Raw genomic sequence first — 57,671 nt, forward strand, 5'->3', positions numbered from 1 at the left:
CATCCCCGACTTCACCTTCCGCATGGGCGGAAATCACATGAACGGTCTTGATACTGCGCATTCAGTTCTCCTCATGAAAGCCAGACAGGAAGGCGGGATACGGCACGGCCGGTCAGCGCGCTTTCGACGCAATCGGCAAGACTGCCGAAGCGTACCGCGCGGCCACTAAGGCCCGGGCCGTAATGGGCGTATTTGCCGGAATTGGTCATCAGCGCGCGCGTCTTCGTCGGGAAGACCGGCTCGGAAATCGAGCACCAGCAGAGATCCGGCAGCACCTGCACGCCGCTGTCCTTCAAGCTCTGCAGCGTGCCGTCCTTGCCGGCCGCATCGATGACCTGCTGGCCGGCGGTAACGATGACGGCAACATCTGCACGACGTTTGCGGCCGGCGAAAACGGCGGCAAGGGCGCGGCACTCCTCCAGCGAGGCGTGCGGACTGCCGATGGCAACAAGCTGCACCTCCTCCGGCCCATCGTTCAGGAGCGACCAGGCGGCGGCCATATCTTGAAGCGAAATGGTGACGGTTTCCGCGGTTTCGAGCGGCGCAAGCCCGGCTTCCGGCGTCGCGCCCTCGATATGCAGCATCGGCGAGGCAGAGGTGGTGCCGAAGGCGGCGCAGAGTGCTTTCAGATCATCCCGCGACGGCTTTGCGGCGCCAAGGCCGCGCAACAGGGGAATGCAATCCGGTGCAGCCTTGCCGGCAAGATAACCGACGAGCGGCCAGAAGGCGTCATCAATGCCGGCTGGCAGGGCCACGTCAACGATGCGCTGCGGCCGCCGGTTTTCTTCGATATACACGCCTGAAAGCGGCGCCCTGCCCGTCATCGCAATGCAAAGATCGAGAAAGTCAGGATGTTTGGCGGTGCGGGCGCCGAGCACCGTATTGGCGAAGATCACCGCATTTGATTCGGCCCAGGCAATCGATTCGCCGGCATTCGGCGCGCTGTCGAGCAGGTAAGGCGAACAGGTGAACGTGGGCTTGCATCCCATGCGCACATAGGCATCCGCCAGTCTTGCAGCGGGATCGCCGAAATCCTCCGGCACGCCCTGTGCGCGCCAGTTGGCCTTGTCCACGGAAATGGCGTTCATGGTCGAAGGAACCCGCACCTTGCCGCCCATGTCGGCCATTTTTTCCGCAAAGGTAAGGTTGGCGGGGCTGGCATAGATGCAGCCGTCGATATGGCCCTGGGTGACATCAACAAGCGCGGATGCCCCCTGCTGGGCGGCCATGGCGACGATGATGCGCATGGCCTGACGCACCGCAATGCCATCACACCCCTCAAGCATCGCCCGGTCGTCGTCCGTGAGGTCGAGATGTGCCGTCGCCGGCGGGGCGATGGCAAGAGAGACGCCGTCGGCCTTGATGGTATTTTGATCGATGCTGACATTGGCAGCACGCGAGAAGTGGGTGAAAGTTTCGGCATCGAGGCGGATGACCGGCAAAGCCTTGTCGAACATTTCCGCCGCGACAAGCGCACCCAGCGTCAGAACGTCCTCGGCCTCGCAGAAAACCAGTGCCGAAGGCGCACGGCCGGTGAGGATGAGATCGAGCAACACACCCGAGCCGGTGCAGGAGCCGCGGCTGGTCGGCATGAACAGCACGCCGCCGGTGAGACAGATACCGTGCAGCGGGTGATGCACGTCGATCACCTTGCCGGTGGCGGGATCGACACCGCCCCAGAAGCTCAGCGCCTCTGTCGTTGCGATGACCTTGCCTTCGGCGGCACCGGCCAGAATGCTGCGCGCCTCGGGAGCGGCTGTGGTTGAAACGGCAGAAGACATCGAAAATCTCCCTGAAGCATTTCCGGTAAAATTGCGCAGTGGTTACGCCCGGAAAATGCGTGAAAAAAGCTAGAGAATTTTTGCGTTTCGGAGAAAAGCCAGAATTCTCTAGAAACGTTGCGGCGAAAATGCCCTTGTATCGATGGCGGGTTTTTGCCCCGTCAGAAGATCGGCGACGATGCGGGCCGTGCCCGCCGATTGCGTCAGCCCCAGATGCCCGTGGCCGAAAGCATAGACCACCCTTGCAGTATGCCGCGCTTGCCCGATGGCCGGCAGGCTGTCCGGCAGCGACGGGCGAAAGCCCATCCACTGCTTTCCGCCCTCGGTTTTCAGACCAGGCAGGAAGGCTTTCGCCTTGGCCAGAAGCGCCTCGGAACGGGCGAAATTGGCCGGAAGCTCCAGCCCGCCCAGTTCCACCGCACCACCGACGCGGATGCCGGAGGAAAGACGGGTAACGACGAAGCCGTGGCCGCCGAAGGTGACCTGCGTGCGTAGATCGAAGGCGCCTGAAGGCAACGTGGTATTATAACCCCGTTCCGTTTCCAGCGGAATTTTTTCGCCAAGCGAACGGGCGATGCGGTGCGAGAAGGCACCCGCCGCCAGCACCACCTTGGTCGCCTTGCGGGTGCGGCCATCATGGCTCACCACCTCGACGCCGTCTTCCAGCGGTCTGAGCGAAGCCACATCCAGGCATTCGATACGCCCGCCTATGGTGCGGAAATGGTCGGCCAGCGCCAGCGTATAGAGCTTGGGATCGGCGATCGAAAACCAGCCGGGCGTGAATGTGCCGCAGGCAAAGCGCGGTGCGATGCCGGGTTGAATTTCGGCCATCTGCTCGGCGTTCAGATGCCGGAACTCGATGTCATGGCGCTCGCGCGCTTTCCAGCCGGCGAGCGAGCTCTCGAATTCCGCCTCGCTTTCATAGACCTGAAGGTTGCCCTCCTTGCGCAGCATGGCAATGGTGTCGGTCTTTCTGAGGAACGGCTCGAGCTCGGCCCTGGAAAGATCCATCATTGCTGTCTGCGCGGCTGTGGAATGCTCGACCTTCGATGCGGCGCAGGCCCGCCAGAAACGGAACATCCACGGCGCGATCTTCAGCGCATAGGCCGGCGGCACGCTAAGCGGTCCCAACGGATCGAGAAGCCACTTCGGCGCCTTCCAGAGAATGCCGGGGGATGCAAGCGGCAGGATATCGGTAAAGGCGAAGGCTCCGGCATTGCCGGCCGAAGCGCCCGCCGCCGGTCCCTCGCGGTCGATGACCGTGACCGAAAGACCACGGCCCTGCGCGGCAATTGCCGCCGAGAGACCGACGACGCCGGCCCCTATGACAATGACATCATGTGCAGGCATTATCGAACGTTCGCCAGGAACTTCTGCGTTTCTGGATGCTGCGGCGCGCCGAACAACTGGTCGGGCGTGCCGATTTCCGCCATCACGCCCTGATGGAAGAAGGCGACGCGGTTCGAGACATCCCTTGCGAAGGCCATTTCGTGGGTGACGCAGATCATCGTCATGCCTTCGTCTGCCAGCATCTTCAGCGTATCGAGCACTTCGCCCACCAGCATCGGATCAAGCGCAGAGGTGACTTCGTCAAACAGCATATATTCCGGCGACATGGCAAGCGCGCGGGCAATCGCCATGCGTTGCTGCTGGCCGCCGGACATGCGGTTCGGATAGACCTTCAGCTTTTCAGCGAGACCGACATGGGTCAGTTGCTTGACCGCGATTTCCTCGGCCTTTTCTTTCGAGATGCCAAGAACCTTGCGTGGCGCCAGCATGACGTTTTCCAGCACCGTCAGATGTGGAAAGGCGTTCCATTGCTGGAAGACAATGCCGACCTTGCGGCGCAGCTTGTTGAGGTCGGTCGATTTGGCATGCACTTCCGTGCCGTCGATGGCGATCTTGCCGCTGTCGATCGGCTCGAGACCGTTGATGCAGGTCAGCAGCGTCGACTTGCCGGAACCGGAGCCGCCGATGATGGTGACGACCTCACCCTTGTTGACGGTGAGGTTGATCCCTTTCAGAACCTCCAGCGGGCCGAAGGATTTGCGGACGTTTTCGATCTCAATCATTGGGGGACCACCGTCTTTCGAGATACCCGCCGAAACGGGCGATGGGGAAGCTGATAAGGAAATAGATGGCGCCGCAGATCATCAGGATGGTCAGCGGTTCCTGCAGGCGGGTGACGAGGATCTGCGATGCGCGCAGAAGCTCGATAAGACCAAGCCACAGCACCAGTGCGGAATCCTTCATGACACCGAGCGTCAGCCCGATCCAAGACGGCAGGGACACACGCGTGGCAAGCGGCAACACGATGTAGCGCATGTCCTGCGACCAGGTCATGCCGAGCGACCGGCAGGCGCGGCGCGTATTGGACGGCACGGCACCGATGCCGCCGCGCACGATCTCGGTGCAATAGGCTGCCGTATAAAGCGACAGCACGACGCAGGAGGTGGTGAATGGCGGCCAGCCGAGCTTGGCGATCGACTGGAAGGCATTGCCGAGCACCAGTTGGATGAGCAGCGGCACCGAGCGGAAAATATCCAGAACGAAGGTCAGCGGCAGCGACCAGTAGGGGCCGAACTGGAAACGGATGATACCGAAGATGATCCCCATGATGGTGCCTGCCGTGACGGCGACGGCGGTGACGGCAAGCGTCATGCCGGCACCCTTGGCCAGGAAGGCGAGATCACTCCAGGTGAGCGCGGTTTCAAACATGGCTCACCTCTCTCAGTAACGGAACAGACGTGCAGCCAGCAATCTGGCGGCAAGCGTGACGATCTTGGCGATCACATAATAGATGACCGCAGCGAGCGCGAAGAATTCGAAGGTTCGGAACGAACGCGCATTGAGCGCCTGCGTGACGCCGGCGAGATCGGTATTCATGCCGACTGTGACACCAAGCGAGGTCATCAGGATCGCCCAGACCATCTGATTGGTGGCCGGCAGGAAGGCGACGCGCAGCATCTGCGGCATGATGATCAGCCGAAACGTCTGCATCGAGGTCATGCCGAGCGAACGGCCCGACCGCGTCTGCGTATCCGGTATCGCTTTCAGCGCTCCACGGAAGTTTTCCGCCAGATAACCGGCATTGTTGAAGGCGATGCCGACAAGAAGTGCTGTATAGGGGCTGAGATGAATGCCGAAATTGCCAAGCCCGAAATGAGCCATGTAAATCTGGAACAGCGCCGGCGTGTTGCGGGCGATTTCGACCCAGACGGCGGCGAAAGCGCCGAGAACGCGGTTTCCGGAGAGCCGGAACAAAGTCAGCAGGATGGCGAAGGAAAGACCGATCACCATTGACAGAATGGCGATCTGCAGAGTCACCACCGCACCGTCCAGAAGCTGCGGCAAAGCCTTCAGCGCCTGATTCCAGTGGAATGTATAATTGAACATGAGGCGCCCGCCTTTTCAGAAACGATCAACGGCGCGATCATTTTGACCGCGCCGTTTACGAAAAGTCCTGATCAGCGGTAAACGCCGTTGACAGTGAGCGACGGAACCTCGCCGCCAACCCACTTCTTGTAGAGTTCGGCGTAACGGCCGGTGCGAACCTGCTGGTTGATGAAGAGGTTCAGGTAATTGATGAAGCCGTATTCATCGCGGTTGGTGAACAGCGAAACGTAGTCGATGTCATAAGGCGCCTTGCCGACGACGGAGACGCCTGCGAACTTGCCGCTCTTGACGGTCGACTGCGCAACGGTGGAGGTGGAGACCGTGGCGTCGATCTGACCCTGGCTAAGCGCGAGGAACACGTCAGCCTGGGTCTGGTAAGGACGGAATTCGCCCACACCCCATTCCTTGACCGTCTTTTCGAGCGCGATCGCTTCGAAGGTGCCGGCGGTTGCGCCGACCGTCTTGCCCTTCATGTCTTCGAAGGACTTGATGCCGGACTTGTCGTTGGCGGTGACAGCCATTTCGAAGGCGAAATAAGGCACGGTCATACCGACCGTCTTGGCGCGCTCCAGCGTGTCGGAGGTCGACGCAACGCCGACATCGACGCGGCCGGACATCAGCGCCGGAATACGCTCGGGGAACGGGGTCTCGACGATTTCAGCCGTGACGCCAAGCACCTTGGCCAGATCGTTGCAATAATCGACATCGAAGCCAACAGGGTTGTTGGCGTCATCACGCGCGCCCATCGGCGGGAAATCGAGCACGACGGCGCAACGCAGCATGCCGGACGAAATGATGTCGTCAAGTTTGTCGGCCTTGGCCGGCGTAATAGAGAAAGTGGCGGCCAGGAGGCCGGCGACGATGACCGATTTTTTCATTGTTGATTTGCTCCCATCAATTGGTCTGCCGTTGAAGGCGCGATCACTATTTCCCCATGGCAGCGATAAATCAATATAAAAATACAATGAGTATACAAAAAGAATTTTTTGCGTGTGCGAACGAATGAGATTGGTTGAGCGGCCTGAATGGAAAAAACCGCGTAAGCACGGTGTCGGGGCCTATAGATATATCCACCCTTTCCGGCTGACGCCGATTTGCACGTGCTGGCGCCACGACGTGAAAACACAGATTGCATTAGCCTCGCCTTTGTATACTTTATGTATTCAAAATGTGCGAGCCAGTATCGGAGAACTATGATGAGCGACACGACCACCTTGACCATTGAGGCACTTTTCCAGCGGGTCGAGTCGATTTTTTTGAGGGCTGGGCTGAATGCTGTGCAGTCGGGCGCGTTGGCGCGCGTCATCACCGCCGGCGAACGAGATGCCTGCAAATCGCATGGGATCTACCGCATTGAAGGCGCACTTCGCACCGTCAAGGCGGCCAAGGTGAAGCCCGATGCGATACCGGAAGTGGCGGAAGACGACGGCACGGCTATCGTGAAGGTCAATGCCATGGGCGGTTTCGCCAACCCCGCCTTCGAGCTTGGCCTGCCGGTTCTGGCCGAGCGCGCGAAACGCCTGGGCCTCGCGGCACTCGTCATCAACGACTGCACACATTTTTCGGCACTTTGGCCCGAGGTCGAGGGACTGACCTCGAACGGACTGGCCGGATTGGTGATGTGCCCGAGCTATTCCACCGTCGCACCCACAGGCGGAACCAAGCCGCTGCTCGGCACCAATCCTTTTGCCTTCGGCTGGCCGCGCAAGGACACGTCGCCGTACGTCTTTGATTTCGCGACATCCGTTGCCGCCCGCGGCGAGATAGAACTGCACCGGCGCGCGGGAAAATCCTTGCCGGAAGGATGGGCGGTGGATGCCGATGGCAATCCGACCACCGACCCGGAGGCAGCGCTTGCCGGTGCCATGCTTCCTTTTGGCGGCCACAAGGGTTCGGCCATCGGCACCATGATCGAGCTTCTCGCCGGCATCATGATCGGCGATCTCACCAGCCCCGAAGTGCTCGATTATCTCGGCACCACGACGCTTGCGCCTTTCCACGGCGAATTGATCGTTGCATTCTCCCCGGAAGCCTTCGCCAAGGGGCGTCCTGGTGATCCCTTCCAGCGCGCCGAAGTGCTGTTCGACGCCATCATCGGCCAAGGCGCCCGCTTGCCCTCCGGCCGCCGCTTTGCCGCCCGCGCCAAATCCGAGAGCGAAGGCATTACTCTCACGGCCGCTGAAATGGCCGGACTCGATCGGTTGCTGGAGAAGGGACTGGACGCGGTCTCCTGACCGCGTTGAGGATCGGAAATGAAAAAGGCCCGCAAATGCGGGCCTTTTATTTTATTACTGTGATGACTCAGGCAGCTTTGCAGGTCTGCACCGCGCCCGGAAGCTTGCTCCAGTCGGCGTACCAGCTGTTGAACAGCTTGAACTGCGCTTCGACATAACCGCGCTGGCTGTCCGTCAGGGCATCGGTTTCGTTGAAGTGCACCGTGTATTCCTTGTCGCCCTTCAGCACCATCATGTGCTTGAAATAGAGAACCAGATCCGGGCCTTCATCGAAGGAGGAGAGCACGGCAAGCGCCTGCTCCAGTTCCAGCGCGCGGGCGCGGGCATCCGCATCACCCTTGGCCGCAGCCTGCGACAGCTTGCAGAGATGAATGACTTCCTTGGGTAGAACATTGCCAATGCCGGTGATGGCGCCGGTTGCACCACAATTGACGAAGCCATGCACAACGGCGGTATCGACGCCGATCATCAGGGTTACTTCATCATCACGGCTTGTGATGTTTTCAGCGGCATAACGCATATCGGCCGGGCCGCCGAATTCCTTGAAGCCGACGAGGTTCTTGTGTTCGGCGCGCAACGCGAAGAAGAGATCGGCGCGGGTCGCGAAACCGTAATAGGGGCTGTTGTAGATGACAGCCGGAATTTCAGGAGCGGCCGAAAGGATCGCCTTAAAGTGGGCCTTCTGGGCGGCGATGACCGAACCGCGCGACAGAACGCGCGGAATGACCATCAGGCCCTTGGCGCCAACCTTCTGGGCATGGGCAGCGTGCGCCACGGCAGATGCCGTGTTGACGGCGCCGGTGCCGACGATAACGGGAATGCCGGCCTTGACCAGGCGCTCCACGCCTTCCATGCGCTGCTCGTCCGTCAGGAGCGGCCAGTCGCCCATCGAACCGCAATAAACGACGGCGGACATGCCATCGGCGATCAGTTCCTTGCCCTTGCGGACAAGCGCATCGAAATCAGGGGTGCGGTCTTGTCTGCACGGGGTCATCAAAGCGGGGATTACGCCGGAAAAAATGCTGGCCGTCATTATGAGCTCCTAAGGCATATGGTTCTCAGGAATGGACGCAGCTCCGCGCCACCCTTTCGACAAGGACATTACTATCTTGTATTTTATTTGTCGACAAGAAATCGACAAGCTACAGACTTATTTCCAGACGCTCGTTTCGCACCAGCAATTTCTGCACCTGGCGCACGATCTGTTCGGCATGTTCGCGCGCCAGTTTTTCCGAAAGAGCGATATCGCGCGTGGCAATGGCCGCGATCATCGCCTCATGATCATCGACGAAACGCCGCGGCAGGCGATCCTCGTAGGACTGGTAATAAAGCCGGAGAATACGGCGCCCCTCGTCCAGAAGACGCTTGAACAGGCTGGTGAAATAGGGGTTGCGGCCGGCCTCGGCGATGGCAAGGTGAAGGGCGGCATTGGTGGAGATCATCGCCAGCGCATTCTGCTCTTCCACCGCAACGGCAAATTCCGCATTGTGCGCCCGGATACCGGCCAGATCTTCCGGACGGTGATATTGCGCGGCGAGCTGCGTGGTGACCCGGTACATCAGCACCAGCGCATCGAAATAGGTGTGCATGTTGAGGAAATCGATATTCGACACCATGGTCGAGCGGTTCGGCAGCGTATCGATCAACCCCTCACCCGACAGCCTGACCAGGGCCTCGCGGATCGGCGTGCGCGACATCTTGAACCGTTCGGCAAGCTGCACCTCATCGATCGGGCTGCCCGGCGGCAGCACCAGATCGAGAATCTCGTCGCGCAGCAGATCATAGACCATCTTCACGCCGGAGCCGCGCTTGCGCTCGGCAGAAGCAATTATATCCGTCATCACTAAATCCCTCTTGTCGACATAAAGAGTACTATTATATTTTTTCGTTATCAACGCCGCGCGGTCGCTTCGCTTTCTCGAATGGCGGAATAATTGTTCAAGAACAACCAAAAAGCCGTCGCGGAAATTACCCGCGGCGGCTTTTAATCGTTCGGTTTGTGGCGTGGGCGCCGGGAGGTTCGATTTATCCCAAGAAAGAGGAGTGAGCCGATTGTTCCTGCTCCCTGGCGGGGTGAAGAATGTATCGCACGGTCATTCTGCCCTTAGTTGCGCAGGCCGGTGGCCACGACGGAAATCTTGAAGGCGCCATCGAGCGTGGGGTCGAAGGAAGCGCCCATCACCACGTCGGTCTCTTCGCTCACCGCTTCGCGCACCAGCGTCATCGCTTCGTCAATTTCATAAAGCGTCAGATCGTTGCCACCCGAGATGGCCACCAGCGCGCCCCGCGCCTCCTTCAGCGAAGGTTCGCCAAGCAGCGGATTGGCGATGGCTGCCGCGGCCGCTTCCGAGGCGCGTTTCGGCCCCTTGGCCTGCGCCGTGCCCATAAGCGCGCGTCCGCCATTCTTCATGACATAACGCACATCGGCAAAATCGAGATTGACGAGGCCTTCGCGCAGGATGAGATCGGTGATGCAGCGCACGCCAAGCGACAGAACCTTGTCGGCAGTCTTCAACGCATTTTCGAAGGTGGTGCCGGCATCGGCGATACGCAGCAGGTTCTGGTTGGGAATGACGATGACGGTATCTGCCGTGTTGAGCAGGTTGGCAAAGCCATATTCGGCCGCCCGCATACGCCGCGCGCCCTCGAAGCTGAACGGGAGTGTGACGACGCCGACGGTGAGGATGTTCTTCGCGCGGCAGGCCTCGGCAATGACGGGAGCAGCACCCGTGCCCGTGCCGCCGCCCATGCCGGCAGTGATGAAGCACATGTCGTAGCCGCTTAAGTGATCCATGATCTCATCTAGGGAATCGATCGCCGCCTGACGGCCGACCTCGGGATCGGCGCCTGCGCCGAGGCCGCCGGTCAGCTCGGAGCTCAATTGTACGAGCCGCGGTGCATTGGTTTTCTTCAGCGCCTGCGCATCCGTGTTGGCGGCGATGAAATCCACACCGCTGATGCCCTCGGCAATCATGTTGTTGATCGCATTGCCGCCACCGCCACCGACGCCGACGACGGCGATATTGGGCGTGTTGCGGGCAATGGTGGCGCGCGGAGACTGGGTCATCGTCTTATTCTCTTTCTAAACTCATAGGGTCCGGCGCCGTTTTGACCGCGGCACGCGAATGATCGGCAAGGTCCCAGCGCCTCTGCCCCCACAGGAGAAGAAGGCCGTAACGCTTTGAATTTTCATGCCAGCCTATTGCGCCAAAATGGCGAATAGCAGGCGTTCCAGGGGGCGAAAGATGCTCCACGGTGACGTTCTCCGACCCCTTACCCGGATGAAAACCGAACCGAATCAACTGCTTCGCTATAGAGTGGTCATAGCCGAAAAGGCACGTCGTTTACACTCCATTCACTATGTTTATCTCACTTTGGAACGAGTTACGGCCCAAGGTGTTTGCTAGCCAACAGCGCTCTGGGGCGCATAGAACGGAGACAGGCATATGTTGGCAGACGTCTTGCAAAAAGAAACGGGTTACAGCACGCAGCAGCCGCGTGTCCTGATCGTTGAAGACGAGTTTCTGATCGCCATGGATATCGAAGATTCGATCATGCAGGCGGAAGAAGAGGCCAACGTCATCGGTATCGCCAACCGGCTGGATCAGGCCGTGGCGCTTGGCAGCCGTGCCGATATCGCCTTCGTCGACGTCAATCTTGCCGATGGACAGACCGGACCGGAGATCGGAAGGCGGCTTTCGGAAGATCATGGCGTCGTGGTGATCTTCATGACGGCGAACCCTGAAGTCGTCGTCAATCTCGGTATCGGCGCCGGCGTGATCGCCAAGCCAGTACCGCAGGACGCGGTCGAACAATGCCTCTCCTACGCTCTCGCCAAACGCGCCGGCACCCACGCCGTAACGCCCATCGGCATGATGGCTTTCGACTGAGCGATTTCCTGAAAACGAAAGAAAATACCCCAAAACAAAAAAGCCTGCCGCGGGAGGAGGTGCGGCAGGCTTTCTGAAAAGATGAACAGCGATATGGGAGGAGGAAAACCGCTGTCCCCGGGGCAATCCTTTGGGAGGAGGAGTAGGATCACCCGCATTACCGAAAGGATGTGGGAGGAGGTACATCCGTTTCGATGATTTGAAGATAGCATTTTTCTGCGCATTTCACAGGCACAAGGTTGCAGCACAGATATGCGCTATATGCATGGCAATTTTCGCGCTCGAAAATACTGCGCGCTATTCGCCGAAGATTGCGTGATCCTGATCGCGAGAGGCGCCAAGCCCTTTGCCTGTGGCATGACAAAACCGCGCGCGTAATGAACCGCATCGCCAAGCAGGAGAGCCATGGAACAAAGGGCTCCAAAAACAAAAACGCCCGCGAAGCGGGCGTTGACGTATTCATAAGTGGCGATATCGCCTGTATTACTTGCCGACGGCGGCGCGGGCAACGCTGGTGATCTGGCTGCGATCAATACCGAGATCGTGCAGTTCCCGGGTGCTCATGCGGCCCAGCTCGTTGATGGTCTGACGATATTTGCGCCAATTGTTGAAGCTGCGTGTTACGTTCATGACATGACCCTTTCTGAGGTTTAGGTGACGTCAGCAACGTTTTCGCTCCGGCGTCTTTCGATGACCTCTATATGCGCTTTTCGATGACGAATTAACAGGCAGAATAAGGCAATCCACCCATGCGCTGCGTGCAAGGGTTCCTATTCACCTCTTCCTGAAACATGATGGGTCGCTGAAACTTCAGCCATATGGAGGGCGCCTCTACACGCCCCGCGCGTCAGAACTTGTAGCGCACGCCGAAAACGTTGGCGTTGGTCGCGCCCTTCATATTGCCCAATGTCTTGCCACCGCCTGAGCGGTGGTGAAGGCGCCAGAAGAATTCCGTCGAGGAATCCTCGCTGAAGGAGACGTTGATTTCCGGTCCCAGATAAAACAGGACGTTGGCATTGCCATCATCCTTGATTTCCTGCTCGCGTTCGCGACCCCGCTGTGCGTCCGTGACGAGGCTGAGGCCGGCGGTGAAGCTCGGCGTGATAAACAGCCGCTCGCCGAGCCTGATCTGCTCATAACGCGCGACCGGGCCTGCCCACACCTCACCGGTGAAACCCTTGCCGAATCTCGCGGCAATACCGATTTCGCCGCCCAGTTTCACATTGCCGAGACGATAGGGATAAAACTGGTAACCGCCGCCAAGAATGGCATTCTTTTCGTATTCCACGGGAATGAGGGCAGCGCTTTTCAGCATGTCTTCTTTCGTCAACACACCGCCGAAACCGAATATCGCCTCGCTTGTCTCCGAAGCCATATCCTCCGATGCGAAAGACGGTGTCGCGGCCAGTGCGATCATGGCCGCCAGCGACAGACCTGCTGCGATATTCATTTGCTACTCCTGAACAAAGCCCTCTTTTACCCAGCCGTCTCATAGGCATATTCCCCGAAGGCGAATATACCGTTACCGAACACAATTAATTCAACTCGTCCGGAAATGCTGGAAAACGGGCTCTTTTCCGTCGTTCAGCGCAGGAACCGCCGGAAGCGGCGAAGCGCAAAAATGAAGAGCGCCGAGCCGATGGCGAGCAGAGCCAGCAATTGCGGCCAGACCACATCCAGCCCCGCCCCCCTGAAAAGCACCGATTGCGCCAGAATGACAAAATGCGTGTTGGGTGCGAGCAGCATGATGTACTGGATGATATCAGGCATGCTTTCGCGCGGCGTCATGGCGCCGGACAGCACTTGCAACGGCAAGAGGAACAGTATCAGCAGCATGCCGAATTGCGGCATGGAACCTGCCACTGTCGCGAGGAAAATACCCATCGAGGTCATCGCAAAAAGCTGCAACGCCGTTCCAAGCAGAAAAAGGGAAAGCGAGCCTTCGATGGGGATGGCGAGCAGCCCCTTAACGACAACAAAAAGTGAAAATGCCGAAGCCACCAACACGACAAGGCCCATGGACCAGACCTTGCTGAGCATGATTTCCAGCGGCGTGACCGGCATGACCAACAGATGCTCGACCGTGCCATGTTCACGCTCGCGAATGAGCGCCGCCCCCGTCAGCACGATCGACAGCATGGTGATGGCGGTGATGATATTGTTGATCGAGCCGAACCAGGATTTGTCCAGTTCTGGGTTGAAACGAGAACGCAGCGTCAGATCGACTGGCACCGTCGTCGCGCCGCGATAGCGGTTGACATATTCCTGAACTTCGCTCGTCACGATGTTCTGCACATAACCACCGCCGCTGAACGCCTGGCTCATGCGGGTGGCATCGATATTGAGCTGGATGGCAGGCTGCTGCCCGCCCATAAGCCGACGCTGGAAATCCGGCGGGATGTTGAGCGCGAAGGTGTCGAGCCCGGCATCCATGCGCTTGTCCATCTCAGCAATGGAAATCTGCTTTGGCGGCGCGAAATAGGGCGGATAAAACGCTGTGCTGATGCGGCCGGAAAGCGGCGACTGATCCTCGTCCACGATTGCGATGGCGGCATTGTTCAGAGTTTCGGGCAACGCGCTGGAGCCGGTGTAGATCTGCAGCGTGAAGGCGTAAACGATCAAGAGCAGCAGCATGCCATCACGCGCAAGCCCGCGCAGTTCCTTGATGCCGAGCTGGAAGATGTTGGACGAAAACAACCTCATGACGCCTGTTTCCTCAAAAGAGCAGCACCGGCGATGAGCAGCAGCGGAATGGCAATGAGAAGCGGCAGGAAAGAACCGGAAAGACCGGCGAAATCCAGCCCCTTGGAAAAGGTGCCGCGTGAAATCGTCATGAAATAGGTGGCGGGATAGATATTACCGATAAAGGCCCCCGCCCCCTGCAGCGACGAAACGGGATCGATCATGCCCGAATATTGTGTGGCCGGAATGAGCGTCAGCAAGGCTGTGCCGAAGATCGCCGCGATCTGGCTCTTCATAAAGGAAGACATGACGAGACCGATGGACGTGGCGATGATGACGAAGAGCAAAGCGCCCGTCGCGTAAGCGAGATAACTGCCGGTAAACGGCACCCGGAAGATGAAGATCGCAAATGCGGTCAGCAGCAGGAAATTGAGCATTCCGAGCGCCACATAGGGAAGCTGTTTTCCTATCAGGAATTCCAGCCGCGTGGTCGGCGTCACGTAGAGGTTGACGATGGAGCCAAGCTCCTTTTCCCGGACGACGCTGAGGGCCGCCAGCATGGCAGGAATGAGCATCAGCAGCAGCGGAATGACCGCCGGGACCATGGCGACGAGGCTTTTGACATCGGGATTGTAACGATAGCGCGTTTCGATGCTGAAACTGCTTTGCGTCGCTGCATTGCCGTAGATTTCGCTCGCCTTGCGCGCCAGCCATGTCTGGTGCATTCCCTGCACGTAACCGCGCACGGTTTCTGCCCGCTGCGGCATGGCGCCGTCGATCCAGGCGCCCACCTCCACGGTCTTCCCGCGCAGGACATCGCGGCCGAAACCGGGTGGAATTTCGATGGCAAGGCTGAGTTCCCCGTCGCGCATGCGCCGGTCCATATCGGCATAGTTGCGGATCGGCTCTTTCTCGATGAAATAGCGGGAGCCGGCTATGTCGAGCACGTAATCGCGGCTGATGGTGGAATCGTCGCGGTCCAGTACCGCGAAGGTCAGGTCCTCAACATCGAGATTGATGCCGTATCCAATCACGAACATCAGGATGACGCTGCCAAGAACCGCCAGAGTGCCACGAATGGGATCGCGCTGCAGTTCCAGCGCCTCGCGGCGCGTATAGCTGAACATGCGCCTGACATCGAAAAACCGTTTGCGGGCCGGTGCAACATGCTGCGTCGGGACCACCTCCGCTGCCGGAGCTGGCGCTATTGCAGGCTCCGCCTTTTTGACACCCGAAGCATCCTCGAGATAGGCGACAAAAGCCTCTTCGAGCGTTGCGGCGGCATTGCGGCTCTTGGTAATCGCGTCAGGCGTATCGCTGATCAGCACCTTGCCGGCATGCATCAGCGAAATCCGGTCGCAACGCTCAGCCTCGTTCATGAAATGAGTGGAGATGAAGATGGTGACATTGTCGTTGCGGGAGAGATCGGCGAGGATTTGCCAGAAGCCGTCCCGCGCCACCGGGTCCACACCCGAAGTCGGCTCATCGAGAATGAGAATGTCAGGCGAATGGATCATCGCCACGGCCAGCGACAGCCTTTGGCGGATGCCGAGCGGCAGGTCGTCTGGCAGCGTCTCCATGACGGTGCCGAGATCGAAGCGCTCCGCCATCTCGGCTATGCGCGGCTGGATCTTCTCCTCCGGCAGTTTGAACAGCCGCGCGTGAAGATCAAGGTTCTGTCGTACCGTGAGTTCGGAATAGAGCGAAAAAGCCTGGCTCATGTAACCGACGCGGTGGCGGATCGCCATGTCGCTGGCATCCACCTTGTGCCCGAACAGCTTCGCCTCGCCTTCACTGGCGGCCAGAAGCCCGGTCAGCATCTTCATGGTGGTGGATTTTCCGCAGCCATTCGAGCCGAGAAAGCCGAAAATCTCGCCACGCGGAATTTTGAAGCTGACATTGTCGACGGCGGTAAAATCACCGAAGCGCATGCTCAGATGCGAGGCCTCGATGGCATAATCGCTATCACCAGTCACCTTGCGCGGCGCGATATGCACCTCATGGTAACCCTTACGCTTTTCTTCCGGAAGAAGCGCGATGAAGGCTGCATCGAGATTGGCGGCGGAGGTTCGGGCGAGCAACTCGGCGGGCGAGCCGGTGGCAAGGATCTTGCCGCCATCCATGGCGACCAGCCAGTCGAAACCGGCGGCCTCTTCCATATAGGCCGTCGCGACAATCACGCTCATGCCCGGACGACCGGCGCGGATGGAATCGATAAGTTCCCAGAATTGCCGGCGCGACAGCGGATCGACGCCCGTTGTTGGCTCATCGAGAATGAGCAGGTCAGGATCGTGGATCAGCGCACAGCAGAGCCCGAGCTTCTGTTTCATGCCGCCGGAGAGCTTCATGGCCGGCCGGTCGGCAAAACGTTCAAGACCAGTACTTTTCAGCAACTCGGCAATGCGTGCCTTTCTCTCCCTGCCATCCTGCCCGAACAGCCTGCCGAAAAAGTCGATATTTTCGAAGACTGAGAGGGTTGGATAAAGGTTCTTGCCGAGGCCCTGCGGCATATAGGCGATGCGCGGGCAGGTATCCTCGCGGTGGCGCGGATCGGACATATCGCCGGCCAGAACCTCCACCTTGCCCTTCTGTATGGCGCGCGCGCCGGAAATCAGAGACAGCAGACTGGACTTGCCGACACCGTCAGGCCCGATAAGGCCGATCATCCGTCCGGCGGGAATTTCGACCGATATATCGGCAAGCGCAACCGTGCCAAAAGCCAGCCGGACATCCGTCAACCGTGCGACCGGGGCGCCGGGATCGTTTTTAGTATTCGTCGCGGAGGGCGTGACCATCGCGGCCACCCTCACTTCACAAGATTGCGTTCGAGATTTTCCGGCCAGGCGGCCTGCGGATCAAGCCGGACATAAGCCATGCCGGGAAGACCGGTTTTGACGTACTGAATATATTTCTGCAGCAGTTCCTGCGGGATCTGCGCCCGCACCCGGAAAGTGAGCTTCTGGCGCTCCTCCTCGGTTTCCACCGTCTTTGGCGTGAATTGCGCCACATCGGCGACGAAGGAGACCTTGGCGGGAATGGTATATTGCGGCGCGGCGTCGAGGATCAGGCGCACATCCGAGCCCATGGATGTGCGGCCAGCCTCGGCCGTTGGGAGGAAAAACGTCATATAGACATCGCCGAGATCGACAAGGTTGAGAACCCGCCCGCCGGCGGAGAGCACTTCGCCGGGCTGGGCGATGCGATATTGCACCCGGCCGTCGCGGGGTGATTTCAGCGTCGCATCGACTATGTCAGTCTCGATGCTCTCAATATCGGCCTGCGCGGCATCGACAGCCGCTTCCGCATCGATGATCTGAGCCTTGGCGGCGTTGATTGCCGCATCAGAGGCGGCAAGCGAGGCCTGCGCCGAGGCAAGAGTGGCGCGGGCGGACTGTTCTGTCGCCTCGCTGTCATCGACGATCTGCTGCGACACGGCGTTGCCGGTCAGCAGCTGTCTTGAGCGCGCATAGGTCTTGGACGCCGAATCAAGCTGGGCCTTGCGCTGTTCCACCACCGCAAGCGCCGAGGTCTTTTCCGCCTCCCGCTGGGCAACGAGGCTATGGGCGGTATCGATTGCGATCTTTGCACGGCGAAGCTGCGCTTCCGCCTGCCGCTTTTTGGCCTCCAGCTGGGCCGTGTCCATCTGGGCAAGCACCTGCCCTGCCTTCACGAAATCGCCTTCGCGCACCATGATGTCCTGAAGGCGGCCGGCAGTTTTGGTGGAGATATCGATCTCGACCGCCTCGATCCGACCGTTACTGGCCACGAAACCGGAGGGCAGACCCTCTGCCGTCAACTTCGACCAGGCGAAATAGGCAGCAATGGCAAGAACCACAACCGCCAGACCAATGAGCAAGCCTTTTTTAGACATCCGTCTTCCCCCTGCGCCCCTGTAGTTTCAACCGTAATACGATGAAACCGAAGAAGCCAGCCACCTTTACGTTCATAATTCATACCTGATATTTCCACTGTTGAAGGGAGAAGACAGGTTGCTGGGGGCTGTTTAGGTGAGGAAGGGCCTCGAGGCTTTGACACACGTCAAGTGAACCACATTACGTCGACACAAGTTCGGCATGGCGAAGGCAAAAAAACTGCCCGGGCCCCTGTGGCATCAAGGCCGCAGGCTGAACCCGCGGCCTCGTACTTGCCGTGACTATCGAGCCTTACACCGCCCGCGCCCGCTTCACCTCCGCCTGCGTCCATTCCGGCAACCAGTCGCGGTGTGCGAGCAGTAGGTCGTCTACCAGCGACCATATCTGGTCGAGATCCAGTTCCGCCGCCGTGTGCGGGTCCATCATCGCCGCGTGGAAGATATGGGCACGGTTTTCGCTCATCAGCGCCCGCACCGTCAGTTCCTGCACGTTGATGTTGGTGCGCATCAGGGCGGTGAGTTGCGGCGGCAATTCGCCGATAAAGGTGGGCTGCACGCCGTTATGGTCGACAAGGCAGGGCACTTCTGCCGCGCAATCCGATGGGAGCGAGGTGATGCAGCCGTTGTTGCGCTGGTTGCCATAGATGACGGAGGGTTCGCCAGTCCAGACGGAGTTGATGATGGAGGAGGCATATTCCTTGGATTGCTTAACCTCGATCTTCTCGGCCGAACGATAGGCCGCCGCCTGCCCCTTCCAGCGCTCGATCTGTTCGATGCAGCGCTTCGGATATTCATCGAGCGGGATGCCGAATTTCTCGATCAGGTCGTCGCGCCCCTCCTTGATGAAATAGGGCGTATATTCGGCGAAATGTTCCGAGCTTTCGGTGACGAAATAACCGAGTCGCGTCAGCATCTCGTAACGCACCTTGTTGGGGCAACGCGGGTTCCAGCCGGGTTTTGGCGCACGGCCTTCGCGGTAGCCGCGCACGAGATCGGGATAGAGGTTCCTATAGCTGCCGTCGGGCTGGCGATGCTCGAATTCGAGGAAAAACGCCATGTGGTTGATGCCGGCCGAACGATAGCGGATCTCCTCATAAGGGATATCGAGATCATGGGCGAGTTCCATGGCCGTGCCCTGCACGGAATGGCAAAGGCCAACCTGCCGGATCGTCGGGTATTTCTCGGCAATCGCCCAGGTGTTGATCGCCATCGGGTTCACATATTGCAGCATGACGGCGTTGGGGCAGACGGCGAGGATATCCTCGCAGATTTTCCACAGATGCGGCACGGTGCGAAGACCACGCATGATGCCGCCGACGCCGAGCGTATCGGCAATGGTCTGGCGCAGGCCATATTTGCGCGGCACCTCGAAATCGGTAACCGTACAGGGTTCATATCCGCCGATCTGGAAGGCGACCACGACAAAATCGGCACCGGCAAGCGCCTTTTTCTGGTCGGTATAGGTCTCGGCTTTCGCCTTTGCCCCCAATGTCGAAATCAGCTTGTTGACGACGATGGCGCTTTCTTCCAGCCTTTCGCGATTGATGTCCATCAGCGCAATGGTGGCGCCCGAAAGGGCCGGACGCTGCAGCACGTCGCCGATGATGTTCTTCATGAACACCGTAGAGCCTGCGCCGATAAATGTGATCTTGGGATCTCTTGCCATGTCTACCTCCGGCATTGGGAATTCAAGCGATTTCAAAGGCGGCTCGTACAAGCCGCTGAGTATATTCGGTTTTAGGGTTGGTCAGCACGTCCTCGACGGGCCCTTCCTCGACGATCCTGCCGCCCTGCATGACGATGACGCGGTGGCAGAGCGCACGGACCACCTTCAGGTCGTGCGAGATGAACAGGTAACTCAGGCCGCGCTCGTTCTGCAGCTTGCGCAGGAGGTCGATGATCTGCGCCTGCACGGAAAGATCGAGCGCCGAGGTCGGTTCATCAAGCAGAATAAATTCCGGCTCCAGCGCCACGGCGCGGGCAATGGCGATGCGCTGGCGCTGGCCGCCGGAAAATTCGTGCGGGAAACGCGAGAGGATATTGCCCGGCATGCCCGCCGCTTCCAGCGCATCTCGCACCCGCTCCAGCCTTTCGGCCTTGGTTCTGCCAAGACCGTTGATGATGAGGCCTTCCTCGATAATCTGGCCGATGGTCATGCGCGGGTTGAGCGAAGCGAACGGGTCCTGAAACACGATCTGCATACGCGAGCGCAAGGGCCGCATTTCCGAGCGAGAGCGGCCATCCACCCTCTCGCCATCAAAGACCACCTCGCCTCCGACAGGCTCGTTCAACCGCAGCAGCGATTGCCCGAAGGTGGTCTTGCCGGAACCGGATTCACCAACGAGCCCCAGCGTCTCGTGTCGCTTGAGGGTCAGGCCGAGGCTGTCGACGGCGATCAGTTCCTTCAGTTCGGGTTTGAACAGGCCGCCATATCGCATCATGAAGGACACGCGCACGCCGCTTGCCGTCAGCAGCACGCCGGAATTTTCCGGCAGCGGTTTCGCCGTGCCACGCGGTTCGGAGGCAAGCAGCCTTTTCGTATAGGGATGCTGGGGCGCTGCAAACAGCCGCTCCGTGGTATTGTGCTCACGCATCTCGCCATGCTGCATGACATAGACGTAATCGGAAAACTGCTTCACGATGGTCAGGTCATGGGTGATGAGAACCACGGCCATGCCGCGTTTCTTCTGCAAGTCTCGAATGAGGTTGAGGATCTGCGCCTGCACCGTCACATCGAGCGCGGTGGTGGGTTCGTCGGCAATCAGCACATCAGGATCATTGGAAAGCGCCATGGCGATCATCACACGTTGACGCTGGCCGCCGGACAGCTGATGCGGATATTGCTTTAGCCGTGCTTCCGGCTCCGGTATCTGCACCTGCCGAAGAAGATCGAGCGCCCTCGCCTCCGCCTCTTTCCGGCTGAGCCTTGAATGAACCCGGATCGCCTCGACGATCTGGCTGCCGATCGTATAGATCGGGTTCAGCGAACTCATCGGTTCCTGAAAGATCATCGAGATGCGGTTACCGCGCAGCGCCCGGCGTTGCCGCGACGAAAACCTCAAGATGTCATCGCCGTTGAACCGCACAGTCGCGGACTTTGAAACCGAGGCCCGCTTTGTCAAAAGCCCCATGATGGTACGGGCCGTGACCGATTTTCCTGAACCGGATTCACCGACGATGGCAATCGTCTCTCCCCGGTAAAGCTGGAAGGAAATATTCTTCACTGCTTCCACGGTGCCGTGTTCCACCTTGAAGGTGACAGCAATATTGCGGGCATCGATGATGGCGTTATCCTGACGGTCATCGGCATCGAAGCGGATGGCGGGGGCGTAGGCGTTGTTCTGGGCAGCTACCATTTGCACGCTCCTCTCAATAGGGATCGACGGCATCGCGCAGGCCATCGCCCAGCGCGTTGAAGGCGAAAACGGTGACCAGCACGAAACCGACCGGGGCAAGGATCCACGGATAGGAACCGATGACGGAATAGGTCGCGGTATCCTGCAGCATCAGCCCCCAGGAGATGAGCGGCGGCTTCACCGCAAAACCAAGGAAACCGAGGAAGGATTCCAGGAGCACGACGCTTGGAATATGCAGGGTGACGGCAACAATCACGTGGCTCATCACATTCGGCAGAATGTGCTGGAAGATGATGCGCCGGTCGGTGGCGCCAACGGCAATTGCCGCCCGCACATAATCGATCCGCGCCAGCGCCAGCGTCTTGCCGCGCACCTCCCGCGACATCTGCGCCCAACCGAGCGCGGACATGACGCCGACCACGAAGAGGAGGAAAACAGTCGTCGGGGCGGTAACCGGAATGAGCGAGGTCAGCGCGAGATAAAGCGGCAATTGCGGGAAAGCGAGCACCACTTCCACGAAACGCTGCACCCAGGCATCCAGCGGCCCGCCGAAATAACCTGATATCAGGCCGACACTGGTGCCGATGACCGTGACGATGGCGACGACACTGAGTGCGATGGCGAGCGAGATGCGCGAGCCATAGATGGCGCGCGACAGCACGTCGCGTCCGAACTTGTCGGTGCCAAGAAAATGCACGGGCTTGCCATCCGTCGAGCCGAAGAAATGCCGGCTCATCGGGATGAGACCCAGAAGCCTGTATTCCGAGCCTTTGACGAAGAAGCCAAGATAAACCGGATTGTCATAGTCCGGCCCGACGATGGGCTGAAAGGTGACCGGATCGAGTTCTGCTGTGTCGGCAGTCGCATAGACGCGGGGGAACGGACTGAAATTACCGTCCTTGTCGGTGAAACGAACCACTTGCGGCGGTGAGAAGCTGGCGTTGGTTTCCAGCGGGTTCATCGGCGCGAAAAAATCGGCAAAAATGGCGATCAGGATCAGCAAGGCCACCAGCACCAGCCCGAGCATGCCGGTAACCGAGCGTCTGAGACGCCGCCACACCAGCGCGAGATAGGACTCGTTACCCTGCGTGCCGCGTTCGGGCTTTGGCATAACCGCTGTTTCGTTTTTCAGGTCGTCAAATGCCATCATCTCAGGCCCTCCCGAATTCGCGAACGCGTGGGTCAAGCATGGCGAGCAGCATATCGGCAATGATGTTGCCGACGATCAGCGTCGCGGCCAGCACCATCATGAAGGTGGCGGTGACATAGACGTCCCCCACCGCCATGGAGCCGACAATGGCCGGGCCAACGGTCGGCAGCGCGAAGATGATCGCGGTTTCGATTTCGCCGCTCAGCATGTAGGGCAGCACCACGCCCTGATACATGACCAGCGGGTGAACGGCGTTCGGCACCGCATGGCGCATGATGACTGCGCCTTCGGAAAGGCCCTTGGCGCGGGCCGTCTCGACATATTGCGCATTCAGCGTGTCGAGCAGATTGCCGCGCATCACCCGCATATTGTAGGCAAGGCCGCCGAAGACGGCGATGGCGACCACCGGCCAGACATGGCTGACGAGATCGACGAATTTGCCCCACGACCACGGCGCACCGCCATATTGCGGCGAGAAGAAGCTGCCGATTTCCGATACGTCGAAATGAAACACCATGAGATAGACGAGGATTAGCGCCATCAGGAAGCGTGGAATGGTCATGCCGAGGAAGGCGATGGTGGAAAGCAGATTGTCGACCCAGGAATATTGCCGTGTGGCCGCCCAGATGCCGAAGGCGATACCGAGAATGGACGCAAGGATGTGGCAGACCAGCGCCAGCGCAATGGTGCGCGGCAGGCGTTCGCCAACCACATCGGCGACCGGCTTGTTGTAATAGAAGCTGTAACCGAAATCGCCGCGCGTCACGATGCCGCCGATCCAGTTGAAATATTGAATGACGAGCGGTTGATCGAGGCCGTGTTCGATACGATAGGCCTGCGCCTGCGCTTCCGCCTGTTCGAAGGACGCTCCGCCCTGGTTCATTAGCTGCGAGCGGATGTAGTCGGCATAGTCACCGGGCGGGGCCTGAATGATGGCGAAGGTCACCACGCTCAGGATCAGCAGCACCGGAATGGCGGATGCCACGCGTATCGTCAAAAATCTCAGCATCGAACGGTCTTCCTCGGTTTGGATTGGCCGTGTGTCTCCGGCCGCGCTTCACGCGCGACCGGTACCGGGTGTGCTCCGGGAGGAGTTCTTCAAGTTTCGCATTTTCCGGACGTAAAACCGCTGCGCACTTTTACTGGAAATGCTCTAGTTGATCGGCCCGCCCTCGCCCGGCTTGCCGGGAAGCTGCTGCGGGAAGAGTTCGTATTTGCCCTGCTTGTCGGCCGCCACCCACAGGCGTTCGCGGATGATGGCGTCTTCAGCCCAGTTGAACATGAAGATCGGTGTGCCCTGCGGCACGTTGGAGAACCGCTTGTTGACGATGAGCGCGCCGGGATATTCGGTGAGACCGATCGTATAGAGGTTCTGCGTATAGACCTTCTGATATTGCTTCATCAGGTCCGCCCGTTCAGCATTGTCCTGCGAGGAGATGAATTTCCGCACGATGTCGGCCATTTCCTTTTCGAACGGCATCAGATCCAGCTCCTTGCCTTCGGGCGAGCGGTGGTTCCAGCTGGTGCGCGGGCCGACAGGGGCAAGCTGCTCGGTATTCTGCACCACGGAGGAAAGCTCGGTGGAGTTGCGCCGCACCAGCCAGTCGAACTGCCCGCCATAGTGGGCGGCGTCACGCTGGTTGGAATCGAGGCTGTTGATGACGACGCGCAGCCCGAGTTTCGCCATCTGGCCGACGAGGCCTTCCGCAAGGCTCTTGTCCGTCGCGTAGCCGTTGTTGACCAGAAGGGTAATTTCGACATTGCGGCCACCAAGCGTTTCCTTCGGAAAATTCAGGACGCCATCGCCATCGGTGTCCTTGAGGCCGATTGAGGCGAGCGCCGCCTTTGCACCCTCGAGGTTGAAGGGGTAATAGACCGTGGAGGCGCGATCATAGAAGCTGGTGCCCGACGAAATACCGCCCGGGTATATTGCCGTGAAAGGTCCCTTCACCAGCGAGTCACCAATCGCCTTGCGATCGAGAGCGGAAGTGACGGCCTGACGGAACACCTCGTTGCGGTTCAGCTCACGGATCGCCTGTCCGCGCTCATCCGGGTTGCCCCAGCCATTGGCGGAGAAATTCATCTGCAGATTATAGCCGATGAGCCGTGGCCCGAAGGCAAGACGGGCCGGCGCATTGGGATCGGCGGCGCGTTTCAGCGACGCGACGAAATTCTCCGGCTGTTCAAGATTGGAGAAATCGCCCGATCCCGCCACGGCCTGCACATCGCGGTCCGCCCAGGTGGAGAGCTTGTAGTGGACTTCGTTCAAATAGGGCAGCTGTTGGCCCTTTTCATCCACCTTCCAGTAATAGGGATTGCGACGCAGAACGATGAGATCGTCGGGCCGGTATGATACCGGTACCCAAGCACCCATGACCGGCATGTTCATGTATTCCGGCGGGAAAGCATTCTTGAACTGGTTATAGGTGTTCTTGGAATATTTCGGGTGCTGGGGTTTCAGAATATGCGACGGCCCGGGGCAGAAACTCGGATAGGCCATGGTGTAGAGATATTGCTTGGGGAAAGCCGCCTTGAAGGTCCATTCGACGGTATAGTCATCGATCTTCTTGAGCGTCGTTCCCTCACCGAAAGCCTCGGGCGATGCACCGCCGCCAAGCGGTGAGACGTTTGGATCGACGACGGCGTCTTCCCAGTAGAACATTACATCATCGGCGTTGAAGGCTTCGCCATCTGACCATTTCGCGCCCTTGACGAGATGCATCGTCAGCTTGTGGCCGTCTTCGGACCATTCCCAGCTTTTCGCCAGATTGGGCAGCGGTTCGGTGTCCTTGGCATCCACCTGAAAGAGCGGTGCGGTTCGCGTCAGGCATTCGGAAAGGGCGATATCGATGCCGCCCCAGCCCTGGCTCTGGCCGGCAATGTAGTTCCAGCCCTCGGGCCTGCCGCCAACGACATGGCGCATCGTGTCACCGTAAACGCCGACGCCGTCAGGCATGTTGCCGGTCTTGTAGACAAGCGGCTCTTCCGGCAGGCGCTCCTTCAGCGGCGGCAGCTTGCCGGCCTTCTCGAATTTCTCGGTGATCCAGTCGGGTTCGCTGTAGCTTGGCAGCGCCTTGAATTCGAGGATCGAGTCGCGCGCCACATAGTTGATCTTGCCTTCCGCCGGAAATTGCGGTGGCTCCGGCGGCGTGGTGGTTTCGAAGGCATTCGCACTGAGTGCGATCATCGAAACACCAAGGCCCAATGCCGAGATGATACCGATCTTGCGTTGAAGTTGCATCGTCATTCCTCCCAAATGGCAGCTCTTCGACCGCCCACCCTCTGTGATCGTTATGGCCGGACAGCGAACTCCCTTCCGCCGCCGGCCTTTTTTCATGCTTTTCCTCAGACAGCCTTTTTCAGAGCCGATTTTTCGGCCCGCAATTCCTCGATGGAGCGCACGTTGCGGCGCGCAGCCCCCGCCCAGTCACGCGTCGTGACGGTGGATTTCGCCAGCCTTTCCTTGGCTGCCGGCACGGCACCGGCATATTGCGGCAGCCAGCGTGCCTGCGCGACGACCATCTCGTCCACCATCTGCCAGACCTCCTCCGGGGTGGCGACGGCACCGACCAGGGGATCGTGCAGCACGGCAAGCTTCAGCAGGTCGATATCACCGCTGACCGCCGCATGCACCGACATGCGCTGCACATTGATCGAAGCCATGCAGGTCGCGGCACAGGCTTCTGGCAGCGTGATGCCCGACACCATATTGATGCCGAAACGATCGACGAAACCGGGCGACTCAATGATCGCGTCGGAAGGAAGGTTGGTGATGACGCCGTTGTTCTTGACGTTGAAATGGCCGCGATAGACACGCCCGGTCTCAAGCGCTTCCAGAATGTGGCTCGCATGTTCGTTAGAGCGTTTCGCCGGCTCGATGGGCTTGGCGGCGGAGGCCAGGAATTGCGGAAACTCGGTTTCGAACCAGTTGCGCGTTTCGGTAGAGTGGCGCAAATAACCGCCGGTTTCGCCGTGGATCCAGTCGGACATGTCGATCCAGCGGGCGATTTCTTCCGGCCGTTTGCGATACCACGGCAGATATTCGGAGAGATGGCCGTTGCTCTCGGTCGAATAGACACCGAAGCGCTTCAGCACATCGATGCGCAGCTTTTCTTGCTGCGAGAAGACAGGATGCGCCTCGAAGGCAGCGACCAGCTCGTCCTTTTCGATTCTGCGGCCGTTGAGCCTCAGATCGATGAACCATGTCTGGTGGTTGATACCGGAGCAGATGTAATCCAGTTCGGGCGGGGATTTAGCACCGAGAATTTCGGCAATCTGTTCCGCGCCATGCTGAACGCCATGGCAGAGACCGACCGTATCCACCTTGCCATATTCGATGGCCGCCCAGGTGTTCATGGCCATGGGGTTGGCATAGTTCAGGAATTTTGCGCCCGGTGCGGCGACGTCGCGGATATCCTTGCAGAAATCCAGAATGACGGGAATGTTGCGCTGGCCATAGAGTATGCCGCCGGCGCAGATCGTATCGCCCACGCATTGGTCGATGCCATATTTCAGCGGAATACGGATATCGTCGGCATAGGCTTCGAGCCCGCCGACCCGCACGCAGCTGATGATATATTTCGCCCCCTCCAGCGCCCGGCGGCGATCGGTATCCGCTGTCACCTTCACCGGAAAACCATTGGCCTCGACGATCTTTTCGAGGATCGCCTTGATCATATCGAGATTGTGCTGGCTGATATCCGTCAGCGCGACTTCGATATCACGAAATTCCGGCACGCACAGGAGATCGGTGAACAGTTTTTTCGTGAAACCGACGCTGCCTGCGCCAATAATAGCGATTTTGAAACTCATAACGCCACCTCTATTGCAAATCGAACGGGTGAAACGGGCCGAAGGATTATGAAATGGCGCTGCAGAAAAATACCCTTGAGAATCCCGGAAAACCGGCCTTCCTCCCAATTTTTCAGCAACAATATCCCGCTGGCTGTCTCCTCGGATCGGGATTATGCGTATAAAGAAGGATAGGACCAGAGAAGGATTATGCTTTCATGGGTAATTTTGTGCTGCGCGATTTGATCGATCAGGGACCTGGCATGCGAACCGTCTCGCTGCCGCGCGGCCGCCAGACGCTGCACACCATGCCGACCAGCAGCGGTTATGAAATCCGCCGTGGCGGCAATTATGACTGGGACGGGCGCAAACGCGGCCAGACCCCCTTCACCGTCCTGCAGTATTGCATCGCCGGACAGGGTAACCTGCGTTACGAGAACCGGCATTATGTGGTGAGGCCGGGCGAAACCCTGCTGTTGCTGATCCCCCACAATCACCGCTACTGGCTGGAAGAGGGCAAGGAGTGGGAGTTCTTCTGGATTTCCATGAATGGCGAGGAAGCCCTGCGCATTCACCGCAATATCCTCTCCGTCACCGGTCCGATCCTCAAGCTCCAGCCCGAAACCGTCGATCATCTTGCGGAATGCTGCTCGCGCCTTGTCAATGGCGCGGAAACGCCGGGGGCTGCTTCGGCTGTCGCCTATGAGGCGGCGATGACGCTTTATGACGATGTCTTCGGCTCGCACCCCTCCTTTGGCGGCGAATATCGCACCCTGCAACAGGTGCTAAGTTATATCGACAGCCATCTCGGCGACCGGCTCTCGGTGAGCGACCTTGCGGCGGTGGCCGGCCTCAGCCGGGCGCATTTTTCCCGCATCTTCACGGCGAGCGAAGGTCTGCCTCCGGCGGAATTCGTCCTGCAGCGGCGGCTCAGGCGTGCAGCCAAACTTCTCACCACCGCCGCGAACATTCCCATCAAGGAGGTTTCGGTGCTGTGTGGCTTCGAGGATCCGAACTATTTCTCGAAGGTTTTCCGCAGGCTTTACGGCATCAATCCCAGCGAATTTCGCACCACCGGCATGTATGCGAGCATTCGGCAGGGCTAAAGAAATGCGACTTGGTTTTGACATGTTTCAGGCGATTAAGGATGGACGGTTACGCCGTTTTGGAGACCGATAGAGGTGGACAGCAAAATCAGGACGATCCTCATCTTTCCGATCAGGGCAATCATCGTTTTCACCCTCGTTCTCGACGGTATTTTCCGCCCGCTCTACCGGCCGGTCATCAGGGCCATATCAAACCTGACATTCATCCAGCGGCTGGAAAACCGGATCGCGCAGCTGCCGCGCCTTGCCATTCTTCTCTGTCTTGCCGTCCCTTTTGCGATTGCCGAACCGATGAAGGTCGTCGGCCTCGTCCTCATCGCCCATGGCGCTTTCAAGTCAGGGGTGGCTCTGACAATCCTTGCCCATCTCTCAACCTTCCTGATTGTCGAGCGGATCTACCATGCGGGCCGGGAAAAGCTGCTTACCTATGGCTGGCTGGCATGGATCATGCGTTATGTGCGCTTTGCCCGTGCCTTTTATGATCGCGCCAAGGCTTCGGCCCTGAGCTGGATCCGGCTGCGCCTTCTGGCGCAGTAGCGATAACGGTCACCGTCTGCGTCGCAACCTCTTAAAAAGGTATTCAGCAAGTGCGGTGGATTGCAGCGAAACCAGGATGATGGCAATGCCGAGCACCACGCGGTTTTCCGGCACTTCGTCAAACAGGAAATATCCGACAGCCGTGACGAACAGGATCGACAGATAACCGACGGGCGCAAGCACGCTGGCATCGGCGATGCGATAGGCCCGTAGAAAACAATATTGCCCCATCTGTGCCAACAATCCGATGCCGAGCAGCGCAACCCAGTCGAATGAGGCCACCGGCTTCCACGTCCAGATCGCCGGAATGGCGGTGATGACCGCCAACCCGACCGTGTAGAAGACCATCATGACGGTGGTGTTCTCCTGCCGCAGTGCCCGGGTCTGGATCACCGCCAGCGCGCCGAACACCACCGACACCAGAACGACAAGCACGCCGACGCCAAACTCCGCGCCATCAGGCCCGATGACAACAAGAACGCCGACAAATGCAAGACTGGCCCCCACCCAGCGAAAACGGCTCACAGTCTCGCCAAGAAAGGCAACGGCCATCGCCATCGTCACCAATGGCCGGGAAAAGCCAACGGCATTGACGGTCGCAAGCGGCAAGAGGGTGATGGCGATGAAATTGCTGGTGAGTGCGATGGCGTTGCAGCAGATGCGAAAGAGGTTGCGCCAGGGATATTTGACACGCACCATCTCTCCCCTGTGTCGCCAGATCAGCGGCAGGATGAAGATCAGACCGATCATCGCCCTGATAAAGACGAGCTGGAACGCGGGATAGGTGACGCCCTGCGCCTTGACGAGCGCGGTCATGCCACCCGAGACGAGGGTCATGTCCAGCAACAGCCAGCCAACGCCCGCGCGTGTATCCGTTTCGCGCGGGTTTTCCTGTTTCTCACTTTGGCCGTCGCCATTCACGCCGGCTGCACGAGATTGGCCATAAGGCGGAACGCCCCCGGCACAAGCTTGTCCATCTGGTGATGCAGCACAAGGCTGGTATGGGTGTGCCGGCCCTTGCCGATGACACCGGAAACCAGCGCGCCCTTCAGCGGCTGTTCGTCGACATCATGCATCGCAAGCAAGGGCTCGTAGACATCATCCCAGCGCGAGGCGAAATAGAGCCCGCGCTCCTTGTCCCAGCCCGCCCAGTCGGCGGCGTCGATGACGTTGGGGCCTGCCAGCAGCGGGTGATCGGGTAGAAGAACCGTCACCTCCGCTTTCGGGTCCGTCACCCGCCAGCGCAGTGACGGCCTGCCGATTTCGAGACGCCGAACCGGCGTTGTCTCCGGGTTCCAACCATCCGTCGGACGATGATAGAGCGTAACCAGATGCCCGCCATTCTCCACGAAACGATGAAGCTTATCCGTTGCCGAGGCGAGATCCGTGCGGATGCCGAAGGCGAATATGCCGACGACAATGGTGGTGAAGGAGGAGAGATCGCCGCCGAGCGCCTGTGCATCGAGTTCGGTGACATTGAGACCCATTCGCGCAAGCCACAGGCCCACCCTGTCGGCACCCCCACCGACATACCCCACACGGGCATCCTCAGGCAGTTTGAGGTCCAGCGAGAGGATTTTGAGGGCGGAAGGGGCAAGAAACCTTGCCCTGCCGATATGGGGATAGGCGATGGGTGTGATCCGGAAGGCCGGTTGCGAACCGACGCTCGCTTCAATCTCAGCAAGGCCGGCCGCCGTTTCTCCCGTGCGTTCGGCCAACCAGTCATCACCACTCTTGCGCACGCTCCAGCCACCGGCAGCGCGGAACGAAACCGGTGCATCAGCACCCTTGATGTGGACCTGAAAACCCTGTGCGCCCTGCCCTTGCCCAAGCGGAACCAGCAACGCCTCAGGCGAGATCATCAGCGATTGCGCGGGCGTCACAAAAAACGGTTCCTCCAGATCGTAGAGGGCGGAAACCTGACGGCCTTCAACCTTTGCGGAAAGGCGCACCGAGGCATGGCCATTGCCGCCCGCTGCTTTCCAGTCTGGCTGATAGAGTCCGGAAACCGGGGTATCCTGATCGGCCGCAAGCGAAAAGACCAGCGTCTGGCCACGCGACTGAACCGACGACGAAACACCTGAAGGCAGGACCGGGGCGATCTCAACTTCAAATTCAGCCGCCCTATCGGCCAACTCCACAGAAAGGGCCGACCTTCCACCGGGAACGATCTGCGCCGGTTCGGCATAGGCGCGCTCGAAAAGATCAAGCGCCGTCAGGATGACAGCATCAACCTGCGCCCGTTTGCGCGCAATCCTGTGCCCATGCAACGCCTTGAAATCCACGCTCGCGGCCTCATCTACCGTCTGCAATAGCGCAGCAGCGTTCAGGAGTTGTACCGTTATCCGCTCGCTGTCGGGAAAGGCCGAGATTGCCTCGGTGATGGCTCGTTCCGCCTCCGCCAGCGCATTGGCCAATTCGGCATCCAGTCCCGGGAAAGTGGCAAGGTCGGCAAGGGAAGACGGCAGATTGTCTAAGATCGATCCTTCCTCGCCACCTGCACCGCTGGAAAGTTCGAGATGCAGCGGCCAGACTTCCTGCGCCTGCTTCGGCCAATGGCCCATCCCCTGTGACGCGTGGTAATAACGCGACCACTCGCCGATGCGGTCATATTGCGCACCGGTCGCCTGTTCCTTGCCCAGCGCATTCACTGTCAGCGTTGTTTCCGGCGGCGGTATTTCGTCGTCATAGGTATCGCCCCCGCCCGACCATGCCGGCAGATAGAACTTCGCCACCTGCCACGGTTTGAGCCCCTCGGAAAAATGCTCCGGATAAGCCGAAGGATCGGCGGCCAGCGTGATCGCGCTTTTCGCCGCGCGCGTCATGGCGCGGTGGTGACCGTGCTGCCCCGGCACGTCGAGAAAGGTCGGGATGACGATATCCGGCCGTTCCTTGCGATAGGCGCGCACTAGTCTTTCGACAATGCGGTTCTGGCCCCAGCGCCCAAAAGTCTGGTCGCCATCCTTGGAGAAACCAAAATCGTGGATGATATCCGCCGGGCCATGGCCGAGCCAGCTGATGTCGGCATCGATGACCCGCGCGGCCTCCTCCAGCTCCCGCGACCGGATGACGCCGAGCGCGCCGAGCCGCTCCGGACCAAGCGCATTCTGCCCGCCCTCGCCACGCGTCGAGCAGGCAATGATGGTGCGCATGCCGAGCTCCATGCGGAAATAGGCAAGAAGTCCGTTCTGCTCATCGTCGGGATGCGCGCCGGTATGCATGACGGTGACGGTGGATTTCAGCGCGCTCAGCTTGCGGTGCAGGCGAATGAGCCATGGATCGGCCATCTGCCGTTCGATGCGCTCCCGGGGGTTAAGCATGGGCGGTCTCCTCCAATATTCAGCCGGGCACCTGCGTTGCGGCACCCGAGGACGTCTCGAGTTTTGGTGTGACGATGTCGAACAGCGGCAAGGCGGCAGCGCCGAGTGCTGCCGTCAACTGTCCGGATTTGCCGTGCATGACGCGCGGAAGTTCCCGCTGCCTGCGGCTTGCGACTGAAGTCGGCAGATGCCCCATCTGCGCAATGATCTCGCTGATGATGGCTTCAGGCAGTGCGCCGCCGAGAATGACCGTCTGCGGATCGAGAATGTTTTCCAGCATCGCTACCATGGGCGACAGATGGGCCGCGGCCTCGTCGATCCACTCCATCACGACAGGATGGCCGGCCTTGAACAGGGCTTCGAGATCGTCAAGCTCCGTATCGGCAACACCGGCGCGCCCAAGTTTTTCCTTCAGCACGTAAGCCGAGGCATAAGCTTCGAGACACCCTCTATGCCCGCAGGAGGGGCAAAGCCTGCCCTTTGGTGAAACGGTGACATGGCCGATTTCGCCGGCATTTCCGAACGCGCCGCGATAGGGCGCACCATCCTGAATGATGCCGAGACCGATACCGACACCGAAATAGATCATGCAGAAATTCGGGATCGCCAGCCCCGCGCCGAACAGGCGTTCGCCGACGGCGGCGGCCGTCGCATCGTTTTCCACCACGACCTGCTGGCCGCAGGCCTCGCTCAGCATCTGCCGGGCATCGATACCCACCCAGCCGGAAAGTGTCGTCGGTCCGACGGAGGTCATGCCATCGATTTCGAAAGGGCCGGGCATGACGACGCCGGTTCCGAGCAGCCGGCATCCGACATTTTTTGCAACCGCGGCATGTTCCGCCGCAAAGGTTTTGAGGATGGCCTCCGGCGTCGTATCCTTGAGCGGCGTGACGCGATGGGTGCGCAGCATTCCCGCCAGATCGAGGCCGACGGTGACCATATGGTCAGCGGCGATTTCCACGCCGATCGTCGCGCCGCCATCCGGATTGACAGCGAACTGGATCGGCGGCTGGCCCCTGCCGGTGCGACGGCGGCCGAGTTCCTTCAGCAATTCCTCACCCACCAGCTCATCGACAATATTGGCGACTGCCTGGGCTGTCAGATGGGTGATCTTGGCGATCTGGGCGCGGCCAAGCGAGCCGTGCCGGCGCACAAGGTCGAGGACGACTCGCCTGTTGTGCTCGCGGCTGCGCTCAGGATTTTTTCCGATTGCTACGGGATAGGTATCTACCGTGTGCACCGTCATCTCTTCCATTTCCCCGTCCCTTAGAAAATTCATAACGTCCAAATGACGATAAGCGCAATACAATAATTCAAGTAAATTATCTTATTGACAAATGCCCGTGTTCGGAGAACCGTAGAGAACGACCGGGGGTCAGGCTCGTATGGGGTGGGATACGGAAATTCCCGTGACCAACCGAGCCAATGAGCGCGCGCGAAAGCGCGGATAAAGGGAACGATCACTCCGCATCCGGAAGACCGGACGGAGGAAATGGAGGGTTACATGCGCAGGGCAACTCTGTTCGCCGGCTTGGTCGCCGGTTTCAGCACATTTGCATTCAACGCCGCGCAGGCAGTTGAAATCGAATATTGGCAATATGTCTTCGACACACGCGTGAAGGCCATGGATGAGCTGATCGCGGAATTCCAGAAGGCCAATCCTGATATCACCGTCAAGCAGGTGACCTTTCCTTACGCCGATTACCAGACGCGCGTCATTGCCGCCAATCTTTCCGGCAAGGGCCCTGACGTGATGCAGCTGTTTTACGGCTGGCTGGACAAGTTCGCGGCTGGCGGCATTCTGCAGCCGCTGCCTAAAGATGCCTTCCCCCATGACAAGATCGAGAGCGAATTCTTCCCGATCGTCAGCGCCATGAAACGCGGCGACGATTATTACGGCCTGCCGACGGCGGTTCGCTCGCTGGCGCTCTTCTACAACAAGAAGCTCTTCACCGAGGCCGGTCTGGACGCTGCCAATCCGCCAAAGACGCTCGACGAATTCGTCGCTGCGGCGGAAAAGATCGCCAAACACGACGCCGCCGGAAATCTGACGGTGGCCGGCTCCACGCTCGACATGGGCGGCCAGGACCACCAGTGGTGGCGTGAAGTCCTCATTCGCCAATATGGCGGCGAGCCCTATGCCGACAACGACCAGAAAGTGACCTATAATAGCGAGCCGGGTATTCAGGCCCTGAAATTTTACACCAGCCTGCAGCTTGAAAAGAAGATCGGTCAGGTCGGCTTCATGGATGAAGGCCAGGCAGCATTCCGCGCCGGCAAGGCCGGCATGACCATCGACGGCACCTTCCGGCTGGGTTCGTTCCGCACCATCAAGGATTTTGAGTGGGGCGTGACCGAGCTTCCCACCAATGACAAGAACATCCGCTCCAACTATGCGAGCTACTTCGCCAATGGCATCAGCGCCAAGACCACGGGTGAAGAACTCGAGGCCTCCAAGAAGTTCCTCGCTTATATCTCTTCGCCAGAGGCCATGGCGATCTGGCTGAAGACCGTGGGCGAACTGCCGGCGCGGCGCTCTGCGGCGCTGACCGAAGAAAACCTGAAGGACCCGATCTACGCGCCGTTCCTGAAGGGTCTGGAGTATGCCCATACAACGCTGTTCATGGATGAGGCTGCCCAGCGGCAGAACGCCATCGACATGACCAACCGGGTGCTGCTCGAAGGTCAGTCGGTCGAAGATTCCGTCAAACGGGCAGCTGAAGCCGAGCAGGAAATCATCGACGCGGCGAAACCCTGAAAACCGCAGGTTCAGACATGACAGCGATAGATCAACAGGGGGCGGCATCCGGCCGCCCCGGCGGCTCCCTCGGAGATCGCTTTTCCATGCGCACGAAACGGCTCTTGTGGATCTGGAGCTTTCTGGCGATCCCGATCCTGTTTTACAGCGTCATCCGGTTCTACCCGACACTGCAGGCCTTCTATCTGTCCTTCACCAACTGGGATCTGCTGCGGCCGGCAAAGTTCATCGGCATCGCCAATTACGTCAAGCTGTTCAAGGACCCGCAATTCTGGAAGGTGTTCAAAAACACCTTCACCTATCTCATCGTCGGCACGCCGATCAGCCTCGTGCTGGCTTTCGTCATCGCCTTTTATCTCGACCGGGTGCGCATTCTGCACGGGTTCATCCGCGCGCTTTATTTCCTGCCCTATCTGACGACGGCCGCCGCCATGGCCTGGGTCTGGCGCTGGTTTTATCAGCCGCCGCCCATCGGCATCATCAACGACGTGCTCGGCATGATCGGCATTCCCCAGCAGCCATTTATCCGCTCCACCGATCAAGCGCTTTATTCCGTCATGGTAACCGCCATCTGGGCGGGGCTCGGCTTCCAGATCATCATCTTCATGGCCGGCCTGCGCGCCATTCCAACAACATTCTACGAAGCCGCCCGCATCGACGGGCTGGGTGAATGGGCGATCCTGCGCAAGATCACGCTTCCGCTCCTGAAGCCTACCACCGTTTTCCTCGTGGTATTTTCCTCGATCGGTTTCCTGCGGATTTTCGACCAGGTCTATAACATGACCACCAATGATCCGGGCGGGCCACTCGGCTCCACCAAACCGCTGGTACTGATGATCTACCAGACCGCGTTCAATTCCTATGCAATGGGGTATGCCGCTGCGCAGACGGTCGTCCTGTTCACCATTCTTCTTGCCGTGTCGCTGGTCCAGCTCTGGGTGCTGAGGGAAAAGAAATGAGCGAAGCCTTGCCACTCTCCCACGCCCGCATCCGCCCCGGCCGCATCGTCGCCTGGACGCTGCTGTTCATTGGCGGCCTGATCATGGTTTCGCCGCTGTTGTTCATGTTCGCGACCTCGTTCAAGACGGCGGATCAGGTCTATGATCTGAGGCTCATTCCTGCGGCACCGACAATTGCGAACTACATGACCGTGATGGCCGATGGCCGTTTCCTGCGCTGGTTCTTCAACTCGACGCTGGTCGCGGTTCTCGTCACCGTCTCCAACTGCTTTTTCGACAGTCTCGTCGGTTACACCCTGGCGAAATTTGAGTTTCGCGGCCGCTACTTCATCTTCCTCGCCATTCTTTCCACGCTGATGATACCGACGGAAATGCTGGTCATTCCATGGTATCTGATGTCCAGCCAACTGGGCTGGCTCGACAGCTACTGGGGCATCATGTTCCCCGGCATGATGACGGCCTTCGGCACCTTCCTGATGAAACAGTTCTTCGAGACCGTTCCGAACGATTTCCTGGAGGCCGCGCGCGTCGATGGGCTGAACGAATTCCAGATCTGGTGGAAAGTCGCCCTGCCACTGGTGACGCCGGCGCTCTCCGCACTCGCGATCTTCACCTTCCTCGGCAACTGGACAGCCTTCTTCTGGCCGCTGATCGTCACGACAAGCAAGGAGCTTTACACCCTGCCGGTCGGTCTTTCGAGCTTCGCGGTGGAACAGCAGATCCAGTGGGAAATGATCATGACGGGCGCAGCCATTGCGACCATCCCCACCCTCATCGTCTTCATCGTCCTGCAACGCTACATCGTTCGCGGTGTGATGCTGGCGGGTCTTAAAGGATAATAATCATGGCCGATATCAATCCGCGCCAGTCGGATACCAGCAAGTTTCCCGATCCCGTTTACAAGGAAACCGTGCTGCGTCCGCTTTTCGACGGCGCCAAGAACCACCACGTCGACGGCTTCCGCCGCATCGATCGCGCGCACCTCGTCATGCTGCGCGAAACCGGCATTCTTGACGCCGAAACGGCAGCCAAGATCGCAGGTGCGCTTGAAGACATCGACAGAACCATCGAGCCATCGGAACTGGTCTATACCGGCGAGGTCGAGGATTTCTTCTTCCTGATCGAGAAGGAGCTGAAAGCCCGCATCGGCGTTGATGTCGCCGGCCGCCTTCACACGGCGCGTTCGCGCAACGATATCGATCACACCCTGTTCAAGATCGGCCTCAAGGACAAGATCGACACGCTCACCGCCAAGGCGCGTGTTCTCTTAAAAGCGCTGATCGATGCCGCCGAGCGCAATCAATCCACCCTGATTGTGGCCTATACGCATGGGCAACCGGCCCAGCCCACCACCTTCGGCCACTACCTTTCCGCCGCCATCGAGGTGCTGATCCGGGATATCGAGCGTTTTGCCGAGGCCCGCCTTATCGTTGATCTTTCGCCGATGGGTGCTGCTGCCATCACCACCTCGGGCTTCCCCATCGACCGGGCGCGTGTTGCCGAATTGCTCGGCTTTGCCGCACCGCTGCGCAATTCCTATTCCTGCATCGCCGCCATCGACTATACGACAGCGACCTATGGCGCGATCGAGCTGATGTTCCTGCATCTCGGCCGGCTCATTCAGGACTTCCAGTTCTGGACGAGTTTCGAAGTCGGTCAGATCTATGTGCCGAATTCGCTGGTGCAGATTTCCTCGATCATGCCGCAGAAGCGCAACCCGGTGCCGATCGAGCATCTGCGCCACCTCGCCAGCCAGACATTCGGCCGGGCACGGACCATGCTCGATGTGATGCACAACACGCCCTTCACCGACATGAACGACAGCGAAGGCGAAACCCAGGGCATGGGTTACGAAGCCTTCGCTTCGGCAGGCCGGGTCCTCGATCTTCTCGCCAGCCTCGTTGGCCAGATCAGCATCGACCCTGAACGGGTTGACCAGAATATTCGCCGGTCCTGCATCACCATCACGGAACTGGCCGATTCACTTGTCCGCATCGAGGACCTGTCGTTCCGCCAGGCCCATGAAATTGCCGCGACCGTCGCAAAAAGCGTTGTCGCGCTGAAAGGCGATCTGCCCAATGACGGTTACCAACCGTTCCTCAGGGCTTTCAGTGGACTGACAGGACGCGAGACCGGCATTGACGAAGAAAAGTTCAGGCAGATCGTCTCGCCGGAGCACTTCGTCGCGGTGCGCAGCCGTTTCGGCGGCCCGGCGCCTGAACCGATGCGGGAGGCGTTTGCAGCCTATCGCGGCAAGCTTGGTGCATTTGAGGCTGAGGCACAACGATCCACCAACCATGAAGCGGCGAAGGCCGCTGAACTGGCAGAGAAATTCACCGCCCTGACGGGAGCGCGATAATGGCGACAATCGAACTCAATCAACTCGTGAAGCGCTACGGCAAGGTCGAGGCGGTCAAAGGCATCGACCTGGCCATTGAAGACGGTGAATTCGTCGTTTTCGTCGGACCCTCCGGCTGCGGCAAATCCACCACGCTTCGCATGATCGCCGGGCTCGAGGAAATTTCCGACGGCACGCTGAAGATCGCCGGCAACGTCGTCAACGAGAAGGAACCGAAACAGCGCAACATCGCCATGGTCTTCCAGAACTATGCGATCTACCCGCATATGACGGTTCGCCAGAATATCGGTTTCGGACTTTACACCGCAAAACTCGACAAGACGGAAAAGAACCGGCGCATCGAAGAGGCAGGCCGGGTGCTGGGGCTTGAGGCCCTGCTCGACCGCCGTCCCGCGGCCCTGTCGGGTGGCCAGCGCCAGCGTGTCGCCATCGGCCGCGCCATGGTGCGTGATCCCGCCGCCTTCCTGTTCGATGAGCCGCTATCCAATCTCGACGCTCAGTTGCGTTCACAGATGCGCATTGAAATCAAGCGCTTGCATCAACGTCTTAAGACGACAACCGTCTACGTCACCCATGATCAGGTGGAAGCCATGACCATGGCTGACCGGATCGTGGTGATGAAGGATGGTCATATCCTCCAAGTCGGCACACCGACGGAGCTTTACGAAACACCTGTCGATATTTTCACCGCCCGCTTCATCGGCAGTCCTTCCATGAACCTGCTGCGGGGTTCAAGAACAAGTAACGGCGTTGCCCCCTCCGCCGCGGGCGACCTTCTGGTCGGTGTTCGTCCGCATGACCTGCTGGTTGGTGAAAGCCAAGCCCAGCAGGGAGTATTTACGCTTGAGGGAACCGTAACCGCCGTCGAGCCCCTCGGCCCGGAAACGCTGGTTCATCTGGATACCGACACGACGTCCGTGATCGCCACGGCGAGGGGGAAATCCATTCCCGCTGTCGGCAGCCGGTTGCAATGCCAGGCGGAAGCAGGTTCGCTTTATCTTTTCGATGCGAAGACGGAAAAGCTTCTGGGCCGCGCATGATGACAACAGAAAAAACAGCCGTCATCAGCATCGGCCGGATCTATTGCGACCTCATCTTCACCGGGCTCGAGGAATTGCCGGTGCTCGGTCGGGAACTGTTTGCCCGCGACATGGAAATCGCCGCCGGCGGCGGAGCCTTCATTGCCGCCGCACATTTCGCCCATATCGGCCGCCCCGTAGCGCTGCTGGCAAGGCTCGGCACCGACACGTTTTCGCGCGATATCGGTGAGAAAATGGCACAAAGTGGTGTGGACCTGCAGTTTCTGGAACATGCAACAGATGCCGGACCTCAAGTCACGGTAGCAACCGTGGTCGGTCAGGACCGGGCGTTTTTGACACGCCGCGCAGGTGCCGCCCGGCCTTCGACGCTGGATGCCGCCTTTGCTTGGGACAAGGCACGGCATCTGCACATCGCCGAATTCGCTACTCTGCATGAGATGCCCGATCTGGTTTCGCGCGCCAAGGCAAGCGGATTGTCCGTTTCGCTCGATCCGAGCTGGGATGCAGCGCTGATCTACGACAAAGGCCTGCTCAAGGCCTGTGCCGGTGTCGACGTGTTTTTGCCCAATCTCGAGGAGGCGGAAGCGATCACGGGACATTCGGAACCGGAAGCGGCCATCAGGACACTGGCGGAGGCTTTTCCCATCGTCGCGCTCAAAGGTGGTGCGGAAGGTGCATGGGTATCTTCTGCGGCCGGGCTTCACCATAGAGCGGCCCAAAAAGTCCCGGTCATCGACACAACTGGCGCAGGCGATGCCTTTAATGCCGGTTTTCTCGATGTATGGCTTCAGGGACAGGACGAACAGCAATGTCTCAAAGCAGGGATCGCTGCGGGCAGTCGTGCCGTACAGGCGGCAGGCGGTGCACCGAGGGTGACCGCCGCCGCTTGAGGCATCCTGCCCCGTTTCACTCCCCGCGCGGAAAACGCTGGTTTTCCTCCAGCACGTTGAGGTCCATGTGGTTGCGCATGTAGCGTTCCGAGGCCTTTTGCAGAGGCTGGTAATCCCACGGATAATAGGCGCCGTTGCGCAGCGCCTTGTAGACCACCCAGCGCCGCGCCTGACTTTCGCGAACGGCGGCGTCGAACACCGGCAATTGCCAACGCCGACCGATCGCTGCCGAAAGCGATGAGAGCACATCGCTGAACGCGGGATCGTGGGCAAGATTGGTGCGCTCTTGCGGATCAGTCTCAAGATCGTAAAGCAGCGGCGGATCGGCCTCGCAGACCGACAGCTTGTAGCGGCCGTCACGGATGGCGACGAGCGGCGTGATGGAGCCTTCAGCGGCATATTCCATCGGCACCGGGCCGCGCCCGCCTGTTCCCGCGGCCAGCGCCGCAAGATCTTCGCCATCGGTCCAGCGTTTGAGCGAGGTGATATCTAGCCCGGCAAGCCCACACAGCGTTGGCGTTACATCGAGTGTCGAGACAGGGGCATCGATCAAAGCCGGCTGCCAGCCGGGTGCGGCGATCATCAGCGGCACGCGGGCGGAGCCCTCGAAGAAACACATCTTGAACCATAGGCCACGCTCACCCAGCATGTCGCCATGATCGGACAGGAAGAGAATGATCGTGTCCTCCATCCGCGTCGCCTTCAGGACGTCGAGGATTTCGCCGATCTTTTCGTCGATATAGGAGATATTGGCGAAATAACCACGCCGTGCCCGGCGTATCTGCTCGCCTGTGATCTCGAATGCCTCATGATCACAAGCTTCCAGCAGCCGCTTGGAATGCGGGTCCTGCTCCTCGAAGGCAATCGCCTTCGACTGCGGATCAAGCGCGGCGCAATCCTCGTATAGATCCCAGAACTTGCGCCTCGCCACATAGGGGTCGTGCGGATGGGTGAAGCTGACCGTCAGGCACCACGGCCGGTCATCGAGACGGCGCGACAGGTCATAAAGCTTGCGGGTGGCGTGATAGGCCACCTCGTCGTCATACTCCATCTGATTGGTGATTTCGGCGACACCCGCGCCAGTCACCGAACCAAGATTGTGATACCACCAGTCGATCCGCTCACCCGGCTTGGTATAGTCGGGTGTCCAGCCGAAATCGGCGGGATAGATATCCGTCGTCAGGCGCTCCTCGAAGCCATGCAGTTGATCGGGCCCGACAAAATGCATCTTACCCGAAAGACCGGTGTAATAACCCGCCGCCCGTAGATGATGCGCGTAGGTCGGGATATCGGAGGCGAATTCGGCGGCATTGTCATAGACCCGCGTCCGGCTCGGCAATTGCCCGGACATGAAGGACGCACGGGCCGGCGCGCAAAGCGGGCTTGCCGTATAGGTATTGGCGAAGCGGACAGACCGCTCCGCCAATGCTTTCAGATGTGGCGCGTGGAGAAAATCGGCCGGACCATCGGGAAAAAACGTCCCGTTGAACTGGTCGGCCATCAGGATCAGGATATTGGGACGCGGCATTTCGACTTTCCGGCTTAGAGACCAAGCTTGCCTTTGACGGCATCCGCACCCGGCTTGCCGTCGAGCGTTGTCACGCCCTGCAGCCAGCCATCCAGCGCTTTCGGATTGGCTTTCAGCCAGGCCGCTGCCGCCGCCTTGGAATCCTCGCCACCGAGAATTGAACCCATAAGGCTGTTTTCCATGCCGATATCGAACTTCAGGTTCTTGAACAGCGTCGCCGCATTCGGGCATTGCTGCGGCCAGCCGGTGCGGGCGAGCGTATAGACTTCCGCGCCGCCGAAGTTCGGGCCGAAATAGGCGTCACCGCCGGAGAGATAGGCGATATCGATCTTCTCGTTCATCGGATGCGGCGCCCAAGCGAGGAAAACCACCGCCTTCTTGTCCCTGCCCGCCCGCTCCACCTGCGCCAGCATCGCCTGTTCACCGGATTCGACGAGCTGCCAGCCTTTCAGGCCAAAATCATTGGCGTCTATGATCTTCTGGATATTCTGGTTGGCGGGCGCGCCCGGCTCGATGCCGTAAATCTTGCTTTCGAATTCATCGGCGTGTTTGGCGAGATCGGCGAAATCCTTGACGCCCTTTTCCGCCATATAGGCCGGCACCGCCAGCGTGAACTTGGCGCCTTCCAGGTTCTTCGTCATCACCTCGGCCGCTTTGGCGGCGTTCAGGTCGTCTACGAAGGATTTCTGCGCCGGCATCCAGTTGCCGAGGAAAACGTCGATCTCGCCGTTTTTCATCGCCTGATAGCCGATCGGCACCGACAGAGTCTTGACGTCGGTTTCATAGCCCAGCGCATCGAGCAGGACGGAGGCGACGCCATTGGTCGCGGTAATGTCTGTCCAGCCGGGATCGCTGAGACGGATCGTCTTGCAGGCCGCGTCGTCGGCCGCCTGAAGCGGGGTGGAGAAGGCTGCCACGGACAGAATGAGACCGGCGGCGATGCGATGCAGATGAGAAATGGTTTTCATTGCGGCTCCCCTTTTATCAATCCAGTTTATTGAACACCACGTTGCTTTTGCCTGTGAAGCGGGTATTTTTCGATGACTGATATAAGGAATCTTAATGTCAGACCGACCGCTCGATCTGGGATGGATGCGCATTTTTACCGAGGTCGCGCGCCGCGGCAGCCTGACGGCGGCGGCTGCATCGATGCGGCTAACGCAGCCCGCCGTCAGCTATCAGGTCCGCAGGCTGGAGGAGGAACTCGGTGTCGCACTCATTCGCCGCAAACATCGCGGCATCGAACTGACGGCCGAGGGACAGCGGCTGTTCGAGATCGTTTCGCGCAATGTCGACGCCATCGACCTTCTGGCGCAGCAGCTTCGCCGGACGGAAGAGCGGCAGACCATCCGCCTGCACACGGACTACGCCTTTTCGTCATTATGGCTCATTCCGCGCATGCATGGGTTTCGTGTGCTGAATCCCGACATCAATATCCAGATCGTCGCCACACAGGATCCGCTGGGACAGGGCAAACACGATAGCGACGTGATGATCATCTTCGGTACGCGGCAGGAAGCGGGCGACGGGGCGGTGTTGCTGCTTTCGGAAAAGGTGACGCCGGTCTGCTCACCTGCCCTGCTCGCCGAAACCCCTACACCCACGTCCATCGCGGATTTTTCGCGACGCAAGCTTATCCATCTCGAAAACACCTCACAGGCGCACTGGTTCGACTGGGCGGCTTATTTCAAGCATTTCGGCGTGCAGAGAGGCGCCGACCACGATGGTGGCGACATCAGCTTCAACAATTACACCATGGTGGTGCAGGCAACCATCGGCGAACAGGGTTTCGCGCTCGGATGGGCCGGGCTCGTCGATCCTCTGCTTGAGGCCGGCGTGCTGGTAACGGCGGGTCCGAGCCTTGATGCACCGGGGCGCGGTTATTGGCTGATGCGGCCCAAGAACAGTGACAATGCGGTGAGAAAACTCACCTCCTGGCTGATCGACGAGCGGCGATGACGCCGCCCGCCAAGGTATCAGGACGTTCAGATCGGGTAGTGAAGCGGCCCGTCCTGCAGCGTGACCCAGCGCAATTCGGTGAATTCGGCGATACCCGCTGTGCCGCCGAAACGGCCATAACCGGAAGCCTTGACCCCGCCGAAGGGCATCTGGGCCTCATCATGAACGGTCGGGCCGTTGACATGGCAAATGCCGCTTTCAATCCGCGCGGCAACGGAAAGCGCCCGCGCCTGGTCCCTGCCGAAAACGGCGGCGGAAAGACCGAATTCGCTTTCATTGGCGATGCTCACGGCCTCATCGATGCTGCCGGCCCGGATGATGGATACGACCGGGCCGAAGCTCTCTTCCGAATAAAGCCGCATGGCCGGCGTGACGCCATCGACGGCGATCGCATCAAGCATCGTGCCATCGCCACCGCCACCGGCAACCCGCCTTGCACCCTTGGAGACGGCATCATCCACCAGCACCCGGATACGCGAGGCTGCTTCGGCACTGACCAGTGAGCCGAGCGGGGTCTTGCCCTCGCGCGGATCGCCCGCCGTCAGGCTGGCGGCCTTTTTCGCGAAAGCTTCGACGAATGCATCGGCAATGCTGTCAAGCACGATGATACGCTCGGTTGACATGCAGATCTGCCCTTGGTTCATGTAGGCGCCGAATGCAGCGGCAGCGACCGCCGCGTCGATATCGGCATCGTCAAGCACGATGAAGGGCGCCTTACCGCCAAGCTCCAGCAGCGCCGGTTTCAGGTAACGGGCCGCTGTTTCCGCGATGACGCGGCCGACACGGGTGGAGCCGGTGAAGTTCACCCTTCTGACCGCCGGATGGGCAATCAGCGTTTCAACGATCTTCGCCGCATCTTCCGGCGCGTTGGAAATGGCGTTCAGCACGCCTTTCGGCAGTCCTGCGGAGGCAACCGCTTCGATGATCAGCGCGTGGGTGCGCGGGCAAAGTTCCGAGGTCTTCATGACGACGGTGTTGCCGCAGGCAAGCGGGGTGGCGATGGAGCGCACGCCGAGAATGACCGGCGCGTTCCACGGCGCCATCGACAGCACGACCCCTGCCGGCTGGCGGAGCGCCATGGCCATGGTTCCCGGGCGGTTCGATGGGATGACCTCGCCCTTGATCTGCGTGGTGAGACTGGCCGCCTCCACCAGCATATCGCTGGCGAGCATGACGTTAAAACCGGCCCAGGCTTCCGTCGCGCCGATCTCCTCCTTCATCGCCTCAATGATTTGCGGGCCCGCCGCGCGCAGCGCCTCGGCAGCCGCAAGCAGGTGACGGCGGCGTTCACCGGGCGTGGTCGCGGACCATTTCGGGAAAGCGGCAGCGGCAGCATCAGCCGCTTTCGTCGCATCTTCAACCGCCGCAGCGGCGGCACTCGTTACGGCATCGCCGGTGATCGGGTTGTTCCGTTCGAAGCGCTTGCCGTTCGCGGCCGCGCAATGATCGCCGCCGATGAAAAGATTGACGGTCTGCATATGTCTCCTCCTGTCGGGCGACCTTCTCCTCAAGGTCTTCCGCCCGTTATGAGCGAAGTTTAGCAACGACAGCCTCTGATAAAATGCACTAGTATGGCTCGTTATTGTACTTTTGAGGGATGAATGGCGTTTCAAAATCACAATGCCGGCAACGGCCAGGCCACGCTGGCGCGGATATTGAATTCATCGCTGCGTGTGAGCGAAGTCAAACTCAGCCCGGCTAATGCTCATCTTGTCCTGCTCGCCGCCGGCCATGCGCAAATCATTGGCGACGGTGAAGCCATTACCCTGCCCGCACCGGGATTGGCCTGGTTGCCGGCTGGCCACGCAAGCCGTCTGCGGCTGGAGGCGGGAAGCCGGGCGTCGCTGCTTTCAGCCACCGAGATCGGCCTTGCGCATGCGATGCCGACAGGGACAAGCGCAATCATCCTTCGCAATGGCCTGCAACGTGTCCTTACAGAGACACTTGCGGAGAAGGATCATGCCGAGCTGGCGGGTTATCTGGAAACCATCGCCGCTGAAAACCTTAAGCCAACGGCAGCCACCGAAACGATCATTACCAACCTTGTTTCCGTCACGCTGATCCGCATATGCCAGCATGCCATCGCAAAAACCGGCGCGGTCTCCTTGCCGTCGAGCATGACGGAACGTTTTATTCTGCTGGTCGCGCAACACAAATGCGAGCATTGGAGCGTTGATGACTATGCCCGCCACCTCGGCGTCAGCCGCGACCGGCTGGGCTCGATCATCAAAAACGCGACAGGCCTTTCACCGCAGGCGTACATTCATCGCGAACTGCTTTCGGAAGCACGCGAACTTCTTCTGAACTCTTCCCTGCAAGTTGCTGAAATCGCGTTTCGTTTGGGGTTTCAGGATCCGGGTTATTTCAACCGCTTTTTCACCGGCAAGGAAGGCAAATCTCCCGGCCGATTCCGCAGGGCCGCGATGCACGCCCAAGATATTCCTCCACCTTCCTATGCCGCCTGGCCATAAGTTTTCACAAATGGCGTGGCGCGCAATCGGCAGCGTTCCCCCTCTGCGAAATTGTCTGTCTGGAACTCACCTGTTCGTCATTCGTTGAATGATGGACGAAACAACGCGAAGGGAGAAAACGATGAACGAGAAAAAGGAAGCGGGCGATTTCGCCGACAAGAAGCGTGAAGAACAGGGCCGTGGCGTTATAGTCGCCGGCCCGGATGCCCATGAAAACGAGAAAAGTGGCAAGACGCCTGCGGGACGAACTGAAAAGTCGTCACCCGAGCGGCAGGTTCCGTCTTCCGACCGCCGTTAAATGAGTATGGGCCCTCAGCCATCGAGAGGAAGCCGCAACAAAAACACCTCCCCGATCGCTCGGGGAGGTGTTGTCTTTTCGGCTAATCGCCTTCCGCTCAGATGAGATCGAAACGGTCGGCGTTCATCACCTTCGTCCAGGCGGCAATGAAGTCGCGGACGAATTTTTCCCTGTTGTCGTCCTGCGCATAAACTTCCGCATAAGCGCGCAGGATGGAGTTGGAGCCGATCACGAGATCGACGCGGGTTGCCGAATATCTGGCTGCGCCGGTTTTGCGGTCACGGATTTCATAGAGATTGTTGCCGGTCGGGACCCAGGAATAGGCCATGTCCGTCAGCGTCGTGAAGAAGTCCGTCGTCAGCGCGCCGGGCTTGTCGGTGAAGACGCCATGCGCCGCACCGCCGTAATTGGCACCAATGACACGCAGGCCACCGATGAGGATGGTGAGTTCCGGCGCGGTAAGGCCAAGAAGCTGTGCCCGGTCAAGCAGCAGCTCTTCGGGGCTGACGACATAGTCCTTCTTCACCCAGTTGCGGAAACCATCCGCCAGCGGCTCAAGCGGCGCAAAGCTGTCGGCATCCGTCTGCTCGGCGGAAGCGTCACCACGACCGGCCGCGAAAGGCACGGCGATATCGAAACCGGCCGCTTTCGCCGCCTGCTCCACGCCGTAATTGCCGGCGAGAACGATCACATCGGCGATGCTTGCACCGGTTTCGCGGGCGATCGGCTCCAGAACCGAAAGCACGCGGGACAGACGGGCGGGCTCATTGCCTTCCCAATCCTTCTGCGGTGCGAGGCGAATACGCGCGCCATTGGCACCGCCGCGCTTGTCCGAACCACGGAAAGTGCGGGCACTGTCCCATGCGGTTGAAACCAGATCGGCGACAGAAAGGCCGGAGGCAGCGATCTTCGCCTTGACGGCAGCGACATCGTAGCTTGTCGAGCCTGCCGGGATCGGATCCTGCCAGATCAGGTCTTCAGCCGGAACATCCGGGCCGACGTAACGGGACTTCGGCCCCATGTCGCGATGCGTCAGCTTGAACCAGGCGCGGGCGAAAACCTCGGAGAAATGGTCCTGATCGTCCTTGAACTTCAGCGAAATCTCGCGGTAGATCGGATCGACCTTCAGGGCCATGTCGGCGTCGGTCATCATCGGGATGGTGCGGATCGACGCATCCTCGACATCAACAGGCTTGTCTTCTTCGGCGATGGTGATCGGCGCCCATTGCGACGCGCCGGCCGGGCTGTGCGTCAGGGTCCACTCGTGCTTGAACAGCATGTCGAAGAAGCCGTTGTCCCACTTGGTCGGCTCGCTCGTCCACGCGCCTTCGATGCCCGACACCACGGTGTCACGGCCAATGCCGCGGCCCTTGGTGTTGATCCAGCCGAGACCCTGATATTCCGGGCCAGCAGCTTCCGGATCAGGGCTGAGATTGGCAGCACTGCCATTGCCATGGGACTTGCCGATGGTGTGGCCGCCGGCCGTCAGGGCAACGGTTTCCTCGTCATCCATCCCCATGCGGGCGAAGGTTTCGCGCATCTGCGCCGCCGTCGCGAGCGGATCGGACTTGCCGTTGACACCTTCCGGGTTGACGTAGATGAGGCCCATCTGCACGGCGGCAAGCGGGTTTTCAAGCGTCTCGGGCTTGGTGACATCGCCGTAGCGGCCGTCGCTCGGCGCCAGCCATTCCTTTTCATCACCCCAGTAGGTGTCCTTTTCCGGTGCCCAGATGTCTTCGCGGCCAAAGGCGAAACCGAAGGTCTTCAGACCCGCGACGTCATAAGCGATCGTGCCGGCGAGCGCGATAAGGTCGGCCCAGGAAATCTTGTTGCCGTACTTCTTCTTGATCGGCCACAGCAGGCGGCGGCCCTTGTCGGTGTTGACATTATCAGGCCAGGAATTGAGCGGTGCGAAACGCTGGTTGCCGGTATTGGCGCCGCCCCGACCGTCGGTGACACGGTAGGAACCGGCCGCGTGCCAGGTAACGCGGGCCATCATGCCGACATAGCTGCCCCAGTCGGCCGGCCACCATTCCTGGCTGTCCGTCATAAGCGCACGCAGATCGGCCTTGAGGGCTTCGACATCAAGCGTCTTCAGCGCTTCACGATAGTTGAAGGAGGTGCCGAGCGGATTGGTCTTGGTGTCGTGCTGATGCAGGATGTCGAGGTTCAGCGCGTTCGGCCACCATTCGGTCACCGATTTACCGGAGGCCGTATTGCCTCCATGCATGACGGGACACTTGCCAGCCGGTTTTGAAGTTGCGTCCATTTCGCCCTCCGATGGGATTAGCAATTAAACAAATTATCAGTTCGACATGTGCAGCATTCCGAGCCAGAGGCAGCGGCAGGTCTCAAACGACCTGCTGCGATGCCGATGATCATCCACAGCTACAGCTTCTTTCTGTCATGAAGATGACTAACAGCCGGGTTCCATAATTTCCAATTGTATATTCTAAAGGCTGCGATATGCTGAGCTTATGATTGCCCTCTCCATGAAACATCTCCGTTATTTCGATGCGCTGGCCAAAATCGGCCATTTCGGGCGCGCCGCGGAAGCCTGCGCCATCTCCCAGCCTGCACTATCCTTGCAGATCCGGGAACTGGAGGAATTGATCGGTGCGCCGCTCGTCGAACGCGGCAGCCGCCAGATCCGGCTGACGGCGCTTGGTGAGGAATTTGCCGAGCGCACCCGGGCAATCCTGCGTTCGGTGGACGAATTGCAGGATCTGGCGCGCGCAGGGCATGGCCCTCTCAGCGGCCGCCTGCGCATCGGTGTCATTCCCACCGTCGCACCCTATCTTCTGCCGCAGGTGATCAAGACGCTGACCCGGCATTACCCCGGACTGGAAGCACACCCGCGCGAGGCGGTGACGCAGAAGCTCATTGAAGACCTTCTCGAAGCCCGGCTCGACATGGCAATCGTTGCGCTGCCGGTCTCGGAACCATCTCTGGAAGAAGTGCCGCTGTTTTCGGAAGAATTCATTCTGGTGCGGCCGATGGAGGATGCCGGCATGCCGGTGCCGAGCGCCGACAAGCTGGGCGAGATGCGCCTGCTGCTGCTGGAGGAAGGCCATTGTTTCCGCAACCAGGCGCTTTCCTTCTGCAGCACCACGAATGCGCCGCCGCGCGTGCTGATGGAAGGCAGCTCGCTGTCGACGCTGGTACAGATGGTTGGCGCGGGCATCGGCGTCACGCTCATTCCGCAGATGGCGGTCGATATGGAAACGCGACTATCCACCGTCTCGGTGTTCCGTCTGGCGGAGCCGCGCCCATCCCGCACCATCGGCATCGTCTGGCGCAAGAGCAATCCGCTATCGGCGCAGTTCGCCCATATTTCCGAGATCGTCCGCGAATGCGGCCTTCAGAAAATTCAGGGCAGCAACGTCTCCACCGGATAGAGCTCAGGCGAACGTGATGCGCAGAGCCGGACTGACGCTTGGAAAAAAGCCTTCTTGATCCGGTTTCGTTTGTCGGAGCCATCCATTCTGGAAACGGGCACCTCGAATCCGAACATGCTTTCCGGCATTGCCAGTCGCTCGTTCCAGAAAGCGTCGATATCCGAAAGCAGCATCTTCTGGCGGCGTCGGCGCCGATGATTTATCGGATGCCGGGCCTGGGAGATCGCCAGAAAGCTCTGAGCATCTTTTTCCAGATAGGCCTGCATGACCATCAGGACGGCCTCCTTCGGGCGCAAGCCGCAAAGATCCCGCGTCACGACCACCATTTCCTGCTTTGCGGCATGTGGCCCCTGCATTCCGCCCACCACGATCGTTCGAACACCGGCCTGGTTTACGAACATGAATTTTGCTGTCCACAATATCGCGTCATCCCGGCATCGAATGAGCTTAACGGCAAAAGCCCCTTCGTGCCGGCCTCCGCAACGATCCGCAAGCGCAAGGCTACATCGATAATCGTCAGAACGCCCTGAAATGACGGACATATCGACGGCCTCCCCCGCCCAGACCGTTTCCATCACAGCCCGCGAAAAGCAATCCCGGGCCAGATGAAAGTTTGCTGTCAGAAGCGTGAGACGTGTTTTATAGGACAGGTTTGCAATAAGGAATTTCGAGAAGGGTTTTTGCAGCAGGTCGTCATGCGGAAGCGCCAGTTGCTCCATCGCCGAGAACCGAGCGAGGAACCGCCACCAACGTAGGCTCACCATCGGATGGGCCGCAAAACGCATCCACAAAAGAAAGCTGCGCTTCCAGTGAGCCTGGCGGGTAAAACGTACGAGCCTTGCCAGAAGTGGCAGGAAAGATATCTCGGCCCCACGACCCGCCGGGATGACGTCCGGGTGCACGGGCAACGGATCGACCTCACGAAGATCATGATCACGGCTGAACGCAGACGTTTCAGTGCGCCACATTTTGAAACCTGCAAACAAAGAGAGAGGAGGTCGAAAAGGGGAGGAATATCTCGATAATAGCGATCACTTTCGAATCCGGATTTTCGACGCGACGCCCGATTAGGCTCGTTAGAGCTGACATGACTGTGAAGCCAAATGGCGCAAGATAAGAAGCCGCCTGCCTCGGCGAACAATCCAGACGGGGAAACGTAAAGCTGACGCGGCGTGTCCGGTCCGAAAGCGCACTCATTGCGCATCCTTGCGGGTGGTTTGTTGGGCATTCGTCACAGTCCATCTCCACCCCACAAATCACCTCATCTTGCGTCAATCTGACGAGCGTTCTGCGCCAGGAACGTTACAGCAATATTGCGGGAAAGCCGGCGTGAGCGGGTAATGCTGCGGCAATTATGGGGATCTATCCATAAACCATCGGCCTGAAAGCAGGCGACATGACCCAGCGGTCAGAGCATGCGTTTTGCCTGGAGGAATGATGGTATGTGGATGAAGAGAACGATCAAGGCGGGGGTGGCGCTTGCGGGCTGCGTTCTCGTCGTCACAGCTCTTGATCCGGCACGCGGAAGCGTGGATGCGAGTGAGCGCGTCAAGGGTATCGTTGCGGCGGCTGCGATGAGCCCGGCGGGCATTCCCTTCGAATTGACGGCCCAGGAAATAGCGACGGTCGGCATGCGTCCGATGGTGGAACGGCTCAGCATCAGCGGCGAACTTCAGCCCGTCAGCCGCGTGGTGATCCGCGCCCGCGAGGCCGGAAAAATTCTCGAAATGAACGTCCGGGAGGGACAGGCGGTTCAGGCAGGCGACGTGCTTGTGCGTTTCGAAACCGAAGAGTTGCAATCAACGTTGCTGCTCCGGCAGAGCGACCGGGATGCGGCCGAGGCCGAACTGACGCTGGCGATGCAGGCGCTGGCAAGAACCGAGCAGCTGGCTGCGAAAAACATCGCCTCGGCGGAACAGCTCGACAAGGCGAAAAGCGATGTCGTGGTGAAGACAGCAAGGGTGCGGAGCCTGTCTGCGCAGGTGGATATTGCCCACCTCTCCCTGCGCAACGCTGAAATCGGTGCGCCATTCGATGGCACCGTCGCCCGGCGCGTGGCAGAGATGGGCGCGCGTATCGGCGCGGATGACGAGCTTCTGACCCTGGTCGATACCAGCGAACTGGAAGCGAAGGTTCTCGTCGCCACCCGCGATATTCCCCGCGTCGCCCGCGGCCAGACGGCGGAACTGGAGATTGACGGCCTTGCCGGTCAGATCGTCAAAGGCACGGTCGAGCGCATCAGCCCGGTGGCAGAAGACGGCACGCGCGTCGTTGCCGTCTATCTCAGGCTTGCCAATCGTGATGGGCAATTGTGGGGTGGAATGTTCGCTGGCGGGTCTATTCTGCTGCGTGAAAAAGACGATGCGCTCGTCGTTCCCGCCATCGCGCTGCGCAAGGATGAGACGGGGTACCATGTGCTCAAGGTGCAGGACGGCTATCTTCGTCGCCAGACGGTCGCCGTGGGGCAAAACTGGAACGGCGGCAACCTGATCGAGATCGGCGCGGGTCTTGCGGATGGCGAAACGATCCTGACGGCGCCACTCCCCGAATTGCGCCCGGATATGGCCGTCACCATCGACAAGGCGGGCTGAGATGGTTCTGACCCGTATATCCGTTGGCCATCCCGTCTTCGCCACCATGATGATGGTGGCGCTTCTGGTCATGGGCACCTTTTCGTTACAGCGGCTGGGGCTGGATCAATATCCCAATGTCGACGTTCCCGTGGTGGTGGTCATTACCAGCTATCCCGGCGCGACGCCGGAGACGGTGGAAATGGAAGTGACGCGCCCGGTCGAGGATGCGCTGAACGCCATCGGCGGCCTCGATGAGGTGACGTCCACCTCCTATGAGGGGCGCTCCGTCGTCGTCGCAAAGTTCAAGCTCGAAGTTCAGAGTTCGGCCGCCGCGCAGGAGGTGCGCGACAAGATCGCCCCGATCGAGGCGAATTTCCCGAAGGATGTCAAAAAGCCAGTTATCTCGCGGTTCGATCCTGCCGCCGAGCCGATCCTGTCGCTGGCGATCAGCTCGACATCACTCGATGTGCCTGCACTCGCCACCCTCGCCGAGCAAAAGGTGGTGCGGCAATTGACGAGCGTTGCGGGCGTCGGACAGGCAACGTTGGTCGGCGGCCGCAAACGGCAGATCGATGTAACGATCGATGAGGCGCGGATGCGCGCGCTGGGGATCGGCGTCAACGAGGTGGTGACTTCGCTGCGGGCCGGAAACAGCAACAGCCCGGCCGGCAGCGTCATCGATCCCGTCTCCGAACGCACCATTCAGATACAGGGCCGCATCGAGGAACCCGAGGCCCTGCTGGATATGGTCGTGGCACGGCGCGGCGGCGTGGCCATCCGCTGCGCGACGTCGCCACGCTGTCCGAAGGGGCGGCCGATGCCGAAAACCGCGCCATTTATAATGGCCAGACGGCGCTGGCGATCGATATCGTCAAGGTTCAGGACGCCAATACGGTACAGGTGGTGAGCGATGTGAGGAAGCGCCTCGATGCGCTCAACGCCGAGCTTTCACCGCAAAATATACAGCTGCGCATCGTCACGGATTCATCGATACCGATCCAGGAATCCGTGACCCAGGTGCAGACCACGCTGATCGAAGGTGCAGCACTCGCCGTCGCCATCGTCTTCCTGTTTCTCAATTCCTGGCGCAGCACGGTCATTACCGGGCTGACGCTGCCGATCGCGATCATTGGCACGCTGACCGTGATCGATCTCCTCGGTTTCACGCTCAATACGCTCAGCCTATTGGCGCTGACACTGTCCATCGGCATTCTGGTGGATGACGCCATCGTGGTGCGCGAAAACATCACCCGCCATCTGCACATGGGCAAATCCCATCTGCGCGCCGCCCTCGACGGCACCAGTGAAATCGGGCTTGCGGTGATCGCGACGACCGCGACGATCGTGGCGGTGTTCCTGCCGGTCGCTTTCATGGATGGTATCGTCGGCCGGTTTTTCTATCAATTCGGCGTCACCGTTTCCGCCGCCGTGCTGATCTCGCTTTTCGTCGCCTTCACGCTCGATCCGATGCTGTCGAGCGTCTGGTATGATCCCGATGCGCAGGCCGATGCGAAGCGTGGCCCGATTGGCCGCCTGATCGCCCGTTTTGACCACGGCTTCGAATGGATGGCCAGGCAATACCGGCATGCGATCGGCTGGACATTGCGCCACCGGCTCGTCACCCTGCTTCTTACCGCAGGCATTTTTATCGGCAGCCTGTTCATGGTGCCGCTGGTCGGCACGGAATTCGTACCCGATGCCGATGAGGGGCGCTTCCAGATCAATCTCACCGCACCGGTCGGCTCTTCGCTCGACTATACGACTGCGAAGCTCCGGCAGGTCGAAAAGGCACTCAGGGAGTTCCCCGAAGTCGACATGCTTTATTCCACCATCAATACCGGTGGTGCGGCGGGCAAACATCGCGCCACCATTCTGGTCGGGCTCGTACCGCTTTCGGCACGCGAGCAGACCCCGCTTTCCCTTGCCGAACCGGTCCGCAAACGCCTGTCGGCCATTCCCGGTATCGAGATCAATATCCTGCAGAACGGTCTTGGCGGCGGCGAAAGCCCTGTGCAGCTCAGCATCCTCGGCGACGACCGGGCAGTCCTCGAAAAAGTCGCAAACGGTCTTGTGGAAGACATGAAAAAAATGCCGGGTCTGGTGGATGTGACATCCAGCGCCAAGGATGTGACATCCATCCTCTCGGTCCGTTTGAAGCCCGCGGCGGCAAGCGATCTCGGCATTGCCAGGGCCGATCTCGCTACCGCGCTGTCTGCCCTCATCGGCGGCGAGGATGTTTCCAAATGGACCGATGCGAATGGCAACAGCTACGATATCGTTGTTCGCCTGCCCGCCGAGCGGCGCTCCGATGCAGCACGTCTCGGAGAGTTGATGATCGCGACCGGCCGCACCGGGGCGAACGGCGCGCCGCTGATGGTACGCCTCGATCAGGTCGCCGATATCGGCACGGTGGCGGCACCGGCAGAAATCCGCCGCTTCGACAATCATCGCGAAATACTGGTGTCGGCCAATATCACCGGCCGTACGCTTGGGGATGTCACGGCGGCCTTGCAGGGCCTGACCGCCAGCCGCGATCTGCCGGCCGGTTATCGCATCCGTTTCGGCGGCGAGGCCGAAACCATGCAGGAGACCATCGGCCACATGGTCACGGCGCTCAGCATGGCCATCATCTTCATCTACATCGTGCTGGCCTCACAATTCGGCAGCTTCCTGCAGCCGCTCGCCATCATGGTATCCCTGCCGCTATCGCTCATCGGCGTTCTCCTCGGCCTCATGGTGGCCGGCAGCACCATCAACATGTTCTCGCTGATCGGCTTCATCATGCTGATGGGCCTCGTGACCAAAAACGGCATATTGCTGGTGGATTTCGCAAATCAGGAACGGCGGCGCGGCCTTACGCTGAATGAGGCACTGGCGAATGCCGGCGTCATCCGCTTCCGCCCGATCATCATGACGACGCTTGCGATGATCTTCGGCATGGTGCCGCTCGGTCTCGCCGTCGGCGGAGGCGGCGCGCAGCGCGCACCGATGGCGCATGCAGTCGTTGGCGGCCTCATCAGCTCCACGCTGCTGACGCTGATCGTGGTGCCAGCTATCCTGTCCTATATCGACAGCGCCACGCGGCGTTTCGCCCGCCTGCTGCCGAAGGCGCCGGACGAGGTGGCCGAAACGGGAGTGAAAAATCGAACGACATCACCGGTCTAAGCAGATCTACTACGGTGTTGCGCTCAAAGCTTTTCGCTGTCCTGCCGCTTCTTTTTGCCTTTGGGCTTGAAATCGACCAGCAGCGATTTCAGTTCGATGTCGCGAACGCGTCTTGCCGCCTCGTCGGGGCGCACCCATTCCGAGAGGCGTTCGCCGCTTTCCTTGAAACTCTCATCCGCCTCTGTCACCTCGATCTGGAACACATCGACCATGCAGGGCACGACATTGCCATTGTCGAGCATCTTCAGATAGGTATAGCGGCCGATGGCGTCCTTCCTCACCCGGCCCCGCACGCCCGCCTCCTCCCATGCCTCGATGGCCGCCGCCTGATGCGGCTTCTTGCGCTTCATCGGCCAGCCGCGAGGAATGATCCAGCGTCCGCTGGTCCGGGAGGTAACGAGGAGGATTTCGACAGTTCCGCCATCGGCATAACGGAAGCAGAGCGCGGCATATTGCTGCCGGAAAGCGCCGGTGAATAGCTTTTCCGGAACAGCAGCCAGCTGCTGGAGCAATGTGAGTGAACGGGCCGGGCGGGTCTTCCGGCGTTTCTTGGCGGGTTTCATATCCGTTGATAGTGCCGATTTTCCGGGTTGCATCAATGCCCCGCGTGCATTTATGACAGTTTTATGACAATCACCCCCAACAACTAATATAGCGCCATTGAGGGCCAATTCGCATGATGAGTATTTTTCGCAAGCTGATGCCGCGCGAGGACCGTTTCTTCGACATGTTCAGCAAACATTCCGAAACCGTCATCAAAGCGGCTGAGGCGCTTGATCAACTCCTGAGCGGCGTCGACGTCGAGAAGAACTGCGACCTTATCGTCGCACTGGAACACCAGGCGGACGATATTACCCGCGAGGTTCTGCTTGCAGTCAGGCGCAGCTTCATCACACCGTTCGATCGTGGCGACATCAAGGACCTCATCCAGTCCATGGATGACGCCATCGACATGATGCACAAGACCGTCAAGACCATCCGCCTGTTCGAACAGAGCGAATTCGACCCGCTGATGAAGGAGATGGGCCACGAGATCGTCCGCGCGGCCGGCCTCATCGCGGAAGCCATTCCGCTTCTCAACAAGGTCGGCGCGAACGCGCAGCGCCTCTCCGCCATCGCCGAAGAGGTGACCCGCGTCGAAGGCCGCTCGGACGATCTCCACGATCAGGGGCTGAAGGATCTCTTCCGCCGCCACGGCGCGAACGGCAATGCCATGGCCTATATGATCGGCAGCGAAATCTACGGCGAACTCGAAAAGGTCGTCGACCGCTTCGAGGATGTGGCCAATGAGATCAGCGGCATCGTGATCGAGAACGTCTGATGGATGTCGCACTTGCCCTGCCGCTGCTTGTCGGCCTCATCGCCATCGCGCTGTTCTTCGATTTCCTGAACGGCCTGCACGACGCCGCCAATTCCATCGCGACCATCGTGTCCACCCGTGTGCTGCGGCCGCAATATGCCGTCGCCTGGGCGGCCTTCTTCAATTTCATCGCCTTCCTGTTCTTCGGCCTGCATGTGGCCGAAACGCTCGGCACCGGCATCATCGATCCAGCCATCGTTTCACCGCAGGTCATCTTCGCGGCATTGATCGGGGCAATCGTCTGGAACATCGTCACCTGGATTTTCGGCATTCCCTCCAGTTCGTCGCATGCGCTGATCGGCGGTCTCGTCGGTGCGGGTTTTGCGAAGGTGGGCTTTAATTCCATCGTCTGGTCCGGCCTGCTGAAGACCGTCGGCGCCATCTTCATGTCGCCTGCCATCGGCTTTTTCCTGGCGCTGCTTCTCGTCCTTGCCGTGTCGTGGCTGTTCGTGCGGCAGACACCTTTCGCGGTCGACCGCACCTTCCGCGTCATGCAGTTCATTTCCGCCTCGCTTTATTCGCTCGGCCACGGCGGCAATGACGCGCAGAAGACCATGGGCATCATCGCCGTGCTGCTCTTCAGCCAGGGGTATCTGGGACAGAGCTTCTACGTGCCTTTCTGGGTGGTGATTTCCTGCCAGTCGGCCATGGCGCTCGGCACACTGTTCGGCGGCTGGCGCATCGTGCACACCATGGGATCAAAGATCACACGGCTGAACCCGATGCAGGGTTTCTGCGCTGAAACCGGTGGCGCGCTGACGCTGTTTGGCGCCACATGGCTCGGCATTCCGGTCTCCAC

The 57,671-nt window shown here is 59.8% G+C and carries 47 protein-coding genes and 1 pseudogene (2 of these 48 only partly in view); 18 read left to right on the plus strand and 30 right to left on the minus strand.

Going from position 1 to position 57,671, the window contains the following annotated elements; all coding sequences use genetic code 11:
• The 7 genes from GSF67_RS15670 to GSF67_RS15700 form a co-directional block, all read right to left on the minus strand.
• Window positions 1-61, minus strand: the start of a protein-coding gene (locus tag GSF67_RS15670; protein ID WP_006312377.1) for a proline racemase family protein. It extends 968 nt beyond the left edge of the window; the window shows 61 of its 1,029 coding nt (coding positions 1-61); the start codon lies at window positions 59-61; its stop codon lies off the left edge, out of view.
• 10 nt (window positions 62-71) lie between these two features.
• Window positions 72-1,781, minus strand: a complete 1,710-nt coding sequence (locus tag GSF67_RS15675) for an aconitase X (protein WP_006312379.1) — start codon at window positions 1,779-1,781, stop codon at window positions 72-74.
• A 108-nt stretch (window positions 1,782-1,889) separates the two neighbouring features.
• Window positions 1,890-3,131, minus strand: coding sequence for an FAD-binding oxidoreductase (locus GSF67_RS15680; RefSeq protein WP_006312389.1), 1,242 nt, complete (start codon window positions 3,129-3,131; stop codon window positions 1,890-1,892).
• Window positions 3,131-3,853: an amino acid ABC transporter ATP-binding protein gene (locus GSF67_RS15685; protein ID WP_176072041.1), complete on the minus strand. Its 723-nt coding sequence runs from the start codon at window positions 3,851-3,853 to the stop codon at window positions 3,131-3,133. Before GSF67_RS15685 ends, GSF67_RS15680 begins: the two co-directional genes overlap by 1 nt.
• Window positions 3,846-4,499: an amino acid ABC transporter permease gene (locus tag GSF67_RS15690; protein ID WP_006312400.1), complete on the minus strand. Its 654-nt coding sequence runs from the start codon at window positions 4,497-4,499 to the stop codon at window positions 3,846-3,848. The genes GSF67_RS15685 and GSF67_RS15690 overlap by 8 nt, the downstream gene beginning before the upstream one ends.
• 12 nt (window positions 4,500-4,511) lie before the next feature.
• The gene (locus GSF67_RS15695) at window positions 4,512-5,177 is read right to left on the minus strand and encodes an amino acid ABC transporter permease (RefSeq protein ID WP_006312403.1); all 666 of its coding nucleotides are present in this window, start codon (window positions 5,175-5,177) and stop codon (window positions 4,512-4,514) included.
• A 71-nt stretch (window positions 5,178-5,248) separates the two neighbouring features.
• On the minus strand, window positions 5,249-6,055 hold the full coding sequence (locus tag GSF67_RS15700; RefSeq protein WP_006312404.1) for a transporter substrate-binding domain-containing protein: 807 nt from the start codon (window positions 6,053-6,055) through the stop codon (window positions 5,249-5,251).
• Window positions 6,056-6,373: 318 nt separating this feature from the next.
• On the opposite strand from GSF67_RS15700, the gene GSF67_RS15705 reads away from it, so the two are divergent.
• A complete protein-coding gene (locus tag GSF67_RS15705; protein WP_006312405.1) occupies window positions 6,374-7,411 on the plus strand; it encodes an Ldh family oxidoreductase in 1,038 nt (345 codons plus the stop codon).
• A gap of 67 nt (window positions 7,412-7,478) precedes the next feature.
• Here the strand turns inward: GSF67_RS15705 and GSF67_RS15710 are convergent, their stop codons facing one another.
• From GSF67_RS15710 to ftsZ, 3 genes are all read right to left on the minus strand, one after another.
• Complete coding sequence (locus GSF67_RS15710; protein WP_006312406.1) at window positions 7,479-8,444, minus strand: dihydrodipicolinate synthase family protein; 966 nt, start codon at window positions 8,442-8,444, stop codon at window positions 7,479-7,481.
• 109 nt (window positions 8,445-8,553) lie between these two features.
• Complete coding sequence (locus tag GSF67_RS15715; protein WP_006312407.1) at window positions 8,554-9,252, minus strand: GntR family transcriptional regulator; 699 nt, start codon at window positions 9,250-9,252, stop codon at window positions 8,554-8,556.
• 263 nt (window positions 9,253-9,515) lie between these two features.
• On the minus strand, window positions 9,516-10,478 hold the full coding sequence (gene ftsZ, locus GSF67_RS15720) for a cell division protein FtsZ (RefSeq protein ID WP_006312408.1): 963 nt from the start codon (window positions 10,476-10,478) through the stop codon (window positions 9,516-9,518).
• Window positions 10,479-10,857: 379 nt separating this feature from the next.
• Here ftsZ and GSF67_RS15725 point away from each other — a divergent pair, with 379 nt between their 5' ends.
• Window positions 10,858-11,301: a response regulator gene (locus tag GSF67_RS15725; RefSeq protein ID WP_006312409.1), complete on the plus strand. Its 444-nt coding sequence runs from the start codon at window positions 10,858-10,860 to the stop codon at window positions 11,299-11,301.
• A 483-nt stretch (window positions 11,302-11,784) separates the two neighbouring features.
• On the opposite strand, the gene GSF67_RS15730 is transcribed toward GSF67_RS15725, so the two are convergent.
• From GSF67_RS15730 to GSF67_RS15780, 11 genes are all read right to left on the minus strand, one after another.
• The gene (locus tag GSF67_RS15730) at window positions 11,785-11,931 is read right to left on the minus strand and encodes a DUF1127 domain-containing protein (protein WP_006312411.1); all 147 of its coding nucleotides are present in this window, start codon (window positions 11,929-11,931) and stop codon (window positions 11,785-11,787) included.
• A gap of 217 nt (window positions 11,932-12,148) precedes the next feature.
• Window positions 12,149-12,751: a hypothetical protein gene (locus tag GSF67_RS15735; protein WP_006312412.1), complete on the minus strand. Its 603-nt coding sequence runs from the start codon at window positions 12,749-12,751 to the stop codon at window positions 12,149-12,151.
• 134 nt (window positions 12,752-12,885) lie between these two features.
• Window positions 12,886-14,004, minus strand: coding sequence for an ABC transporter permease (locus tag GSF67_RS15740; RefSeq protein WP_006312413.1), 1,119 nt, complete (start codon window positions 14,002-14,004; stop codon window positions 12,886-12,888).
• Window positions 14,001-16,778: a ribosome-associated ATPase/putative transporter RbbA gene (gene rbbA, locus GSF67_RS15745; RefSeq protein WP_006312414.1), complete on the minus strand. Its 2,778-nt coding sequence runs from the start codon at window positions 16,776-16,778 to the stop codon at window positions 14,001-14,003. Before rbbA ends, GSF67_RS15740 begins: the two co-directional genes overlap by 4 nt.
• An 11-nt stretch (window positions 16,779-16,789) precedes the next feature.
• Complete coding sequence (locus GSF67_RS15750) at window positions 16,790-17,854, minus strand: HlyD family secretion protein (protein ID WP_006312415.1); 1,065 nt, start codon at window positions 17,852-17,854, stop codon at window positions 16,790-16,792.
• A 292-nt stretch (window positions 17,855-18,146) separates the two neighbouring features.
• Window positions 18,147-19,520, minus strand: coding sequence for an alpha-glucosidase/alpha-galactosidase (locus GSF67_RS15755; protein ID WP_006312416.1), 1,374 nt, complete (start codon window positions 19,518-19,520; stop codon window positions 18,147-18,149).
• A 22-nt stretch (window positions 19,521-19,542) separates the two neighbouring features.
• Window positions 19,543-21,210 (minus strand): ABC transporter ATP-binding protein, encoded by a 1,668-nt coding sequence (locus tag GSF67_RS15760; protein WP_006312417.1) that lies wholly within the window; start codon window positions 21,208-21,210, stop codon window positions 19,543-19,545.
• 13 nt (window positions 21,211-21,223) lie between these two features.
• Entirely contained in the window at window positions 21,224-22,360 is a 1,137-nt protein-coding gene (locus tag GSF67_RS15765) for an ABC transporter permease (RefSeq protein ID WP_006312418.1), read from the minus strand.
• Window position 22,361: 1 nt separating this feature from the next.
• The gene (locus GSF67_RS15770) at window positions 22,362-23,369 is read right to left on the minus strand and encodes an ABC transporter permease (RefSeq protein WP_006312419.1); all 1,008 of its coding nucleotides are present in this window, start codon (window positions 23,367-23,369) and stop codon (window positions 22,362-22,364) included.
• 144 nt (window positions 23,370-23,513) lie between these two features.
• Window positions 23,514-25,601, minus strand: coding sequence for an ABC transporter substrate-binding protein (locus GSF67_RS15775; protein ID WP_006312420.1), 2,088 nt, complete (start codon window positions 25,599-25,601; stop codon window positions 23,514-23,516).
• Window positions 25,602-25,705: 104 nt separating this feature from the next.
• Window positions 25,706-27,172 carry an alpha-glucosidase/alpha-galactosidase gene (locus GSF67_RS15780; RefSeq protein ID WP_006312421.1) on the minus strand — a complete coding sequence of 489 codons (1,467 nt, stop codon included), beginning with the start codon at window positions 27,170-27,172 and terminating at the stop codon, window positions 25,706-25,708.
• Window positions 27,173-27,369: 197 nt separating this feature from the next.
• Here GSF67_RS15780 and GSF67_RS15785 point away from each other — a divergent pair, with 197 nt between their 5' ends.
• Together GSF67_RS15785 and GSF67_RS15790 are read left to right on the plus strand one after the other, a co-directional pair.
• Entirely contained in the window at window positions 27,370-28,257 is an 888-nt protein-coding gene (locus GSF67_RS15785) for an AraC family transcriptional regulator (protein ID WP_006312423.1), read from the plus strand.
• A 75-nt stretch (window positions 28,258-28,332) separates the two neighbouring features.
• Window positions 28,333-28,794, plus strand: coding sequence for a hypothetical protein (locus GSF67_RS15790; RefSeq protein ID WP_006312424.1), 462 nt, complete (start codon window positions 28,333-28,335; stop codon window positions 28,792-28,794).
• 9 nt (window positions 28,795-28,803) lie between these two features.
• Here GSF67_RS15790 and GSF67_RS15795 read toward each other — a convergent pair whose 3' ends face one another.
• Genes GSF67_RS15795 through GSF67_RS15805 form a run of 3 tightly spaced genes read right to left on the minus strand, consistent with a single transcriptional unit; the run spans window position 28,804 to window position 33,360 of the window.
• The gene (locus GSF67_RS15795) at window positions 28,804-29,715 is read right to left on the minus strand and encodes a DMT family transporter (protein WP_006312425.1); all 912 of its coding nucleotides are present in this window, start codon (window positions 29,713-29,715) and stop codon (window positions 28,804-28,806) included.
• Entirely contained in the window at window positions 29,712-32,114 is a 2,403-nt protein-coding gene (locus GSF67_RS15800; protein WP_006312426.1) for a PIG-L family deacetylase, read from the minus strand. The genes GSF67_RS15795 and GSF67_RS15800 overlap by 4 nt, the downstream gene beginning before the upstream one ends.
• Before the next feature lie 19 nt (window positions 32,115-32,133).
• Window positions 32,134-33,360, minus strand: a complete 1,227-nt coding sequence (locus GSF67_RS15805) for an ROK family transcriptional regulator (protein WP_035215136.1) — start codon at window positions 33,358-33,360, stop codon at window positions 32,134-32,136.
• A 246-nt stretch (window positions 33,361-33,606) separates the two neighbouring features.
• Between GSF67_RS15805 and GSF67_RS15810 the strand changes: the two genes are divergently transcribed.
• From GSF67_RS15810 to GSF67_RS15835, 6 genes are read left to right on the plus strand one after another with little or no spacing between them, the layout of a single operon-like run.
• Entirely contained in the window at window positions 33,607-34,872 is a 1,266-nt protein-coding gene (locus tag GSF67_RS15810) for an extracellular solute-binding protein (protein ID WP_006312428.1), read from the plus strand.
• Between the two features lie 17 nt (window positions 34,873-34,889).
• Window positions 34,890-35,831, plus strand: coding sequence for a carbohydrate ABC transporter permease (locus GSF67_RS15815; protein ID WP_010974047.1), 942 nt, complete (start codon window positions 34,890-34,892; stop codon window positions 35,829-35,831).
• On the plus strand, window positions 35,828-36,670 hold the full coding sequence (locus GSF67_RS15820) for a carbohydrate ABC transporter permease (protein WP_006312430.1): 843 nt from the start codon (window positions 35,828-35,830) through the stop codon (window positions 36,668-36,670). Before GSF67_RS15815 ends, GSF67_RS15820 begins: the two co-directional genes overlap by 4 nt.
• A 5-nt stretch (window positions 36,671-36,675) precedes the next feature.
• The gene (gene argH, locus GSF67_RS15825) at window positions 36,676-38,190 is read left to right on the plus strand and encodes an argininosuccinate lyase (RefSeq protein WP_006312431.1); all 1,515 of its coding nucleotides are present in this window, start codon (window positions 36,676-36,678) and stop codon (window positions 38,188-38,190) included.
• Window positions 38,190-39,230 (plus strand): ABC transporter ATP-binding protein, encoded by a 1,041-nt coding sequence (locus GSF67_RS15830; protein ID WP_006312432.1) that lies wholly within the window; start codon window positions 38,190-38,192, stop codon window positions 39,228-39,230. Before argH ends, GSF67_RS15830 begins: the two co-directional genes overlap by 1 nt.
• Window positions 39,227-40,120: a carbohydrate kinase family protein gene (locus GSF67_RS15835; RefSeq protein ID WP_006312433.1), complete on the plus strand. Its 894-nt coding sequence runs from the start codon at window positions 39,227-39,229 to the stop codon at window positions 40,118-40,120. The genes GSF67_RS15830 and GSF67_RS15835 overlap by 4 nt, the downstream gene beginning before the upstream one ends.
• A gap of 16 nt (window positions 40,121-40,136) precedes the next feature.
• Here GSF67_RS15835 and betC read toward each other — a convergent pair whose 3' ends face one another.
• Together betC and choX are read right to left on the minus strand one after the other, a co-directional pair.
• Window positions 40,137-41,648, minus strand: coding sequence for a choline-sulfatase (gene betC, locus GSF67_RS15840; RefSeq protein ID WP_006312434.1), 1,512 nt, complete (start codon window positions 41,646-41,648; stop codon window positions 40,137-40,139).
• 14 nt (window positions 41,649-41,662) lie between these two features.
• The gene (gene choX, locus GSF67_RS15845) at window positions 41,663-42,616 is read right to left on the minus strand and encodes a choline ABC transporter substrate-binding protein (protein ID WP_006312435.1); all 954 of its coding nucleotides are present in this window, start codon (window positions 42,614-42,616) and stop codon (window positions 41,663-41,665) included.
• Between the two features lie 94 nt (window positions 42,617-42,710).
• Between choX and GSF67_RS15850 the strand changes: the two genes are divergently transcribed.
• Window positions 42,711-43,607 (plus strand): LysR family transcriptional regulator, encoded by an 897-nt coding sequence (locus tag GSF67_RS15850; RefSeq protein WP_006312436.1) that lies wholly within the window; start codon window positions 42,711-42,713, stop codon window positions 43,605-43,607.
• Between the two features lie 26 nt (window positions 43,608-43,633).
• Here GSF67_RS15850 and GSF67_RS15855 read toward each other — a convergent pair whose 3' ends face one another.
• Window positions 43,634-45,085, minus strand: coding sequence for an aldehyde dehydrogenase (locus GSF67_RS15855; RefSeq protein ID WP_006312437.1), 1,452 nt, complete (start codon window positions 45,083-45,085; stop codon window positions 43,634-43,636).
• Window positions 45,086-45,208: 123 nt separating this feature from the next.
• Here GSF67_RS15855 and GSF67_RS15860 point away from each other — a divergent pair, with 123 nt between their 5' ends.
• Window positions 45,209-46,078, plus strand: coding sequence for an AraC family transcriptional regulator (locus tag GSF67_RS15860; protein ID WP_006312438.1), 870 nt, complete (start codon window positions 45,209-45,211; stop codon window positions 46,076-46,078).
• 121 nt (window positions 46,079-46,199) lie between these two features.
• A complete protein-coding gene (locus GSF67_RS15865; protein ID WP_006312439.1) occupies window positions 46,200-46,376 on the plus strand; it encodes a hypothetical protein in 177 nt (58 codons plus the stop codon).
• Between the two features lie 97 nt (window positions 46,377-46,473).
• Here the strand turns inward: GSF67_RS15865 and katG are convergent, their stop codons facing one another.
• Window positions 46,474-48,645, minus strand: a complete 2,172-nt coding sequence (gene katG / locus GSF67_RS15870) for a catalase/peroxidase HPI (protein ID WP_006312440.1) — start codon at window positions 48,643-48,645, stop codon at window positions 46,474-46,476.
• Between the two features lie 208 nt (window positions 48,646-48,853).
• Between katG and GSF67_RS15875 the strand changes: the two genes are divergently transcribed.
• Complete coding sequence (locus GSF67_RS15875; RefSeq protein ID WP_006312441.1) at window positions 48,854-49,774, plus strand: hydrogen peroxide-inducible genes activator; 921 nt, start codon at window positions 48,854-48,856, stop codon at window positions 49,772-49,774.
• Here GSF67_RS15875 and GSF67_RS15880 read toward each other — a convergent pair.
• On the minus strand, window positions 49,747-50,742 hold the full coding sequence (locus GSF67_RS15880; RefSeq protein ID WP_006312442.1) for a DUF535 family protein: 996 nt from the start codon (window positions 50,740-50,742) through the stop codon (window positions 49,747-49,749). The two genes, GSF67_RS15875 and GSF67_RS15880, sit on opposite strands and share 28 nt — an antisense overlap.
• Before the next feature lie 474 nt (window positions 50,743-51,216).
• Between GSF67_RS15880 and GSF67_RS15885 the strand changes: the two genes are divergently transcribed.
• Together GSF67_RS15885 and GSF67_RS15890 are read left to right on the plus strand one after the other, a co-directional pair.
• The gene (locus GSF67_RS15885) at window positions 51,217-52,365 is read left to right on the plus strand and encodes an efflux RND transporter periplasmic adaptor subunit (RefSeq protein ID WP_006312443.1); all 1,149 of its coding nucleotides are present in this window, start codon (window positions 51,217-51,219) and stop codon (window positions 52,363-52,365) included.
• A gap of 1 nt (window position 52,366) precedes the next feature.
• Window positions 52,367-55,512 (plus strand): annotated as a pseudogene (locus GSF67_RS15890) (efflux RND transporter permease subunit).
• A gap of 23 nt (window positions 55,513-55,535) precedes the next feature.
• Here GSF67_RS15890 and GSF67_RS15895 read toward each other — a convergent pair.
• Entirely contained in the window at window positions 55,536-56,075 is a 540-nt protein-coding gene (locus GSF67_RS15895) for an NUDIX hydrolase (RefSeq protein WP_006312445.1), read from the minus strand.
• Between the two features lie 113 nt (window positions 56,076-56,188).
• Here GSF67_RS15895 and GSF67_RS15900 point away from each other — a divergent pair, with 113 nt between their 5' ends.
• A complete protein-coding gene (locus tag GSF67_RS15900) occupies window positions 56,189-56,833 on the plus strand; it encodes a DUF47 domain-containing protein (protein WP_006312446.1) in 645 nt (214 codons plus the stop codon).
• Window positions 56,833-57,671 carry the 5' portion of an inorganic phosphate transporter gene (locus GSF67_RS15905; protein ID WP_006312447.1) on the plus strand. 166 nt of this gene lie beyond the right edge of the window, so the window shows 839 of its 1,005 coding nt (coding positions 1-839); it begins with the start codon at window positions 56,833-56,835; the stop codon falls past the right edge of the window. The genes GSF67_RS15900 and GSF67_RS15905 overlap by 1 nt, the downstream gene beginning before the upstream one ends.

It is taken from the genome of Agrobacterium sp. CGMCC 11546 (assembly GCF_013365515.1).
GTDB classification, from domain to species: Bacteria; Pseudomonadota; Alphaproteobacteria; order Rhizobiales; family Rhizobiaceae; genus Agrobacterium; species Agrobacterium fabrum.

Excerpts from the sequence above, each read along its gene's own strand:
- GSF67_RS15685 (WP_176072041.1), bottom strand. The coding sequence starts at position 3,853 with ATGATTGAGATCGAAAACGTCCGCAAATCCTTCGGCCCGCTGGAGGTT.
- GSF67_RS15900 (WP_006312446.1), top strand. The coding sequence starts at position 56,189 with ATGATGAGTATTTTTCGCAAGCTGATGCCGCGCGAGGACCGTTTCTTC.
- GSF67_RS15775 (WP_006312420.1), bottom strand. The coding sequence starts at position 25,601 with ATGCAACTTCAACGCAAGATCGGTATCATCTCGGCATTGGGCCTTGGT.
- GSF67_RS15700 (WP_006312404.1), bottom strand. The coding sequence starts at position 6,055 with ATGAAAAAATCGGTCATCGTCGCCGGCCTCCTGGCCGCCACTTTCTCT.
- GSF67_RS15695 (WP_006312403.1), bottom strand. The coding sequence starts at position 5,177 with ATGTTCAATTATACATTCCACTGGAATCAGGCGCTGAAGGCTTTGCCG.
- GSF67_RS15835 (WP_006312433.1), top strand. The coding sequence starts at position 39,227 with ATGATGACAACAGAAAAAACAGCCGTCATCAGCATCGGCCGGATCTAT.
- GSF67_RS15860 (WP_006312438.1), top strand. The coding sequence starts at position 45,209 with ATGGCGTTTCAAAATCACAATGCCGGCAACGGCCAGGCCACGCTGGCG.
- GSF67_RS15865 (WP_006312439.1), top strand. The coding sequence starts at position 46,200 with ATGAACGAGAAAAAGGAAGCGGGCGATTTCGCCGACAAGAAGCGTGAA.
- GSF67_RS15780 (WP_006312421.1), bottom strand. The coding sequence starts at position 27,172 with ATGAGTTTCAAAATCGCTATTATTGGCGCAGGCAGCGTCGGTTTCACG.
- GSF67_RS15770 (WP_006312419.1), bottom strand. The coding sequence starts at position 23,369 with ATGCTGAGATTTTTGACGATACGCGTGGCATCCGCCATTCCGGTGCTG.
- GSF67_RS15705 (WP_006312405.1), top strand. The coding sequence starts at position 6,374 with ATGAGCGACACGACCACCTTGACCATTGAGGCACTTTTCCAGCGGGTC.
- choX (WP_006312435.1), bottom strand. The coding sequence starts at position 42,616 with ATGAAAACCATTTCTCATCTGCATCGCATCGCCGCCGGTCTCATTCTG.
- GSF67_RS15755 (WP_006312416.1), bottom strand. The coding sequence starts at position 19,520 with ATGGCAAGAGATCCCAAGATCACATTTATCGGCGCAGGCTCTACGGTG.
- GSF67_RS15880 (WP_006312442.1), bottom strand. The coding sequence starts at position 50,742 with ATGTGGCGCACTGAAACGTCTGCGTTCAGCCGTGATCATGATCTTCGT.
- betC (WP_006312434.1), bottom strand. The coding sequence starts at position 41,648 with ATGCCGCGTCCCAATATCCTGATCCTGATGGCCGACCAGTTCAACGGG.
- GSF67_RS15750 (WP_006312415.1), bottom strand. The coding sequence starts at position 17,854 with ATGTCTAAAAAAGGCTTGCTCATTGGTCTGGCGGTTGTGGTTCTTGCC.
- GSF67_RS15805 (WP_035215136.1), bottom strand. The coding sequence starts at position 33,360 with ATGACGGTGCACACGGTAGATACCTATCCCGTAGCAATCGGAAAAAAT.
- GSF67_RS15830 (WP_006312432.1), top strand. The coding sequence starts at position 38,190 with ATGGCGACAATCGAACTCAATCAACTCGTGAAGCGCTACGGCAAGGTC.
- argH (WP_006312431.1), top strand. The coding sequence starts at position 36,676 with ATGGCCGATATCAATCCGCGCCAGTCGGATACCAGCAAGTTTCCCGAT.
- katG (WP_006312440.1), bottom strand. The coding sequence starts at position 48,645 with ATGGACGCAACTTCAAAACCGGCTGGCAAGTGTCCCGTCATGCATGGA.
- GSF67_RS15730 (WP_006312411.1), bottom strand. The coding sequence starts at position 11,931 with ATGAACGTAACACGCAGCTTCAACAATTGGCGCAAATATCGTCAGACC.
- GSF67_RS15765 (WP_006312418.1), bottom strand. The coding sequence starts at position 22,360 with ATGATGGCATTTGACGACCTGAAAAACGAAACAGCGGTTATGCCAAAG.
- rbbA (WP_006312414.1), bottom strand. The coding sequence starts at position 16,778 with ATGGTCACGCCCTCCGCGACGAATACTAAAAACGATCCCGGCGCCCCG.
- GSF67_RS15885 (WP_006312443.1), top strand. The coding sequence starts at position 51,217 with ATGTGGATGAAGAGAACGATCAAGGCGGGGGTGGCGCTTGCGGGCTGC.
- GSF67_RS15850 (WP_006312436.1), top strand. The coding sequence starts at position 42,711 with ATGTCAGACCGACCGCTCGATCTGGGATGGATGCGCATTTTTACCGAG.
- GSF67_RS15675 (WP_006312379.1), bottom strand. The coding sequence starts at position 1,781 with ATGTCTTCTGCCGTTTCAACCACAGCCGCTCCCGAGGCGCGCAGCATT.
- GSF67_RS15810 (WP_006312428.1), top strand. The coding sequence starts at position 33,607 with ATGGAGGGTTACATGCGCAGGGCAACTCTGTTCGCCGGCTTGGTCGCC.
- GSF67_RS15680 (WP_006312389.1), bottom strand. The coding sequence starts at position 3,131 with ATGCCTGCACATGATGTCATTGTCATAGGGGCCGGCGTCGTCGGTCTC.
- GSF67_RS15800 (WP_006312426.1), bottom strand. The coding sequence starts at position 32,114 with ATGCTTAACCCCCGGGAGCGCATCGAACGGCAGATGGCCGATCCATGG.
- GSF67_RS15785 (WP_006312423.1), top strand. The coding sequence starts at position 27,370 with ATGGGTAATTTTGTGCTGCGCGATTTGATCGATCAGGGACCTGGCATG.
- GSF67_RS15740 (WP_006312413.1), bottom strand. The coding sequence starts at position 14,004 with ATGAGGTTGTTTTCGTCCAACATCTTCCAGCTCGGCATCAAGGAACTG.
- GSF67_RS15760 (WP_006312417.1), bottom strand. The coding sequence starts at position 21,210 with ATGGTAGCTGCCCAGAACAACGCCTACGCCCCCGCCATCCGCTTCGAT.
- GSF67_RS15690 (WP_006312400.1), bottom strand. The coding sequence starts at position 4,499 with ATGTTTGAAACCGCGCTCACCTGGAGTGATCTCGCCTTCCTGGCCAAG.
- GSF67_RS15895 (WP_006312445.1), bottom strand. The coding sequence starts at position 56,075 with ATGAAACCCGCCAAGAAACGCCGGAAGACCCGCCCGGCCCGTTCACTC.
- GSF67_RS15725 (WP_006312409.1), top strand. The coding sequence starts at position 10,858 with ATGTTGGCAGACGTCTTGCAAAAAGAAACGGGTTACAGCACGCAGCAG.
- GSF67_RS15855 (WP_006312437.1), bottom strand. The coding sequence starts at position 45,085 with ATGCAGACCGTCAATCTTTTCATCGGCGGCGATCATTGCGCGGCCGCG.
- GSF67_RS15820 (WP_006312430.1), top strand. The coding sequence starts at position 35,828 with ATGAGCGAAGCCTTGCCACTCTCCCACGCCCGCATCCGCCCCGGCCGC.
- ftsZ (WP_006312408.1), bottom strand. The coding sequence starts at position 10,478 with ATGACCCAGTCTCCGCGCGCCACCATTGCCCGCAACACGCCCAATATC.
- GSF67_RS15710 (WP_006312406.1), bottom strand. The coding sequence starts at position 8,444 with ATGACGGCCAGCATTTTTTCCGGCGTAATCCCCGCTTTGATGACCCCG.
- GSF67_RS15735 (WP_006312412.1), bottom strand. The coding sequence starts at position 12,751 with ATGAATATCGCAGCAGGTCTGTCGCTGGCGGCCATGATCGCACTGGCC.
- GSF67_RS15715 (WP_006312407.1), bottom strand. The coding sequence starts at position 9,252 with ATGACGGATATAATTGCTTCTGCCGAGCGCAAGCGCGGCTCCGGCGTG.
- GSF67_RS15875 (WP_006312441.1), top strand. The coding sequence starts at position 48,854 with ATGATTGCCCTCTCCATGAAACATCTCCGTTATTTCGATGCGCTGGCC.
- GSF67_RS15815 (WP_010974047.1), top strand. The coding sequence starts at position 34,890 with ATGACAGCGATAGATCAACAGGGGGCGGCATCCGGCCGCCCCGGCGGC.